Genomic DNA, 56,654 nt, shown 5'->3' with positions numbered 1-56,654 from the left:
CATCTCGAGACCGGCTCGAACGTCATCCTGCAGGTCAAGGCGGAGCTGGAAAGCGACCAGCTCAAGCTGCTCGCCGCCGCCGTGCAGCCCGTCGATGATGGCATCGCCGCCGAAGCGGGGGGCCTGCGCGTCTTCGTCGAGGACCCGCGCGGGGTCGAGACGGTCTCGACCCTGCTCGACCGCGCGCGAGAGGACGCGATGCGCTCGGCCAAGGGGCCGATCCACCTGTGCCTGATGGCCCCCGACCTGCCCGGCGAGGTCGAGGTCCTGTTGGGCGAGGATTTCCCCGTCTCCCCCCAGATCAAGGGCGCGCTGCGCAGCCTGGAAGGGGTGGTGACGGTCGAAGAGGTCTAGGCGCGCGGCGCATCGCCGGCGCTTTCCATTCGCGGGGCGAGGCCCTACCGTCGCCGTAATGAGTGCGACCCTCGACAGCCCCGCCTCCTGGCGCCGCCTTGCCCTCAGCCTTGCGTTGTCTCTGATCGGCAATGTCGGCATGTGGGCGATCATCGTCATCCTGCCCGCCGTGCAGGCCGAGTTCGGGCTGGACCGGGCCGATGCCTCCATCCCCTACACGGCGACGATGATCGGCTTTGCCTTGGGCAATTTCCTGATCGGCGGCTGGGTCGACCGCTGGGGCGTGTCGCGCGCGTTGGCGGTCTCGGCGGTGATGATCGCGGGCGGCTTCGCGGCGGCGGCTCTGGCGCCCAATCTCTGGACGCTGACGATCGTGCAGGCCGGCATCGGCTTTGCCACGGCGGCCAGTTTCGGCCCCCTGATCGCCGATGTCAGCCAGTGGTTCCTGAAGCGGCGCGGCATCGCCGTCGCCCTCATCGCCAGTGGCAATTACCTCTCGGGCGCGATCTGGCCGCTGATCCTGGCCGACATCCTGGCCGGGCCGGGATGGCGCGCGGCCTATCTGGTCATCGCGGCCACCGCGCTGGCCGTGATGCTGCCGATGACATGGGCCTTGCGCAAACCCCTGCCCGAAGAGGCGATGCGCGCCTCGGACTCGGCGGCGGCCCTGCGCGCCCGCAGCAGCGGCCTGTCGCCCCGCGCGCTGACATGGGCACTGGCTGCGGCGGGGATCGGATGCTGCGTGGCGATGTCCATGCCCCAGGTGCATATCGTGGCCTATTGCGTCGATCTCGGCTACGGCCCTGCCGTGGGCGCGGAAATGCTCAGCCTGATGCTGTTGGGCGGGGTCGCGTCGCGGCTGGTCTCGGGGCTGGTGGCCGACAGGCTCGGCGGCGTACTGACGCTGCTGATCGGCTCCACGCTCCAGATGCTCGCGCTCTTCCTCTACCTGCCGACCACGGGGCTGATGCCGCTCTACATCGTCAGCCTCGTCTTCGGCCTGGCGCAGGGTGGGATCGTGCCCTCCTACGCGCTGATCGTGCGCGAATACCTGCCCGCGCGCGAGGCCGGCGCGCGCGTCGGTTTCGTCATCATGGCGACCATTCTCGGCATGGCCCTGGGCGGCTGGATGTCGGGCTGGATCTACGACCTGACCGGCAGTTATCGCTGGGCGTTTCTCAATGGCATCGCCTTCAACGCGCTCAACATCGCCATCATGCTGGCCATCCTGGCCCGCTCGCACCCGCGCAGACCGGCCATGGCCGCATCCTGACGCCCGTCAAGGGCAACGAGCGCGGCCCTGCCCATCTTTATCCTGTGAAAATGGCCGGGGGGTTTGGGGGCAGGGCCCCCAAATCGACCGATCACCAATGCGGCGGCTTCTGGTCGGCCAGCGGCACGGTGCCGCCCTGCTCCAGCTCGCGCTCGGCCTCGCGCTCCATCAGCATGCCGACACGCCGGCTCAGCCGCGTGATCTCGGCATCCTGCCGGGCCACCACCTCGGACAACTCGTCGACCACGCGGGCCAGATGCGCCAGCGCTTCTTCCAGCTTGTCGGTCTCTGCCATCGGCCTCGTCCCTGCCTCTGCCTGGTGTCTTGCTGTATGTACGGGCTGTGTACGGGATGTGTACGCGGGGTGCACGGCGAATTTGCATCGCTTTGTCGGTCCATCGCGCGCCGGTCCCGTCCGTTGCCTTGCCCATCCCGCCCCCCCTCGGCTAGAGGGGGCGCGACCCGAAAAAACCTCCGCGATCCATCATGGCCAAGCAGAAAAAACAGCCCCGCCCCAAGGCGGAAACGCCCAAGGGCTTCCGCGATTATTTCGGGGCCGAGGTGACCGAGCGGCAGGAGATGCTGCGCCAGATCGCCGAGGTCTATGACCGCTATGGCTTCGACCCATTGGAGACGAGCGCGGTCGAGACGGTCGAGGCGCTTGGCAAGTTCCTGCCCGACGTGGATCGCCCCAACGCGGGTGTTTTCGCTTTTGAAGATGACGGCACCTGGATGGCGCTCCGCTATGACATGACCGCGCCCTTGGCTCGCGTCGCGGCGCAGTTCCGCAACGAGTTGCCCAGCCCTTATCGCCGCTACACGATGGGGCCCGTCTGGCGCAACGAAAAGCCGGGGCCGGGGCGGTTTCGTCAGTTTTATCAATGCGATGCCGATACGGTCGGCGCCCCCAGCGTCGCCGCCGATGCCGAGATCTGCGCCATGCTGGCCGACACGCTCGAGGCCGTGGGCATCCCGCGCGGCGACTACATCGTGCGCGTCAATAACCGCAAGGTTCTGAACGGTGTGTTGGAAATCATTGGCGACCTGGAGCAACCAAGTTTTGCTGATGGCGCGACTTGGGCTGAAATCCATGATCGTGATGTGGAGGATGCAGTTCTTAGGACTGCCGACAAATTTGACAAAGTCGGTGTGGAAGGTGTGCGCCAACTTCTTGGTGAAGGACGACGAGACGCTTCGGGTGCCTTTATTGAAGGTGTGGGACTCGCCCCATATCAGATTGATGCCGTGGTGTCGTTCCTGACGGCTAGAGATAGTACGAATGAACGAACAATCGCGAACCTAAACGAAGTTGTGTCGGGCTCCTCCGAGGTTGGTATGGAAGGAGTGCGAGAACTAGAGCAGATCGCCAATCTTCTCGCCGCCCAAGGCTATGGCCCTGACCGCATCGTCATCGACCCCTCGGTCGTGCGCGGCCTCGGATACTACACCGGTCCGGTTTACGAGGCCGAATTGACCTTTGAAATCACCGACGAAAAAGGCCGCCCGCGCCAGTTCGGCAGTGTGGCGGGCGGCGGGCGTTACGACGACCTCGTCAAGCGCTTCACGGGGCAGGAGGTGCCGGCGACCGGCGTCTCCATCGGGGTCGACCGCCTGCTGGCCGCCTTGCGGGCGAAGGGGCGCATCCACGGCACTCGGCAGGGGCCGGTCATCGTGACCGTGATGGATCGCGACCGCATGGCCGACTACCAGGCGATGGCCAGCGACTTGCGCGCGGCGGGCATACGGGCCGAGGTCTATCTGGGTAATCCCAAGAATTTCGGCAACCAGTTGAAATACGCCGACAAACGCGAAAGCCCCGTCGCGGTCATCCAGGGCTCGGACGAGGCGGCGCGCGGCGTGGTGCAGCTCAAGGATCTGATCCTCGGCGCGAAACTGGCGCAGGACGCGACGCTTGAGGAATGGAAAAGCCAGCCCGCGCAGACCGAGGTTTCCCGCGCCGATCTTGTGCAACACGTCCGCGCCATGATGGAGCGTCACCAGTGAGGGACAAGGCCGCCATCCGAGGCGAGGCCGAGGCGCTGGCCGCTGTTTTCGCCACGGCCGGCGCGGTCCCGGTCGAGGCACCGCTGATGCTGTCGGCCGACACGCTGCTGGACCTTTATGGCGAGGATATCCGCGCGCGCGCCTATACCACCGACGACCCTGACCGGGGCGAGATGATGCTGCGCCCCGATTTCACCGTGCCGGTGGTGCAAAGCCACATGGAAAACGGGGCCGAGCCTGCGCGCTACACCTATCTGGGCGAGGTGTTTCGCAAGCAGCCCGCCGGGTCAGGGCGGCCAACGGAATACCTGCAACTGGGCTACGAGTTGTTCGACGGCACGGACCCGGCCCGCGCCGATGCCGAGGTTTTCGCCCTGTTCGCCAAGGCGCTGAACGGGCTGGGCCTGCGCGCTGTCTCGGGCGATATCGGAATCCTGCTGGCCGCGATTGAAACCCTGTCCACGACCGAACCGCGCAAGGCCGCGCTGCGCCGCCATGTCTGGCGTCCGCGGCGGTTCCGCGCCCTGCTGGATCGCTATACCGGCCGGGCCGATCCGCCCGCCGGGCGCGCGGCGCTGCTAGACGCCGTGCGCAAGCAGGGGGTTGAGGCGGTCATTGCCGAGGCCGGGCCCGCCGTGGGCCTGCGTGGCAGCCCCGAGATCGCCGAACGGGTGGAGCGCCTGTTGGCCGATGCCGACACGCCCCCCATCGGCGCCGCCGAGGCCGAGGTGCTGACCGAAATCCTGAGCTTGCGCGCGCCCCTGCCGCAAGCCTGCGACCGTCTTTGGGACATGACGGTGGATTTGCCGGGACTGACCGCCGCGGTCGAGCGTCTGTCGGCCCGCATCGACGCCCTGGCCGCCGCCGGGCAAGAGCCGAACGACCTGCCCTACGAGGCCAGTTTCGGGCGTACGACGATGGAATATTACGACGGGTTCGTCTTTGGCTTTCTGGCCGACGGGCGGCCGGACCTGCCGCCGGTGGCGACCGGCGGGCGCTACGACGCGCTGACCGCGATTCTGGGGGAGGGTCGGGCCATTCCCGCCGTCGGCGGCGTGATCCGCCCCGAACTGGTGTACCGTCTGAAAACCGGGGAGGGCGCGGCATGAGCATTCGCCTGGGCGTGCCCTCGAAGGGGCGGTTGATGGACAAGACCTTTGCCTGGTTCGCCGAGCGTGGGGTCGAAATGCGTCGCACCGGCTCCGAGCGCGATTATGGCGCCGAGGTGGCGGGGGCGGATGTGGAACTGCGCCTTTTGTCGGCGGGCGAGATCCCGCGCGAACTGGCCTCGGGGCGCATCCATCTGGGTGTGACAGGCAGCGATCTTGTACAAGAACGCATTCCCGCCTGGGATCAGGCGGTCGAGGTCGTGGCGCAACTGGGGTTCGGCCATGCCGACCTGATCGTGGCGGTGCCGAATTGCTGGGTCGATGTCTCGACCCTTGACGATCTGGATGCCGCGGCGGCGCAATTCCGGCAGCGGCACGGGCACCGGTTGCGGATAGCGACCAAGTATCACCGGCTGGTGCGCGATTTCCTGCGCGAGGCCGGCGTGGCCGATTACCGGCTGGTTGACAGCCAGGGCGCGACCGAGGGCACCGTGGCCCATGGCACGGCCGAGGCCATCGCCGATATCACCTCGACCGGCGAGACCTTGCGCGCCAATCACCTGCGCATTCTGGATGACGGGTTGATCCACAGATCCGAGGCGACGCTGTTCCGGGCGCGCGGCGCGACCTGGGATGACGCGGCGCGCGCGGCCCTTGCGGACTTCTACGAAAAACTCGGTCTCGACTGACGCGCGTCTTGGCGGCGTTTGATCCGGGCACGCCTCACAGCACGCCGATTTCAGCCAGCGCGCTTTCCAGCTCGGGCGGCAGGGCCTCCTCACTGGCGCGGCCGGGGGCCAGGTCGCGCGGCGCATCCTCGGGCTTGAGATACCGCCAGCCCTGAAACGGCCGTTTGGGGGTCGCGGTGACGCGCACGGTTTCCGGGTCGAGCACGATGCCGCAGCGGGTGATGCCATCGCCGCCCTCGACCGGGTCGAGACGCAGGATGCGCTGTCGGCACAGCAGCATTCCCTTGAACACCCAGTAGAGCGATCCGCCATCCAGCACCTCGTCGGCGCGTTTGGGCCACATGCGCGTGACATGGCGCGGTAGCCCGTCCGGCCCCTTGGCGCGGGCGCTCGCCTGCCAGGCGGTCAGATCCTCGACGCGCTCGGCGCCAACGCAGAGTTTCACGAGATGTACGGTCACTTCAGCCTCCTGCCACCATACCTAGCGCGGATGGGCGAGGGGGGAAAGGCATGGACGTGCTCGACAGCGCCGGATCGGCATGGCGGTGGCCAGCGCGCTTTTGTCGAGCGGACCGCGCAAGACGGCAGGGCCTGCGTTGACCGATAGACGGGGTGGGTCTATCTTGCGAGGTCCGTCTCCGATGCATCAGGATATTGTCATGACTCGCTTTGCCGCCCCGATCGCCGAGCAGATTTGGGACATGAAATACCGCATGAAGGCCGCCGATGGCGCGCCGATCGACCAGACGGTCGAGGACAGCTGGCGGCGCATTGCCCGCGCCCTGGCCAGCGTCGAGGCGACGCCGGGCGATTTCGAACCGGCGTTCTACGATGCGCTGGAGGATTTCAAGTATCTGCCCGCAGGCCGGATCGTGGCCGGTGCGGGCACCGGGCGCGCGGTCACCCTGTTCAACTGTTTCGTGATGGGCACGATCCCCGATTCGATGGCGGGCATTTTCGACGCGTTGAAAGAGGCGGCGTTGACCATGCAGCAGGGCGGCGGCATCGGGTATGACTTCACGACCATCCGCCCCAAGGGCGCCCCTGTGACCGGCGTGGCGGCCGATGCCTCGGGGCCGCTGTCCTTCATGGATGTCTGGGACGCCATGTGCCGCACCATCATGTCGGCGGGCAGCCGGCGCGGCGCGATGATGGCCACGATGCGCTGCGACCACCCCGACATCGAGGAGTTCATCGCGGCCAAGTCCGACCCCGCACGCCTGCGCATGTTCAACATGTCCGTGCTGGTCACCGACCCGTTCATGGAGGCGGTCAAGGCCGACGGCACGTGGGAATTGCAATTCGACGGCCGCGTCTATCATACCGTGCAGGCGCGCGACCTGTGGAACAGGATCATGCGCGCGACCTATGACTACGCCGAGCCGGGCGTGATCTTCATCGACCGCATCAATGCCGAGAACAACCTGTCCTATGTCGAGGAGATCGCGGCCACGAACCCCTGCGGCGAGCAGCCGCTGCCGCCTTATGGCGCCTGTCTGCTGGGGTCGGTGAACCTCGCCCGGCTGGTGGACCGCCCGTTCGGGGCGGGGGCCCAGATCCCCGATGCCGCGCTGGATGACCTTGTCGCCACTGCCATTCGCATGATGGACAACGTGGTCGATGCCTCGCGCTTTCCGCTCGAGGCGCAGGCGCAAGAGGCGCAGGCGAAACGCCGGATCGGGCTTGGCGTGACCGGCCTTGCCGATGCGCTGGCCATGGTCGGCCTGCGCTATGGGTCCGAGGACGGCGCGGCGCAAACCGGCCGCTGGATGCAGGCCATCGCCAATGCCAGCTATCGCGCTTCGGCCCTGCTGGCCAAGGAAAAGGGCACCTTTCCGCTCTACGATGCGGCGGCCTATGCCAAGGCCCCGATGGTCACGCGGCTGGACCAGGAGGTGCAGGCGCTGATCGCCGAGAACGGGCTCAGGAACGCGCTCCTGACCTCGATCGCGCCCACGGGCACGATCAGCCTGTTCGCGGGCAATGTCTCCAGCGGGATCGAACCGATCTTTGCCAATTCCTATACACGAAAGGTGCTGCAACCAGACGGCACCCGCACCGAGGAAGAGGTCGTCGATTACGCCGTCGCCATGTGGCGTGACCTCAAGGGCGATGCGCCCTTGCCGGATCATTTCGTTACTGCGCAGGAACTGGCCCCGCTGGAACATGTCCGCATGCAGGCCGCCGCTCAGCCCTGGATCGACAGTTCGATCTCCAAAACCATCAACGTGCCGGCCGATATCGATTTCCAGAGCTTCAAGGACGTCTATCTCGAAGCCTATGAAACGGGATGCAAGGGCTGCACCACCTACCGGCCCAACGACGTAACGGGCAGTGTCCTGAGCGTGTCCGAGAGCGAAAGCAAGGACGAGGGCGCCCGCGCGAGCGAGGCCGCCTCGGGCGAGGTCGTCTACATGTCCGAACCGCTGGACCGGCCAGCCAGCCTGGAGGGGCACACCTACAAGCTGAAATGGCCCGATAGCGAGCATGCGCTCTATATCACGATCAACGACATCGTGTTGAACGGGCACAGGCGGCCTTTCGAGGTGTTCATCAACTCAAAGAACATGGAGCATTTCGCCTGGACGGTGGCGCTGACGCGGATGATCTCGGCCGTGTTCCGACGCGGCGGGGATGTCAGCTTTGTTGTAGAAGAACTAAAGGCCGTCTTCGACCCGCGCGGGGGCGCGTGGATGCAGGGCAAATACGTGCCCTCGATCCTGGCGGCCATCGGCGGCGTCATCGAACGCCATCTGATCTCGATCGGGTTCATCGAGGGCGAGGGGATGGGCCTGAAATCCGACCCCCAAGCCGAGGTCGTCAATCTCGGGCAACGCCCCGGCCCGGCCTGTCCGCATTGCGGCCAATACGACATGCGCATGGTCGAAGGGTGCCTGACCTGCGGCAGTTGCGGCTATTCGAAATGCGGCTGAGGCGGCGGATCCGGGTGACCGATCTGATACGACAACCAATACTTGGCCATCGGCGGGGTTGAAATGGCCATTTGACAACCGATTGATGGCCATCGGGCTGTTGTGGCCCGAAATCGGCCTCCAGACACCTGTTACCGGAACAGGTGACCCTGGATGTCGATGAAAGCCTTCCGGATCTCGGCGACCGATCCGAGGATAGCTTTCGCGTCGTTCGTGCCGCCATACCGGATACGCAGAAAGTCGCGGATCTTCCTGAGCGACAGCTCCTCGACACCATGCGCCTCGTATGCCTGAAGGACATAGTCCAGGAACTGGCGCATCTCCAATTCGTAGCCGCCGAGGCCGCTTGACCGGGCCGCGCCGGCCCGTTGCCTGCGGGCCAAGGGCGCGAGGGTGAACCGGACATAGGCGAGGACGTCGAAGATGTCGCTGTTCGGCGCATCGATGAGGCGGCGCATGTCCTCCATCCGGTCGCTGTCGTACCCGGAAGCTGAAGGCGCTTGAGGACGAGAACACAAAGCTGAAGAAGCTGTTGGCCGAGCAGATGCTGGACAACGCGATGCTGCGAGACGTTGCATCAAAAAAATGGTGACGCCCGCGGCCAGGCGGGAAGCCGTGGCGCATCTGTGCGAAGCGCACCAGGTGAGCCAGCGGCGGGCGTGTTCAGTTGTCGGGGCGGATCGGTCGAGCGTACGCTATCAAAGCGTGCGCCCGGACGATGCCGATCTACGCAAGGCGATGAAGGCTGTGGCGGCCGAGCGCCGTCGGTTCGGCTATCGGCGGGTGCATGTGATGCTGGAACGACAAGGCTGGCAAGTGAACCTGAAGAAGCTGAGGCGGCTTTACCGCGAGGAGAAGCTGCAGGTGAGGAAGCGCGGCGGTCGCAAACGGGCGCTCGGGACACGCAGGCCGATGCTGGTTCCGGAACGGCCCAATGAGCGCTGGAGCCTGGATTTCGTCTCGGACGCCTTTACAGATGGACGCAGGTTCCGGGTTTTGGCCATCGTGGACGACTTCAGTCGCGAATGTCTGGCATTGGTTGCGGACACTTCGCTTTCGGGGCTGCGGGTCACACGAGAGCTGTCAGCGATCATGGCCAGACGCGGACGACCCAGAACGATTGTCAGCGACAACGGCACGGAACTAACCAGTATGGCGGTGCTCAGATGGTGCCAGGAAACGCGGATCGGCTGGCACTACATCGCGCCGGGAAAGCCGATGCAGAACGGCTTCATCGAATCGTTCAACGGCAGCTTCCGGGACGAGCTCTTGAACGAGACCCTGTTCTCAACGCTGGCCGAAGCCCGTGAAAAGATCGGCGCATGGAAGGAGGACTACAACCGAAACAGACCCCACTCATCCCTGGGCAATCTCACGCCGCAGGAGTTTGCAATGAAATCGAGACTGGAAACGAAGGCCGCATGAGGCCAGAAATCAACCGACGGATTCTCCTGAAGGCTGGACGGAAGTCGGGTCTCAGGTCAAAATGATCGCCATCAAACCCAGCCCCGTCCAACCCAAGTTCTCCTTCTCGGAATACGATGGCATCACCATCGGGGGGCAGCCTTTCCAGTACTTCGAGACCCGCGAAAAAGGCCATATATTCGTCAATATGACCGGCGAACGCGTGCCTCAGGTCATGACCAATGCCCAGATCAGCCGCTACCTCGCGGTCGGAAACTTCAAGTGTATCCCGAACGAACACCAACCCGAGCATCTGCGTGCGCGGGTTCTGCCGGATGGGGATCTGCTCTCCCTCCGGGGCACAAAGGCTCACAAGAAAGCGGCCATGCGTCTGGCCGTGGTCCGCGCGTTCCGTGAATTCCTGGACGACGAGACCAATAACATCACACGGACCGCGGCATCGATCAGGCCGTATCTGCGAGCTATCAGGTTTCGCGCTGGCGAAATTCTCGAAGAAGGCGAGCGTGGCAAGGAAGATGACACTTTCTCCGTGCCGAAAAAACTTGGCGCGAAGACCGTGCTGGATTGGGAGCGCAAGGAACGGCGGTTCGGTCTGGCGGGCCTGTACGACAGGAACTCCGAGCGTGGGAACCGGGACCGCCGGATGACGGCAGATGAACTCATGATCATGGGCAAGGTCGTGGGCAAGTATCTCAACGACCAGTGCCCGTCGCAGCAGATCATCTTCGAAGAGGTGAAGAAGGCCTTCGCTGACGAGAACGATCGGCGCCGGGCTGCAGGCGAGCCGGAAATCGTGTGCCCGTCCCGTGAAACCGTGCGTCAGGCGATCCGCAAGCTCAATCCCTTCGACGTTACCCTAGCCCGGAAGGGTCGTGAGGCAGCGAACCGGCAGTTCGCCCCGGTCGGCATGGGGCTGGATATCACGCGCCCGATGCAACGTGTCGAGTTCGATGAATGGGAAGTCGACGCCATTACGCTCATGGCCGAAGGCGGGCTGTTCCATCATCTGACGGACGAGGAAAAGAAGGCTCTCGGGTTTCTGCCCGGCTTGTCTGGCAGAGGATGACCGGACAGGCATGCGTCGTGGCCGCTGGGAGTGGTCATTGTCAGTCGTGCGGACATGCCCTGTTCATGAAATCCCTCTCCTGCGCCAGGCGCAGGTCGCATGGGACGACAAACTTCACGAACTTGACCGCCGGGTTCCTGAGCGCGGCGTTGAACTTGAGGAGATGATCGAGAGGGCAGGGCGCCGCCCGGTCTCGCCGCTTCAGGATTACGTTTTGCGCCGCCTTTCCGGGATTGCTGGCCCGGATTGGCTGGATGCGCAGACGCTTGATCAGGCGACCCGCGCGACGGAACTCTTGGGCGTGCTGGTCGCCTACGGGCCAGCCCAAAAGCTCCCTCAGTTGACTTCGGGCGGCTGGGATCACGCGGGTCGGGTTGGCTTCGAATTCACGTCGCGTGGCGAGGTTGGCATCCGGGAAGCCTTGGAGGCGCAACTTCGAAAATTCGACGATGCGACCGGCACGCCGGGCGCCCGCAAGATCTTCGGGTGCTTCTACAATGCCCTGGGCCATTCGAAATCACTCAAGGACCCGGGAGACATTGCACGCATCTTTCGCGAGGTCATTACCGAGAACATCGCCATGCCAGCCGGAACCAAAGTTTTGGGTGTGGAACTCCGCGAGCGCCGCCTGCATACGGTCGCGTCATTGGCGAAGGAGCAGGGCCTCGACTCTCGGACTCTGAGCGACGTGCTGGTCGCGGCCGGGGTGATACCTGACAAGGCGCCGGCCCATTTCCCGATCCCTGTGCAAAAAGGGCGCGAGGTTGCCTCGCGCGTGAAACGGCTGGTGCATGTTAAATCGTTGCCCGATGCGTTGTTTTGCGCCCGCCCGCTGGTCGATCAGTTTTTTGCTGATCGGCTGATCACTCCCATTTTCTACGGGCGGCCGGGTGTGAAGGGGCGGACCCAGAAGGCCGTGGATCGTGCGGAGATTGCCATGCTGGTTGGCAATCTGCACGCGAAGGCGGTCGCACTGGATGCCGAAACCGACGGGCTGGTGTCGGTGTCAAAAGCCTCGGAGAAGGCCAAGGTGCCGGCCATCGTGGTGGTGCACATGATCCTTGGCGGCTTCCTCGAGAACGTCTTCCGACTGGGTGGCCAGGACGGGATCAGCGCCCTCCGAGTGGATCCGGAGGAGGTCAAGCAACACCGGGCTTTCTGCACGAAGGGTTTGTCTGCCATGGAAGCGTCTGCGTCATTGAAAATCCCGCGGACTGTCTTCTGGGGTTTGGTGGACCGGTGCCCTCAAGAGGTGAGCCTTGCCGTCGCTTGGATCGTTGGTCCGGAAGGGGGCCATCGGATCCCGCGGTTCGACCCGGCGTTGGTGGCCGATTTCAAGGCCCGTTTTGTGCATCCGGCGCAGATTGCAGAGCAGCATGATCTTGAGGTCGGTGAGGTGGTCCGTCGGTTGAAACGCTCCGGCGTCCGATCGGTATTGTCGAGAATCGAGGTCGGCGTGAGCTACTACCGGACCCGTGATCTGGAGACGGATCTCTTCCTTTAACATAAGGGGCCTTATCAGGCCCATCTTGGTGAGAATCTCAAAGGCCGTCCGAAAGGGCGGTCTTTTTTTGTCCAGATGACCCGCGTACAAAGAAGCTCCGTTGTGGGCTTCGCCGTATTCCAAGAATGGGCGCCTTATGAATGTGAAATGGCAAACTCAGTGGCCGCGCATTCTGTTGGTATAAATAAAATCAAGGGCTTAGGTTTCGGCGGTGGCGTTTAAATGGTTGTTCTGATACGATCTCGTCCCACGCCGGAATTCGGCGGTCTGATGCGCCCTGACGGATCATCGCTTATGCAAGGCGGCCCGTGTTTGGTATTGCGAGGTTGGGCCGGAAAGCTTCAGTGACCTCGCGGGCCGTGGGGCCCACAGGTCAAGATCGCGGACATGCGGCCGGGTTGATCCGGTGGGCAGATGGTATGCCATAACAAGGGCGCGTGGATCAGGCCGCGACTTGGCGTGAAGAGCGTGGCAAACCGCGCTTGAAACCACACACCAAGGAGCGATGTCCGTGTACGAGATTCTGAAATACACGATCGACCACGAAAACGGACTTCTGGATCTTTTGACGGCGGAGCCTGACTGGGACACCTACACCGCCCCTGATGCCATTGCCGTTTTTCGACAGTCGTTGCGGGACGGCGAGACGTTGGTCTGCAAGGACGGCGATGCATATTGCGGCTATTTGCGTGCGATCAAAGACGGTCTCGGCCTTTACGTCAGCGAACTCTACGTTGGCCCGCCCTGGCGCAGCCGGGGGATCGGACGTCGGCTGCTTGACGAAATCAAACAGCACAATCTTGATCGCGAGGTCTATGTCCTGTCTGACGAGGATGCCTATTACCACAATCTCGGGTATCGGAGGATCGGTTCGGTTTTCGAGATCGGCCTTGGAAACGGGTCCGAAAGGCCCCTCGGTTCATGAGTCCGAACGGCCGGGGCATGAGACCGCCGTCGCCGGGTGATCCGCCCCGTTGCGCAAGACCTGACCCTCAAGCATCCTGCATGCCATGGGCGCCGGGAGCCTGCTTGGTCTCAAGGCTTTCCACGCCGATCTGTGTGCCGCGCACAAGCCGACATTCGCGTCAGGTCAGGGTCCGCTCGAGGCAGGCGAGCCAATTCTCGCGCGCAAGTTTCGTGATCAGGGCCGCGTCATAGCCATGCGCGCGCATAGCAGCGAACAGGGCCGGAACGCCGGTGACATCGCCGATCAGATCGGGCAGCACGCAGCCATCGAAATCCGAGCCGAACCCGACGTGATCTTCGCCGAGCGTGTCGATCAGGTGGTCGAGTTGCCGCAAGATGACATCCCATCCGGTCCCGCTATCGGCCGAGCCATCGGCATTGAGATAGAAGGTGGCAAAGTTCAGGCCGACCATGCCGTCCCGCTCGCGGATGAGGTGAAGTTGCCGGTCTGTCAGGTTGCGTGACGACGGGCAGAGCGCATGCGCGTTTGAATGGGTGGCCACAAGGGGCGCCTCGGAAATGGCCGCGACATCGTCGAAGCCGGCTTCGTTCAGGTGCGACAGGTCGATGAGAATTCCAAGCTCGTTGCACAGCCGCACAAGATCGCGGCCCTTGTCGGTCAGGCCGGGTCCGATATCGGGCGAGCCGGGAAAGGCCATCGGCACGCCATGGCCGAAGATCGTCGGCCGGCTCCAGACCGGTCCGAGCGAACGCAACCCCATGTCGTGAAACAGGTAGAGCGCATCCAGATCGGGGCCGATCGCCTCGGCCCCCTCCATATGCATGACGCCGGCGATCCGGCCGCCCGCCATCGCGCTGCGAATCTCGGCGGCGCTGCGGCACAGGCGAAAGTCGTCCGGCGCCGCGCGGTCCATCCAGTGCAACAAGCCGGCCATGGTCAGGGCGTCCGGCTGGGCGGCGCGGTGATCCATCGCGGGGGGCATGGGCAGGTCATAAGGCGGGTTGGCCATCAGTGCCTTGAAATCGGGCGGCGGTCCGTTCGAGGGCGATGGCACGAAGATCGCGAACAGCCCGCCGGCAAAGCCGGCGCGCTTCATCCGGGCGAGATCGAGATGACTGGCGCCGGTATCGCCCAACCATGTCTCGGCGCGCGGGGCGGCGCTTTTCATCAGGCGCAGAAGGAAATCGTTATGTCCGTCGAAAAACGGGATCGGGGCTGTCATTGGCCGTCCTTCGCGGTTTGAGCGGTCCGCGCCGGGGCGGCGAGGCGGGCATCGACATCGCGCAACAAGGACACGCAATCCTCGTCATGGATGCCCAAGGTGTCGAAGTGATCCACGATATTGGCCAGGTAATCGCGACTCGAGCCAAGAAACCCGGCCCCGGTGGCGATCATCTCGATCTGATCCGCGCGGGTCAGGTCACCGCGAATGTCGTCGATGGCATGATCGGCCAGAAAGGTCAGCGCCTGAACCGTGCGATCCGCCAGCCTGGCCGGAACGAACCGTGCGATGTAGCCCGGCGCGATTATTTCGCGTCGAAACAGGATCTGGGTCTCGACCTCGACACGCTCGGCCGGAACGCGAAAGGCCAGCCCTTCGCAGGCCTCGCCATGGTCCAGCGCAGCCATCAGGCCGGGGGCGTCCTCGGTGCCGCGTCCGCCGCGCCAATCCACCAGGATCATCCGCCGCGCGAACCCGTCGACGCGGGCGCGGCGCAGGTCCGAAAATCGCAGGGCCGGGTCCCACATCAACGACCCGTAGCCGAAAACCCACAGGTCCCCCGCGTGCCCGTCCAGGGCCGCGCGGCGCAGGCCCTCGCGCGCGCTGTCGGAATAGGGCCAGTCGCGGTGCGCCGCCATCCGGGGAAACTGCGCCATGATGCGCGCGACCGAGAAATCCCGGAAGAAGGACGCCTCGGGATCGGTGATCTTGTCGCGCAGTTCCGGGTGGTGGGCGAAAGGGTCGGCGTGTTGCGGCACGGGGGTGACCTCGGTCAGGGGCAGGGGCGTTTGCCGGATACTGGGGCATTTGCGTCGTGACGTCGATGTTGGTGCGGCGCCCGGTCGGATGTTGCACCGGCGCTCAAACGCCGACGTGGCGTTCGCTGGTTTCGGTGTCGAGCGCAGCCATCGGCCCGTGCCAGACCACCCGACCCCGGGCAACCAGGGTGGCCTGGTCGGCGACGCGGCGCAGTTCCTTGAGCGATTTGTCGATCACGATCAGCGACAGCCCGGTCTCTTGCCGCAGGCGTGCAATGGCCGACCAGATCTCGTCGCGGATCAGGGGGGCCAAGCCCTCGGTCGCCTCGTCCAGAATCAGCAGCCGGGGGTTCGTCATCAGCGCCCGACCGATGGCGAGCATCTGTTGTTCGCCCCCCGAAAGGGTCGAGGCGCGTTGCCCCCGCCGCTCGGCCAATCGTGGGAACAAGGCGGCGATGCGGGCCAGATCCCAATGGCCGCGCCGCGCGGCGACGACGAGGTTTTCCTCGACCGTCAGGTCGCGGAAACAGCGCCGCCCCTCGGGCACCAGCCCGATCCCGAGGCGCGCGATCTGATGGCTGGGCAGGCGGGTGAGGTCGGTGCCATCGAAGACCAGGCGACCGCGCGCCGGCAGCAGGCCGCAGATCGCCTTGACCGTGGTGGATTTGCCCATGCCGTTGCGCCCCATCATGGCGACGACCTCGCCCTCGGCCAGGGTCAGGTCGATGCCGAACAGGGCCTGGCTGGCCCCGTAGCTGGCCGTGACATTTTCCAGCGTCAGGAGGGTCATGCATCCGTCCCCAGATAGGCGTCGCGCACCGCCGGGTCCGTGCGGATAGCACCGGGCGGCCCCGAGGCGATGACGCGGCCATAGACCAGCACGCTGATCCGGTCGGCCAGGGCAAAGACCGCGTCCATGTCGTGTTCGACCAGCAGGATCGGCGCCTCGTGCCGCAAGTCGTCCAGCAGTCGGGTCATGTTCTGCCCGCCTTCGGCGCCCAGCCCCGCCATCGGCTCGTCCATGACGAAGGCTTTGGGCCGCAGCGTCAGGGCGACGGCCACCTCGAGTTGTCGACGCTCGCCATGGCTGAGCTCGGCGGTGCGCATGGCGGCCTTGTCGCGCAATCCCACGCGGTCGAGGGCGGCCTCGGCGGTGGCTCTCAATGCCGTATCCGCGAGGGCCGGACGAAACAGCCGCCACGCGCTGCCCGAGGCCCCGAGCGCCCCCAGCATGGCGTTTTGCAGAACCGTATCCTCCATCGCCAGGGCCGAGATCTGAAAGGTCCGCGCAAGGCCCATGCGCGCCCTGTCGCGCGTCGGCAGGCGGGTCACGTCCCGCCCATCGAGAAAGATCGCGCCGCCATCCGGGGGCAGCGCGCCACAGATCTGCGCGATCAGGGTGGTCTTGCCGGCCCCGTTCGGCCCGATCACGGCGTGGACCTCGCCGGGGTGCAGGCTGAGGTCGATCTCGTCCGACACCACAAGCGCGCCGAAACGCTTGGTCAGGCCGCGCACCTCGAGAATGGGGTCAGTCATGCGATCTCACCTTTCCCGCCAGAAGGCCGATCACACCGCCCCGCGCAAACAGCACGATCCCGAGCAGCAGCGCCCCGAGATAGATGTGCCAGTAGTCGGACAGATCGCCGAGCACATGCTCCATCGCCACGAACAGGACGGCCCCGGCCACGGGCCCCATTAGGCGCGCAACCCCGCCCAGAATGACGAAGATCATGATCTCGCCCGACATGTGCCAACTGAACATCGTGGGGCTGACAAAGCGATTGAGATCGGCAAAGAGCGCGCCGGCCAGTCCGGTGATCGCGCCGGACAGGACAAAGGCGATCAGCTTGGCCCTTTGTCCGTCAAGGCCGACCGTCTCGACCCTGTGCGGCACCTGTCGCGCCGCGTTCAGCATCAGCCCAAAGGGCGAGCGTGCGATCCGGGCACTCAGCCAAAGGGCCGCGCAAAGCAGGGCAAAGCACAGGCCGTAGAACTGGATCGGGTCCAGCGTGTTCAGGCCCGGAAACCCGTTGCGCAGGTAGATCGACAGGCCATCCTCGCCGCCATAGGCGCTCCAGGAGATCGTGAAATAGTAGAACATCTGCCCGAAGGCGAGGGTGATCATGATGAAGTAGACCCCCGACGTTCTGAGCGACAGCAGGCCGATCACAAGGGCCGCAACGGCCGAGGCGGCCATGGCGACCAGCCAGATGATGGGCATGGACTTGGTGCCCTCAAGGAGGAATGGGCCATCCAAGAGGGGCGTGTAGGTCTGCGCATGGTAGGCCAGGATGCCCATCGCATAGCCGCCGATCCCGAAAAACGCGGCATGGCCCAGGCTGACCAGACCGCCCAGGCCAAGGGCCAGGTTCAGGCCCACCGCCGCCAGCGCGAAGATCACCGCGCGGGTGGCCAGCGTGATCGTGAACGGCTCGCCCGCCAGATGCGCCCAGAGCGGCACGGCGATCAGCCCGGCGATCAGCACGATGTTGACGAGCGTTTCGCGTGTCATGCCGTGCGCATCCCGTAAAGGCCCGTGGGCCGCCAGATCAGCACGGCCGCCATCAGCAGATAGATCGCCATCGACGACAGAGACGCCCCGATCGAGGTGGCCGATGACGGTTCCATGAACAGCTTGAACAGCTCGGGCAGGAAGATGCCGCCAAGCGTATCGGTCAATCCGACGATCAGCGCGCCCACGAAGGCCCCCTTGATCGACCCGATGCCGCCGATGACGATCACCACGAAGGCAAGGATGAGAACGGGTTCGCCCATGCCGACCTGCACGGACTGGATCGCGCCCACAAGCGCGCCGGCCAATCCGGCCAGGGCCGCCCCCAGAGCGAACACGATGGTATAGAGCGTGCGGATATCCACGCCGAGCGCCGCGATCATTTCGCGGTCGTTTTCACCGGCGCGGATCTGGATGCCGATGCGGGTCTTGGCAATCAGACCCCACAGCGCCAGTGCCACCAGGATCCCGGCCCCGATCAGGGCCAGCCGATAGACCGGATACTCGATGCCACCGGGCAGCGTGATCGGGCCGGACAGATACGCCGGCGTGTCGAGGTAGAGCGGGAAGGACCCGAAGATGAACCGTGTCCCTTCGGAAAAGATCAGGATCAGTGCAAAGGTCGCCAGCACCTGATCGAGGTGATCGGTGTGATAGAGGCGGCGGATGACGCTGATCTCGATCAGGGCGCCGGCCATCGCCGCCGCGCCCATGGCCGCCGCCAGCGCCAGAACGAACGACCCCGTCAGCCCCGCCACCGTCGCGGCGACGAAGGCCCCCACCATGTAGAGCGAGCCATGGGCCAGGTTGATCAGGCCCATCACGCCGAAAATCAGCGTCAGGCCGGCGGCCATCAGAAACAGCATCACCCCGAATTGCAGCCCGTTCAGGATCTGTTCGACGATCAGGATCGCTGACATCTCATCCCCTCGCAAAAAACGAGGCCGGCCCTGCGGCCGACCTCGTTCTGTCTGCCTGTCGCCTGATTACATCGGGCACTGGTCGGCATAGGCATCGCCACGGTCTTCCAGGGCCACGCCGATGACGCGATTGGTGAAGATCTCGCCATCCTGCACCACCTCTCGGACATAGATGTCCTGGATCGGGTGCTGGTTCGGCCCGAATTCGAAATCGCCGCGGGTCGAGACGAAATCGGCGGCCCGCAGCGCGTCGCGGAACGCGTCCGGGTCCTCGGACGGGGTGGCCACGTCCAGCGCCGACAGGATCAGGTTCGCGGTGTCGAAGCCCTGACTGGCATAGAGCGACGGGATCCGGCCATAGGCGTCCTGGAAGGCGGCGACAAAGGCGGTGTTGGCCGCGTTGTCGAGGTCGGGCGACCATTGCGAAGTGTTCACGACGCCCAGGGCATCCGCGCCCACGGCCTGCAGAATGGCCTGGTCGAAGGAAAAGGCCGGGCCGACCACCGGGATGTCGAGACCGCTATCACCGTATTGGCGCAAAAACGAGATACCCATGCCGCCGGGCAGGAAGAAAAAGACGCTGTCGGCCCCCGAGGCGCGGATCTGCGCGATTTCGGCGGCGTAGTCCGTCTGCCCCAGCTGTGTGTAAAGCTCGCCTGCCAACTCGCCTTCGAAAAAGCGTTTGTAGCCCGCCAGCGCGTCCTGACCCGCCGGATAGTTCGGGGCCAGGATGAAGCTGTTGGTGTAGCCGGCCGAATTGGCATAGGCGCCGGCGGCCTCGTGCAGGTTGTCGTTCTGCCATGCGACGTTGAAGTAGTTTTCGTGGCAGCCGCGCCCGGCCAATTGCGACGGCCCGGCATTGGGCGACAGGTAGAACACGCCCTGCGCGGTGACCGACGGGACGACGGCCATGGCAAGGTTCGACCAGATGATCCCGGTCATGATGTCCACATCCTCGGCCTGGATCATGCGGTCGGCCAGTTGCACGGCCACGTCCGGCGCGCGCTCGTCATCCTCGATGATCAAGGTGATGTCATCGCGGCCCGCTTGATCGATGGCCAGTTGAAAGCCGTCGCGCACATCGATGCCGAGGCCCGCGCCGCCCCCCGACAGCGTGGTGATCATGCCGATCCGTGTTTCGGCCTGTGCGCCCCCCGCCATCGCCACCAGCGCGGCCGAGAAAAGAATACCTTTCGAAGTCATCTGGTTCGTCCCTGAAATGCCTGATCCGTCCACTCGGCCCTGATCGTCCCCGTATCTGGCTCAAGGTCAAGGCCCATGACATCGGACATGCCGCTGCGCAGGCGCGGATGGGCGGGTGCGTTGGGCCTTTCGATGGGGCGATATGGGTGGGGGGCTGTGTGCCGGCGCCAGATGGCCGTTGGCCGGGCGCCGGCGCCTGCGCGATACGCCTTTCTCCGCGCACGCTGCGGCGCGCGTGGATCGGCCATACCGAATCGCCCCGCGAATCGTCACACCGATGCATGCGACATGTGGAAACATGTGACGTGCCGAATGCGCCGGGTGTTTGCGGCCAATCCCGCAATTCACTGAAAACTATTTAAATTCCGGCTTGTGGCGCAGGCGCCGGGCCGCTTCTGCATGCAAGTGTAGTCTCAAGTTTACAGTTGCAAGTGTAAACCTAACTGGACATAATTGCCTCGGCGGGGCGTAGACCTGTTTCCGCCGTGGAAATGAGAGATTGATCGCGTACGTGTTGTCCGGGGTCGTCGCTTGTTTCTGAACATCTGAACGGAAGAGGAGATCAGAATGTCAGATGATCCAGACAAAGTATGGCCGACAGGCCTGACGCTGAGCGAGGCGGAAGAGGTGCATAGCTACCTCATCGACGGCACCCGCGTGTTCGGGGCCATCGCCCTGTTGGCGCACCTGCTGGCCGCAGTTGCCACGCCGTGGCTCGGGTAAGGAGGACACGTCATGAACAATGCAAAACTCTGGTTGGTGGTTAAACCGACCGTGGGCATTCCGGTGTTCCTTGGCGCCGTTGCCGTGGGCTCGTTCGCCGTGCACGTCGCCGTCGTGAGCCAGACCAGCTGGTACAACGACTACCTGACGGGTCAGCCGTTGGGCAGCGGTGACCAAGCCGCCGCAGCGGCCATGGTGGCCCCCGAGGAAGCCGCGGCATCCTATGCCACGACGCTCGACCTGGGCGACCAGGCGATCCTCGCCTCGGCGGACGTCCTGACGCCGCCCGTGGTGGAATAGCCTTTGTGCGAACCTGTGGCCCCCATTGATCTCGGGGCCACAGGAAATTCCTCCGGATGATCGCCACGCACCGCCTTGCCGGGCGGTCGTGGCCCCCTTCCCGGGACGCAGTGTGATGTCGTTCAACTATCGCCAGTATGCCCTGACAAAGCTGTCGCGCATCACGCCGCGTTATCTTCCGTTCGCCGATGTGGCGACCGAAGAGGTCCCGCTGAGGCAACTTTTGCGCCTGTCGCTGTTCCAGGTCACGGTGGGCATGGCGCTGGTGTTGCTGGTGGGCACCCTGAACCGGGTCATGATCGTCGAGTTGGAGGTGCCTGCGACCCTTGTGGCAGGCATGCTGGCGCTGCCCCTCGTTTTCGCCCCGTTTCGCACATTGATCGGGTTCAAATCCGATACCCATGTGTCGGCCCTGGGGTGGCGCCGCGTGCCCTTTATCTGGAAGGGCACGCTCTACCAATTCGGTGGCTTCGCCATCATGCCCTTCGCGCTGCTCGTGCTGTCGGGCTATGCCGAGGCAGTGGATGCGCCGCGTTGGATCGGCCTGTCTTCGGCCGCCTTGTCCTTCTTGCTGGTGGGCGCGGGGGCCCATACCGTGCAAACCGCCGGCCTTGCCTTGGCGACGGACCTTGTCCGCGAGGAAGACCATCCCAAGGTCGTGGGCCTAATGTATGTCATGCTGCTGATTGGCATGGTGATCAGCGCCCTCGTCTATGGCGCGCTGCTGTCGGACTATACGCCCGGTCGCCTGATCCAGGTGATCCAGGGCACCGCCGTCGTGACTGTCGCCCTGAACATTGCCGCGATCTGGCAGCAGGAGGCGCGCGACCGCGCCCGCGCCCAAAGGATGGCCGGGTCGGTGCCACCCACATTCGGCGAGGCCTGGCGCCTTTTGGTGGCGCGTCCCGACATGATGCGCCTTCTCGTGGTGATCGGGCTGGGCACGTTCGGCTTCGGGATGGCGGATGTGCTGCTTGAACCCTATGGCGCGCAGGCGCTCGGCTTTTCGGTGGCCGAGACCACGCGCCTGACGGCCTTGCTTGCGACGGGCACACTGCTGGGGTTCGGCTACGCCTCGCGCGCCCTCGCCACGGGGGGGCGGCCTGCGCAACTGGGCGCGATCGGGGCGCTGATCGGCATCCCCGGGTTCGTGGCCTTCATCCTGTCGCCCACCATCATGGGCACGCCTCTTTTCCTGGCGGGCACGCTGGCCACCGGGGTGGGCGCGGGCCTCTTCGGCCATGCCACGCTGACGGCGACGATGCGCGCGGCCTCGTCGGACCAGATCGGCCTGTCGCTCGGCGCCTGGGGCGCGGTGCAGGCGACCTGTGCCGGGATCGGTGCCGCCCTGGCGGGGATTGTGCGCGATATCCTTGTGGGCATGCGCCCGGTCGATGGACTCGAGGCGTATACGCCCTACAATGTTGTTTTCATGGTCGAGATCGCCTTTCTTGTGATGGCGATCATGGTCGCGGTTCCGATGATCATCCGGCAGCGCAGGTCGCGCGCCAAAACGGTTGCTCCCGAGCAACAAAGCACCCAGATGGAGGTCTCATGACAACGGTAATCACACGGCTTTACGCCTCCAAAGCGCCGGCGTTCAAGCTGGCGGAGCGCATGAAGGGCATGGGGTACCCCCATGATGACATCATCGTGGTCTCGACGGCCACCAAAGAGCCGGCCGAAACCATGGCCAAGGCCGGCGTCAAGGACAAGACCGCCGCGGCCTACATGGAGCGCCTCGAAGGCGATGCGGCGGTTCTGATCGTCCGCGCCAGCTACAGGCCGCTGACGGCCACCACGATCGCCCGCGAACTGCTGGCGGCCGAGGACACGGTCGACATGGGCAAACTGTCCGAGGAAAATGTCGTCAAGGACGCACCCGCGCCAGCCGCGCCGCGCATCCTCAAGGAGCACCCGCTGTTCCTGACCCGCCGGGCGGATGTGGACAGCCGCCGCAAGGGGCCGATCACGCCGGGCTGGGGGTTCAAGCTGTTGAGCAAGCGCACCCCGCCGGAAAACGCGGTGATGAAGGGCGGCAAGTTCATGTCGCAGGGCGTCTGGCCGATGCCGCTCGTCTCGGACAAGCCGCGTGAGAAATCTGTGATGACCGATCATCGCTTCATGTCGGAATCCTTCTGGCCGGCACCGTTGTTGTCGCACAAGGAGCGCTACAAGTCGGTCACACCGGGCGGCGACCTGCCGTTTTCGCGCTGGTTCAACTTGCCCACCATCCTGCGCACGCGCTGATCGCGGACTGTCGCTGGGGCGGGCTGTGTCGTCGGGGACCGGGCCGGGTTAACCACCCGGCAGCCCCGGCGCGGGACGGATCCCTTCCCCGGCGCATAGTGTCTCGCTCGGACCGGGTGGGTGTTCCCTTCGGTCCGGGTGCGGCCCCGCAGGCCGTGGTCGCACCCGCGATCACCGTTCCTGTGACGATGGCTTGAGAGATGGCCTGACGGCGCATGTGACGCCGCGGCAGTAGGCGGCCGGCCATTTCACGATCCCCCGAAAGAAACGCCGAAAACACGCGCGTAGCCTGATCGCGGCCCGTGCCAATTCCGTTGGCGGCTGGATGGCGCGCATGCACCCTGACTGCGCAAGCCGGCGTGCCGACGCGACATGCCCTGCGCCACGTATCCGTCTCAGTGCGAGGGGAAGGCCGGGTCCGGTTTGCCGCTGATATCGCGGCTCAATCGACCCTCGCTCTCTGAGACAGCATGGCGGGGCGCGGCTTGATTTTTCACGCGCCGTCCGACCATATGGCCGAACCGTTCGGCGGGCGACGGCGCCAAAGGGGGCGCAGGCAGGGCATTGCGTAACGGCTGCGCCATTTCCGCCCGGCTTCGGCCCAATGCGGGGAGGGGCGCGTACTGACAAACGACACGGTCGAGATGACGGCGCATGGCCCCGGCCTTTCCGGCGCGGCGGGCCTGGACGCGGCCCGCGCAAGGCGGTTGGCATGACGCGTTACGCTCTTCCTGGCGCGATCGCGCTGATGCTGGGCGCCTTCTGGTACAGCCCCGACGTCACGGAGATCGCCGCCGGCGTGGCGATCTTCCTGTTCGGCATGCTGCTGCTGGAGGACGGGTTCAAGCTGTTTGGCGGCGGAACGCTTGAACGTGTGCTGGGGCGGGCGACCGCATCGACCCCGCGTGCGATCGGCTTCGGCATCCTGTCCACGACCCTTCTGCAATCCAGTTCGCTCGTCTCGATCATCACCATCGCGTTTCTCAGCGCCGGCTTGATGTCGCTTGTGGGCGGTGTCGGCATCATCCTGGGTGCCAATATCGGCACGACGACCGGCGCATGGCTGGTCGCGGGGGTCGGCCTGAAGGTCAATATCGCGGCCTACGCCATGCCCATGATCGCCTTGAGCATCGTGCTGGTGTTCCAAAAGGCCAAGACGCCGCGCGGCGTCGGCTATGCGTTGGCGGGGCTTGGGTTTCTGTTTCTCGGCATCCATCACATGAAGCTGGGGTTCGACGCCTTCGAGGATCAGATCGACCTGACGCGTCTGGCCCTGTCGGGTCTGCTTGGCCTTGTTGTCTATGCGCTGATCGGCACCGTCGCCACGGTTGTGCTGCAATCGAGCCATGCCACGATGGTCCTGATCCTGACCGCCCTGGCGGCCGGGCAGATCACCTATGACAACGCTCTCGCGCTGGCGATCGGGGCAAATATCGGCACGACGATCACGGCGATCATCGGGGCGGCAGGCGCGAATTACCAGGGCAAGCGTCTGGCCTTGGCGCATCTCGTCTTCAACCTGTCGACCGCCACGATTGCCCTGATCTTCCTGTCGCCGCTGCGCGCGACGGTCGACTGGATCAGCGCCGGCGTCGGCATCGCACCCGACGATTTCGCGCTGAAACTTGCCGTGTTCCACACTATCTTCAACGTGCTTGGCGTCGCGCTGATCGTGCCGCTGCTGTCACGGCTGATCGCCTTTCTCGAACGTCGCATCGTCGAGCCGCAGCCCGACGTCAGCCGCCCGCATTTCCTGAATAGGGCGGTCGATCAGTTCCCCGAAACGCTCGAAGTTGCGCTGAGACAGGAGGTCCTGCATCTCTATCGCAACGCGTCCGACCTGATCCTGCACGGCCTGAACCTGAGCCGCGCGCAAATCTTCGCCACCGACGATGTCGCGGGCACGGTGCGCAACAGCCGTCAGGCCATCGACCTCGATCTCGACGAGGCCTATGAACGTCGCATCAAGACGCTTTATGCGGCCATCGTCGAATTCGCCTCTCGGGCGGGCGACAAGCGGCTTGCGCCCGAGGCCGCCAACCGGATTTACGCCTTGCGGGATGTGGCGCGCGATATCGTCCGGGCGGTGAAATCGACGAAACACCTGCGCAAGAACGTTCTTCGTTACACCACGCGGCCTCAGGGCGCGGTCACCGAGCTGTATGACGGGTTGCGCACCGAAATCGCGCGGATCGCGGTCGAGATCCGCAAGCTGGAACTTGCCGCCCCAAAGGACCGCAGCGCCCTGTGGCTCGATCAGGAGCGTGTGCAGGTCGAGGACGCGGCCAGAACCACCGCCAAACAGGTCGACGCGCTGATGCGCCGTGGCGTTCTCAGCCCCACTGCCGCGACGTCCTTTCTGAACGATGCCGGCTATGCGCAAAGTGCCATGCGCGACCTGATCGAGGCGGCCCGCACGTACTATGTCGGGCGCGACGCCGCGATCGCCGAGGTCGAACAGTTGATCTCGCTGGAGGATGACGAACTGGGCGACCCCAGAGCCGATGTGGAAACCCCCGACGACGCGGCAGAGCCAAAGGCCCGTCACGTGACTGTCACGACGGAGGGATAGACTGTGCCAGCGACAACGCCGGAGGGCGAACGATGGGTCTGAAGAAGCTCGCCAAGAAAGTGGCCGATTACACGGCGCGCCTGGAAACGGGCAAGGCGAGCAAGATAAAGCCCGACCATGTCAGGGAGGTGCTCGAAAAGCTCCGCAGAAAATCAGCCGCGCTGGAAACCGAGATTGCGCGCGCCCATTCCGCGGAAAAGCGGGCGCGACTGGAAAGAAAACTCGATGTCGCTCGCGTCCAGGAGGAACGGGCCGAATGGCTGTTGAAAGACCTCGGTCAGCAGGGTGACGCCAGCTAGATTGCCGGCCACGACGGTGGTGAGGACTGGGCAGCGACATGCACGCCAGCGCCCCTTGCTACGAGGCGAAAGCGTCGCAAAAGGGTAGTATTGCTAAAAATTTTCCATGCTGCCTGGACCCTATGCCATACGCATGCGCGCCCGACCCAAATCCACGCAGATTTCACGATGGTAGAAAAAACGGCTGGAACGAGTGGCCGTTTTTGGTCGAAGACGTGCAGAAACCCACATGGGTGTCAGTCGCCGCGATAGCCAGAATGTGAAATGACCGTGGCAGAAAATCACGCCACGCTAGCCAACGGGGGATAGGACGATGCTATCCGGGGCTGTACGCTGCCGATCGCATCGAGAAACATGGCATCGAACCTGAACGGAGTGCAGCCTGTGCCCGGACTCAACCCACCTAGCATCTCGATAAGGGTCCGAACACGTCTTTCGAACGTCACGGCTTGGGCCACGCAGTCGGTAAACCGACCTGTTGCCAGCTTACTGTCAGGGTGTGTCGACGATGAATTTGCTGCGAGTCGTTCGTTTTGAGGTCGGCCCAAGACGCGGACGTTCTGGTGGTCGGATCGGGCGCGGCGGGGTGCTTCGCAGCACTGGAACTGACCCGACAAGGTCTGAGAGTTCAGATAATCGAGGCCGGCCGAGAGATTGTCGCAGGGGATACCGGCAGCGATGACACAAAGGGTGCCGACAGCAGCTCATTGAACCTGCGCGCGCGGGTGCGAGCCACCTTGCAGGGTCAGCATATTCAGGCCCGCGCCGGAGTGTTCAACGACCGGGCCGCGGCCTTTTACGTCAACGATCGTCGGCACCCTTACAAAACACCGCGGGATGCCCCCTACCTTTGGTTCCGCGGGCGGCAGGCCGGCGGTAGGCTGCACACTTACGGACGCGTCCTGTCGCGGTGGTCCGATGACGATTTCCGAATGTTCAGCCGTACAGGTACAGGCGTTGATTGGCCCATTTGCCATGACGATCTTGCACCGTACTATGCCGAGGTCGAAGCGTTTCTAAAGATTTGTGGTCAAACCGATCACGTCGAGACGCTGCCTGACTCTGTCTGCTCCCATCCGTCCCGAATGACCGAAGCCGAGGCATTCTTCAAACAGGCCGTCGAGAGCCGTGATCCGGCACGGCGTGTCGTGCCGCGGCGCTATGCGATGGCCGAAGATGGTCCCGTGCCCAAACCCTTGGCAGCGGCGCTGGCGACAGGACGGCTCGATATCCGCTACAACATGACCGCGCGAGAGGTGCTGGTCGATCCCGACAGCGGACAGGCCACCGGCGTTGCCTGCATCGACACGGTCACCAAACAAGAACATGTCTTTCGCGCTGCGGCAGTTGTCCTGTCGGCGTCCGCCATCGAAAGCGTTCGCCTGTTGCTGAATTCGGGTCCACCGGAAGGCGGCGGTCTCGGCAACAGTTCGGGGGTCCTTGGACGATATTTCGCGGATCAGTTGCACTGCATCGCGTCTGGTACCCTGCCGCGTTTTCGAGGATACGCCGAGAATGCGACCGCTTCGGGGGACCCGGCCGGTATCTTCATTCCGCGCCTGCTTCCGAAAGCGGCGGGTGGGCGCCACCGCAGCTACATGTTCCAAGGCAAGATCGCCCGCACGCCTGTACCGAAAGACGCCCCGTCGAAGTTCACCTTCATGGGCTATGGTCAGATGACCCCAGATCGCGACAACCGGGTCACGCTGGACCCGACCCGGCGCGATGCCTTGTCCATCCCGATTCCTCGGATTCGCTGCGCAATCTCATCCAAAGACGAGGGCACGCTACGCGCTATGCAAGGCGGGCTTGAGGAGATGGTCGCAGATGCAGAGGGCGAGTTGGACTTCATCGGTTCGCCGCTAGGCCTGACCGAGATGGGCAAGGGCGCATTTCCCGACTCGGGCTTCGTCCTCCGCCAGGCGTTTCGGGTGCTTTTCCCACGCAGCATGTCCATGGGGAGCGCCGTCCACGAAAGCGGCGGCGCGAGGATGGGCGCCGACCCCCGGTCCTCGGTCCTCGACCCTTGGTGCCGTCTCCGCGATGCGCCAAATATTCTTGTGACGGACGCAGCCGCATTTCCGACGGGCGGTGTAAGCGGCACGACCCTGACGATCATGGCCTTGACCGTCCGGGCCGCCCGGCAATTGGCGAAGGATCTCAGATCGGGTCACCCCCGATCCGACACGTGACCCCTGCCACGGCTGAGCGCGCCGGCTCAGTGCGGCTTGGCCGGCTGGCTTATGTCGGCCCGGGCATGATGCAGGCTTTCCATGGCGACCCCTGAAGGACTCGAACCCTCAACCTGCTGATTAGAAGTCAGCTGCTCTATCCAGTTGAGCTAAGGGGCCGCGCTGAGGTTGCATAGCGGAACGCTTTTGATGGGTCCATGCTCAAAGATGGGGCGCGGGGGACCGGTGTTCCAAACGCAGGTGAGGGGTGCGGGCCGGGGGGTTCGGGCTTGGTGCCGGCGTGGCGGCATGTCATAGGATGACCGGCGATGCGATGGCGCACGCGACCGGGTGCGTCCCGGCGGACGTGATGCGGCCCAAGGGTCGCGCCAATCACAGAATGCGTGCCGCTCAGATGGAGGTCCCGCGGTGTCGGCAGATTCCGAAACGCAGATCACGTCGTCCGAGGACGGGACCGGCACGACCCTGACGGTGTCGGGGCCGCTGACGATCCATGCGCTCGGCAAGGTTGTGCCTGTTCTTCGCGGGGTCGGGGCCGGGCGCAGCGTCGCGATCGACCTGGCCGCGGTGACCCGTCTCGACACGGCAGGGGGCTGGGCGCTGCTGGATGCCAGACGCCGGATCGAGGCCACGGGTGGAACGATCACGATCCGAAACGCCCGCCCCGAGGCCGCCAGCCTGCTTGAGCGGGTCGACAAGGCGTGGCCCGTCGTTGCCGTTGAGCCGCCGCACAAGGGCGGGCTGGCCGATCTGGCGGCGCGGGTCGGGCAGGCCGTGGCCCAGGGGGCGGCGTATCTCTTGTCCCTCATCGGGTATCTGGGTCTGTTCCTGGCGCGGCTGGGGCGGGCGCTGGTCCGCCCGCGTGCGTTTCGGCTGACCGCGCTTGTGCATCATTGCGAGGATGTCGGCCTGAGGGCGGTGCCCATCGTGGCGCTGATGTCGTTCCTCATCGGCGTCGTCCTTGCCTTTCAGGGCGCGTCTCAATTGCGACAGTTCGGGGCCGAGGTCTTTGTCGTCGATCTGATCGCCGTCTCCATCCTGCGCGAGTTGGGCATCCTGCTGACGGCGATCATCGTCGCCGGACGCACGGCCTCGGCCTTTACCGCGGCGATCGGCTCGATGAAGATGCGAGAGGAGATCGACGCGATGCGGACCCTCGGCCTCGATCCCGCCACGGTGCTGTTCGTGCCGCGCATCCTGGCGCTGCTGCTGATGTTGCCGATCCTCGGCGGTATCGCGAATCTGTCGGGTCTGTTCGGGGGGGCTTTGATGTCCTGGGTCGAGCTTGGTATCTCGCCCGAGATGTTCCGCACGCGCCTGATCGAAGGCACGGATGTCAAACACCTCGTCGTGGGCATGGTCAAGGCGCCGGTCTTTGCCCTGATCATCGGGGTGATCGGCTGCCATGCCGGCATGCAGGTCAAGAGCAATGCCGAATCCCTGGGTCGGCAGACCTCGAAGGCAGTCGTGGCGGCCATCTTTGCGGTGATCGTGGCCGACGCGGTGTTCTCGGTGTTTTTCGCGCAGATGGGCATATGATCATGGGCCGTGACCCCGAGGATATCGTCATTCGCGTGCGCGGCCTGCGCAACCAGTTCGGCAGCCATGTCGTGCATGAGGGGTTGGATCTGGACGTCTATCGCGGCGAGATCCTGGGCATCGTGGGCGGATCGGGGACGGGCAAATCGGTGCTGCTGCGGTCCATCGCCGGGTTGCAATCGCCGGCGGCGGGCCAGATCACCGTGCTGGGCGCCGTGCTGGACGAGACCGGGTCCGAGGACCGCACGCGCCTCGAGACGCGGTGGGGCATCCTGTTTCAGGACGGCGCGCTGTTTTCCTCGCTCACCGTACGCGAAAACGTGGAGGTGCCGTTGAAGGGCGTCCCGGGCCTGCCGCCCGACACCGTGCGCGCGCTGGCCGATCTGAAAATCTCGATGGTCGGGCTGCCCTATATCGCCGGCGACAAATACCCCTCGGAGCTGTCGGGGGGGATGCGAAAACGGGCCGGGCTGGCCCGTGCCCTGGCGCTGGATCCCGAGATCGTGTTTCTCGACGAGCCGACGGCGGGCCTCGACCCGATCGGCGCGGCCGAGTTCGATCAGTTGATCCGTGGACTCAGCCGGTCGCTTGGCCTAACGGTCTTTCTGGTGACCCACGACCTCGCACGTTGCATGCGGTGTGCGACCGCATCGCGGTGCTGTCGGATCGCAAGGTGCTCGTGACCGGGACGATGCAGGACATGCTGTCGGTCGATCATCCTTGGGTGCGCGCCTATTTTCACGGGCCGAGGGCGCGCGCCGCGCTTGCGGCCAGCACGTCAACCGGATCGGGGGAAACCGGCTAGGTGGAAACGAAAGCCAACTATATCCTGATCGGCCTGTTCACGATTGCGGGCGCGCTTGGGCTGCTGGGGTTCTTTCTGTGGTTCGCCCGGATCGAGCTGGATCGCCAGTTCGCCTATTACGATATCCGGTTCACCTCGGTGGCGGGGCTCAGCGCCGCCTCGGATGTGCGGTTCAGCGGCCTGCCCGTCGGGCAGGTTGTGGATGTCGACCTGTCGCCCGAGGGCGACGGCACGATCACCGTCCGGGTCGAGGTAGCGGCCGACACGCCGGTGCGCACCGACAGCATCGCCACGATCGAGGCGCAGGGCGTGACCGGGGTGGCCTTTGTCGGGATCGGGCCGGGCACGCCGGATGCGCCCCTGTTGCGCCCCACCAGCGACCGGGACGTGCCCGAGATCGAGGCCGGCCGGTCCGTTCTCCAATCGCTGTCCGAGGATGCGCCCGAACTGGTCTCCGAAACCCTGCTGGTCGTGCAACAGGTCGGCGATCTGTTCCGGGGCGAGAATGCGCAGCGACTGGAACGCATCCTTGCCAATGCCGAACAGGCATCGGGCGAACTTGCCACCACGCTCGAGGGGTTTTCGGGGGTGGCGGGCACCGTCGATCAGTTCACCGCGCAGATCAGCCGGTTCAACACCACCCTCGATACCCTGACGCGCGATCTGGCGGTGGTGCTGCGCTCGGCGGATGAAACGCTGATCTCCATCGACCTGCTGGCCGATCAGGCGACGGGCATCGTGGCCAGCGGGACGAACACGCTCGATTCCGTCCAGGGGGTCGTCACCGAGGCCGAGCGCTACATCGCCGAGGATCTGACCCTGGCGACCTCGGGGATCGAGGATACGTTGACCAGCCTGCGCGAGGAACTGGCCCTGCTGCGCAGCGATGCCAGCGCGCTGATGGTCACCCTTGGCGCAACGGGGGAGACGGCCACGCAACGCCTTGCCGAGGCCGAGGAAACCCTTGTACGGGCCAACACGCTCTTGGCGACGCTGGACAGTTCGGCCACCGCGGTCGAGGCCACGGCGACGCGGATCGACGGGTTCATCGAAGGCGAGGGCACGGCCCTTGTCGCGGAAACCCGGCAGGCCGTCGTCGCGGCGACCGAAGTGATCGACAGCATGCGGATCGTGGCGGAGACGGATCTGCCCCTTGTGGTGTCCGATATCCGCGCCGCGGTCGAGAATGCGCGCGAGGTGCTCGACCGCGTCGGAACGGATCTCGAGACGGCCACGTCGGGCGTGGCCGACGTCGTCGCGACGGCCGAGACGACCATGACGCAGGTGACCGAGACCTTCGCCAATGCCAACACGACGCTGACCGCGATCAACGGCGCGCTCGAGACCGGCGAACGCACGCTGGTGGCGGCCGAAAGTGCCTTTACCGGCGCGGATGCCCTGATCAACGAGGACCTCTCGGGCTTGGTGGCCGAGTTGACGCAAACGGTCGAAGGGTTGAGCGGGGCCGTGGGCGAGGTCTCGGATGATCTGCCGGCGATTACCGCCGATATCCGCGCGGCCAGCCAGGTCGCCCTCGACACCTTTGCGCGGTTGCAGACGCTGGTGGACGGCGCCGAGCCGGGGGTGAGAGAATTCACGACCACGTCGCTGCCGCTGTTTGCGCGTCTGGCGCAGGAGACGCGGACATTGATTGCCAATCTCGACCGGCTGACGCAGCAGATCGGGCGCGACCCCGCCCGTTTTCTGCTGAACCAGGATGTGCCGGAATTCAGAAGGTAACGACAGATGCAGCTTGTCCAAACCATCCGTGTTCTGCTGCTGGGGCTGGCGGTGACGGCGCTGGCGTCCTGCGGGGCGTTGTCGGCGCTCGGGGATGCGACCGAGGCGCTGGATGTCTATGAGTTGCGCGCCCCCACGGACGCGCCGATCGCGCCCGGACGCCGGATTGCCGCCGATGTGATCATCGAGGTTCCGACCACCAGTGGCGCATTGCAGACAGATCGGATCATGATCCGCCCCGATGCCCTGGCCGCCAGTTACCTGCCCGGCATCCGCTGGAGCGAGGAAGCTCCGGTCATGGTGCAGACGCTGATGTTGCGCACGCTCGATGCCACACAGGCGATCCGGTATGTGGGCCGTCGCCCCCTCGGGGCCGGCGGGGATTTCGCGGTGGTCACGGAACTGGTCGATTTCCAGGCCACCCCGCTGCCCGAGGGCGACAGCGCGCGTGTGGACGTTCGGATGATCGTGCGCATCGTGCGCGAGCGCAATGTGCGCATCGTCGCCAGCCGCAGTTTCGCGACAAGCGCGATGGCCCCCACGCTCGAAGATGCCGATCTTGTAGCGGCCTTCGATACGGCGGCGGGCCGGGTCATGTCCGATTTTGCCGATTGGGCGCTGGTGTCGCTCAGGCGCTCGTGACGCCATCGCCGTTGCGCCGCGGCCGGTCCTTGATCCGGTCGTTTTTGGCAATCCGGTTCGACCCGCGCGCGTGGTCTGCCTAGCCGTAAAGCCCTGCAACACGCCCGCGCAAGGCGATCAGCGCCAGCACCGCATCGATGGTCGGCGTCTGCGTCTCGGTGATCCGGCCAAGCTCCTGCACCGATCCCAACAGCGCGTCGATTTCCATCGGGCGACCGGCCTCGAGGTCCTGCAGCATCGAGGTGCGATGCGCGCCCACGGCGGCGCCGCCGTCGATGCGGCGGTCCACGTCGATGGGGAATTTCACGCCCAGTTTCTCGGCGATCTCCTGCGCTTCGAGCATCATGTTGCGGGCCACGGCGCGGGTGCCCGGATCGGTGCAGAGCACATCGAGCGTCGCGTGGGTCAGTGCCGAGATCGGGTTGAAGGACAGGTTGCCCCAAAGCTTGACCCAGATCTCGTCGCGCAGGCGCGGGCGCACCGGCGCTTTCAGCCCGGCCGCGCCGAGTGCCTTGGACAGCGCCATCGCACGCTCCGATTTCGAGCCGTCGGGTTCGCCGAGCGAGAACCGATTGCCCTCGATATGGCGGATCACGCCGGGTTCCGAGACCTCGGCTGCGGGGTAGACGACGCAGCCCAGCACGCGGTCGGGGCCGAAGCCGTCCCACTGCGCATCGCCGGGATCGACGGTGGCCAGGCGCGTGCCCTCGAGCGGGCCGCCGATCTTGTGGAAATACCACCACGGCACACCGTTCACGCCCGAAACGATGGTCGTGTCCGGCCCGATCAGCGGCTGCATTTTCGAGACCACGGGGGGCACGGAATGCGCCTTGAGCGTGACGATCACGTAATCCTGCACGCCCAGATCGGCGGCGTCGTCCGAGGCGGTGACGGACACGTTGCTGGTGCCGCTCTCCTCGATCAGGGTCAGGCCGTTTGCCTTCATCGCGGCCAGGTGGGGTCCGCGCGCCACTAGGCTGACATCGGCCCCGGCCTGCGCCAGTTTTGCGCCCATGTAACCGCCGATGGCCCCGGCGCCGAAGATGCAGATCTTCATGCGCCGACACCCCCCGCCAGGCCCAGTTTCTCGGCCAGGCCGATGCGCTGCAACTTGCCGGTGGCGCCTTTCGGGATCTCGTCGAGGATGACGACCTTGCGCGGCACCTTGAAGGCGGCCAGCCGTTCGCCCGCGAAGGCCCGGATCGCGGCCTCGTCGGCCTCGGCACCCTCGCGCAGCACGACGGCGGCGGCGACCTCTTCGCCGAGCTTGGGGTGGGGCAGGGCAAAGGTGACGACCTGCGCGATGGCCGGATGCGCCGACAGCACGCCATCGACCTCGAGCGGGCTGACCTTTTCGCCGCCGCGGTTGATGATCTCCTTCAGGCGGCCGGTCAGGGTCAGGTAGCCCTCGTTGTCGAACTGCCCCTGATCGCCGGTGCGGAACCAGCGTTTGCCCTCGGCCTCGAAGAAGGACTTGGCATTGGCCTCGGGGTTGCCCTCGTAGCCCGGCGTCACGTTCGGCCCCGAGATCACCACCTCGCCGGTGTCCTCGATCAGGCGATCCTCCGCCTCATGGGCGATGCGCACCAGTGGCCCGGCCTCGACCCCGACCGAGCCGGGTTTCTGCGCGCGCGGCGGCAGCGGGTTCGAGGCCATCTGGTGCGTGGCCTCGGTCATGCCGTAGCCCTCGATCACCGGGGCGTCAAAGGTCTGGGCCAGTTGTTCCATGACCGGGCCGGGCAGCGAGGCCGAGGACGACCGCAGGAAGCGCAGCGGCACCTCGGCGATGGTCTCGGCATTGCGGGCGGCGCGGGCCAGGATCGCCTGGTGCATGGTCGGCACCGCCGTGTACCAGGTCGGGCGCGCCTCTTTCATCCAGCCGAAGAACTTCAGCGCGTCGAAGCCCGGCGCGCACCAGACCGACCCGCCCGCGGCCAACGTGGCCGAGACGGCGGCAATCAGCCCGTGGATATGGAACAGCGGCATCACGTTCAGGCAACGATCGGCCGGGGTCAGAGCCAAAGAGGTGCCGATATTGCGTGCCGAGGCGGCCAGGTTCGACTGCAGCAGCGGGACGATCTTGGGCCGCGAGGTTGTGCCCGACGTGTGCAGGATCAGCGCCACGTCATCGGCGCCGGGGGCGGCGGGATCGGCGGTGCCGGCGCTGCGCTCGGGCGTCAGGGTAAAGGCCCCCGCCGCGCGGTCGGCCTCGGGCGTCAGGCGGATGACCGTCAGGTCCAGCTTGCGCGCAGCGGCCAGGGCCGGGCCCTCCTCGCTGTCCAGAAGGATGATGGCCTTGGCCTTGAGATCTTCGAGGTAGAAGGCGAACTCGTCCTCCTTGTAGGCCGGGTTCAGCGGGCAGGTCGTGGCCACCTGTGCCACCGTGACAAAGGCCGCCGCCATTTCGGGCCCGTTCGGCAAGACGATGGCCACCCGATCCCCGCGCCCGACACCTGCCGCATGCAGGCTGGCCGCAACGCCGGCCGACAGATCCCGCAACCCGCCATAGCTTTGCCAATCGCGCCCCGGCGCCCCGAACGCAGGTGCCTCGGCCTCGTGCGCCTGCAACAACGCTCCGATTGTCTGTTCCATGTCTCTCCCCTTCCTTGTCCGCGTGATGCGGCCCCCCCAAAAAAGGCTAGCGCCGCGTGCCGCGTGTCACCAGCCCGGTTGACCGCTTGTGCCATCGTCGGGCCTCAGCCATCCAGATCCGTGGCAAAGGACCGGCTGGGCCGCCCCTCGGCCTTGCGTTTTTCATCGGCCGCCTTGATCGCCGCGTCGATCCCCGTGCGATCCGTCGTGCCCGAGAAATTGGCGCGGGTCGGCATCGCCTCGGCCACGTGGGCGTAGCGTTCAAAGGCCACATCATGGAGACGGCGCAGTTCGGCAAGCGGATCGGGGTGATCGTCGGCGCGCAGGCTGAGCCACGGGTAATCCTCGGTCCTGTGGATCACCAGCGCCGCCGATTGCGTGCCGCGCTTGTCGCCGCCCGCCGCAGCCCCGGCCTCCATCGCCGTCATCAGGCGTTCGGCCAGGGGCAGGTGCCCATGCGCGTGATAGGCCGCCAGCGTCTCGTCGATCACCGCAGCCCCGGCCAGCATGTTGCCTGCGACCGAAACGCCGTCGCCCGCGACATGGCCGCACCAATCGACGCAATCCGCGCCGGTATGGGCCGCAATGCGCCCCGCACTGTCGATCATGTGGATCTGGCGAATGGCCTGACCCGCATCGCGTGCCACCAGATCGGCCAGGACATCCGCCGCAGCCTCGCCCGCGGCCATGCGGTCGGCGGCCTCGATGCCCCAGATCGGGCTGACGAAGGCCTGCGTGGCGACGGCGCATTTGCCGCCCCGGACATGGGGAACAAGGGCGCCGACGGCGAAAAAGCGGCTGGCCACGGCAACGCCGTATTGGCCGGTCTCGGCATCATGGGCCACGATGGAATAGGTCATGTTGCCCCCCGTTCAGCGGCCGATGGCATAGGCTTGCATGAGGCGGGGTGTTGCCGCGCCGCGCAGCACCCCGGCGCGGTCCCGCGAGGCGGCGGTCAGGCGGCCGACCGTCCAAGGTTCGGCGACCTCGATGTCGTGGCCGCGGGCGCGCAGATCGTCGATCACCGCCGTGCCGAAATTCGGCTCGAGCATCAGGTGCGCGGGCCGGGTGCCGCGCGGGTAGAAGGACGCCTGGAAATGCCCTGTATGGAACAGCGGCGCGTCGATGGCCTCTTGCAGGTTCAACCCGCCATGCACGAGCCGCAGGAAATAGATCAACTGCCACTGGTCCTGCTGGTCGCCGCCCGGCGTGCCAAAGGTCAGGTCCAGAGAGCCGTCACGCTTTGCCGCCATCGACGGCGACAGCGTGGTGCGCGGGCGACGACCCGGCGCCAGAGAGGTCGGCAGCCCCTCGTCCAGCCAGAACATTTGCGCGCGCGAGTTGAGCGGCATGCCCAGCCCCGGCACCACGGGCGAGGATTGCAGCCACCCGCCCGAGGGCGTGGCCGAGACCATGTTGCCCCAGCGGTCCACGACGTCGATATGCACCGTGTCGCCGCGCCGTTCGGTCAGGTGGGCCATGGTCGGCTCGCCCGCGCCGACACCGGGGCCGGTCGCGAAATCACGGCCTGCGCGGTCTATCGCGGCCTCTGCCCAAGCCTCAAAACCGGGGATCGCGCCCGGGCGCTGCTGGTCCGAGGCCTTGGCCCCGATCTGGGCGCGGCGGGTAGCGGCATAGTCGGGCGACAGCAGCGTCTCGACCGGGATTTCAGTGTGATCGGGGTCGCCGTAATAGGCCTCGCGGTCGGCAAAGCTCAGCTTCATGGCCTCGGTGACGGTATGCACGAACTCGGCCCCGTTCAGGTTCATCGCGGCGATATCCACGCCCGAGAGCGTCATGAGCGATTGCAGCAGGGTGGGGCCTTGGGTCCATGTGCCGCCCTTCCAGACGGTCCAATCCTCGTAATCGACGCTCAGCGGGGCCTCTTTCGTGGCGGACCACTCGGCCATGTCCTGCCCGGTCATCACGCCCTTGCGGCGGCCGCCGGCGGCGTCCATCACGCAGGCGTCGCGCAGGTAGTCGTCGATCATCTCTGCGACAAAGCCCTTGTAGAACGCATCGGTCGCGGCCTGGATCTGGGCCTCGCGGCCATCGACGGCCTCGGCCTCGGACAACAGGCGGGTCCACGTGTCGGCCAGCGCGGGGTTCTTGAACAGGCTTTCGGGTTCGGGCGCGTTGCCGCCCGGCAGCCACGTGGCGTAAGAGGTCGGCCATTCGTCGCGGAAGAAATCGGCCAGCCCGGCGATCGTATGGGCCACGCGCGGCAGAACGGGGTGGCCATGGCGGGCGTAGTGGATCGCCGGTTCGAGGATGGCGCGCAGCGGCAGTTGCCCGTGGTCGCGCAGCATCAGCATCCATGCGCCGAAGGCACCGGGCACGACCGTCGCCAACAGGCCCGAACCGGGGATCAGCGTCAGCCCCTCGGCCTTGTAGTGTTCGATGGTGGCCCCCGCGGGCGCGGTGCCCTGACCGCAGATCATCGTCGGCGTCGCATCGCCCGTGGGGCGGATCATCAGCGGCATGTCGCCAAGCGGGCCGTTCAGATGCGGCTCGACCACGCACAGGGCAAAGCCCATCGCGGCCGAGGCGTCGAAGGCATTGCCGCCTTCCTCGAGGATCTTCATGCCGACAGCCGAGGCGATCCAGTGGGTCGAGGCGACGACACCGAACGTGCCCTTGATCTCGGGGCGGGTGGTAAAGGTCATGGCAATGGTCCGTTCTTGCTAAATCGGCAGGTCAATGGTCACGCGGGTCCAGCGCGTCGCGCAGACCGTCGCCCAGCAGGTTGAAGCCAAGCACCACGAGGAAGATCGCGGCACCGGGGTAAAGCGCCATCCAGGGCGCCTGTTCGAGGAAGTTCTTGGCCACGTTCAGCATCGACCCCCAGGAGGGCGCGGGCGGCTGCTGCCCCAGCCCGAGGAAGGACAGCGACGCCTCGGCGATGATGGCGGTGGCAATGGTCAGCGTGGCCTGCACAAGGATCGGCGGGAAGATGTTGGGCAGGATGTAACGCCGGATCAGGACAAAGGGCTGCAATCCCACGGCACGGGCGCTTTCGACATAGTCTTCGGTCATGACCGACATGGTCTGGGCGCGGGCCAGGCGGATGAAGATCGGCATGGCCGACAGGCCGATGGCGATCATCGCATTCGTCAGGTTCGGCCCGAGGAAAGCCGCCAGCGCAATGGCGAGGATCAGGAAGGGCGCGGCCAGCAGCGCCTCGGTCACGCGGGAAATCGCGGCGTCCGTCCATCCGCCCATGTAGCCCGCCATGACCCCAAGCGGCACACCGAGGCAGACCGCGATGGCAACCGACACGACCCCCGCCAGCAACGAGGCGCGCGCGCCCCAGACCATGCGCGACAGCACATCGCGCCCAATCTCACGGTGCCGAACGGATGGGTCAGAGAGGGGGCCTGCCGCACGGCCAGCCAGTCGGTCGCCGTCGGCTCGACGATGGGCAGGATCGGGGCGGCCAGCGCCACGGCGCAGAAGAAGGCCACCAGAAAGGCCCCCAGCAGCGCGGCGGGGTTGGCACGCATCTTGGTCCAGAACCGGCTGCGTTTCCTGGGCAGGTCGGCGGCGGTGATCTGCGGATCGGTCAGCGCGCTCATTTGTCCCTCATGCGTGGGTTCAGGATGCGTTGGGCCACGTCGGCCAGGAGGTTCATGAAGATGAAGGCGACGCCGGTACACAGAACGATCCCCTGCACCACCGCGTAGTCGCGGTTGAACACGGCATCTACGACCAGTTTGCCGAAACCGGGGATGGTGAAGATCTGCTCGGTCAGGACGGCCCCGGCAAGGAGTTCACCGAAGATCAGGCTGGTAACGGTCACGATCGGAACCAGGGCGTTTCTGAGCGCGTGCTTGATCAGCACGATGCGTTCGGACAGGCCCTTGGCCCGCGCGGTGCGGATATAGTCGGATTTCAGCACCCCCAGCATGGCCGAGCGGGTGTGGCGCATCAGCGTTGCAGCCAGGGCCGTGCCCAGCACGAAGGCGGGCATCAGCATGGTGCGGATGGATTGCAGCGGATCCGTCGGAGAAGGGTTGATACCCCGAGGCGGGCAGCCAGCCCAGTTGCACCGACACGAGCAGGATCATCATGATCCCCAGCCAGAAATTCGGCACCGACAGGCCCGACAGCGCCACGACATTGGCCACCCAGTCGATCCATGTGCCTTTCTTGTAGGCCGAGAGAACCCCGGCGGGCACACCGATCACGATGGCAAAGATCAGCGCCATGATGGCCAGTTGCAGCGTCACGGGCAGTTTCTGGCCGATCAGTTCCAGCACCGGTTGGTTGGTGCGCAGCGAAATGCCCAGATCGCCCTGCAACGCGTTGCCGATCCATGTGAAATACTGCACCGGGATCGGATCGTTCAGCCGATAGCGTTCGCGCAGCATCTCGATCAGTTCGGGGTCACGCTCTTCGCCGGCCATGGCCAGCACGGGGTCGCCCGGCAGCATCTTTTGCAGGGCGAAGACGAAGATCGAGATCAGGATGATCGTCGGGATCGCGATCAGGATACGGCGTCCGATAAAGGCCAGCATGTGGGCTCTCCGGGCAAGGGCGGCAGAAGGCGGCGTGGAAAATCGGTGGGCCGTGCGGGGCCGGGACAAGCGCCCCCGCACGGTCCGGTCTTTGGTCAGGCTCGCGCGATCACTCGGCGGCCATGCTGACGCCTTCGAGGCGGATCATCCCGTCGGGATAGGGCACGAACCCCTCGATCGCGTCGTCCAGCGCCCAGATCCACGTCACGTGATAGAGGTAGATGATCGGCAGATCCTCGATCAGGATGTCGCGCGCGGCGTTATAGGCTGCCCGACGGGTGTCCATGTCGGTCGAGGTGCGGGCCTCGTTCAGCAGGCGATCCACCTCGGGGTTGGAATAGCCGCTGTCGTTGATCCCGCCATCGGTTGTCATGAACTGGTGGATGTTGCCATCGGGATCGACCCGGCCGGACCAGCCGATCTGGCTGGCGGTATAGGCGCCCGCCGACTGGTCGGACAGCAGGGTGGCGAATTCCTTGGCCACGATGTCGATCCGGATGCCGGCCTCACCGGCCATGGCCTGCACGACCTGCATCAGTTGCAACTGCACCGGGTTGTTGGCGACCTGAACCTCGATATCGACACCGTCGGGATAGCCGGCTTCCTCCAGAAGGGCGCGGGCGGCCTCGACGTCGCGCTCGGGCACGGGGTAGGCGTCGTTGTACCAGGGCGAGGTCGGGGGGAAGGGCTGGTTGCCGGGGGCGAAGGCACCTTCGAAAACGACCTGGTTGATCACGTTGCGATCAATGGCCAGCGACAGGGCCTGACGCACCAGTTCGCTCTGCCCGATCGGGCTGTCGGCGCCCTCGCCATTGGCCACGTTGATCGTGATGCCCTGGTAGCCGAGCGACACAGCCTGTTCCATCAGCAGGTCGTCATCGGCCGTGACCGACGCCACATCGGTGGCGGCCAGACGCTCGAGCATGTCGAGGTCGCCGGCCCGCAAGTTGGCGAGGCGCACGGTCGTGTCCGGGATCGGCAGGAAGGTCACCGTGTCGAAATTGATCGCATCGGCGTTCCAGTAGTCGTCGAACGCCTCGAGCACGATACGGTCCTGCTGGATCCGCTCGACAAAGCTGAACGGGCCGGAGCACACGGGCGCAAGGCCGAAATCGGTGCCGGCCGCGTCGGCGGCGGTGGGCGACAGCATCATGCCCGCACGGTCGGCGAACTGGGCCAGCAGCGTGGCATCAGGCGCGCCAAGGGTGAAGCGGATCGTGTAGTCATCGACCACCTCGACCCCGGTGATCGAGGCCAGTTCCGACTTGCGGCGGCTTTCGGGCAGGTTCTGGCTGCGGTCGATATTGGCGGCGACGGCGGCGGCATCGAACGGCGTGCCATCGTGGAACACGACACCTTCGCGCAGCGTCATGGTCAGTTGCAGGCCGTCCTCGGACCATTCCCAGCCCGTGGCCAGTTGCGGCACGATTTCGAGATCTGGGGTGATGTCCACCAGCTTGTCGCAGAGCGAGGCATAGACGATACGCCCCACGAAGGTGCGCGACTGGTCGGGGTCCAGCACATCAGGGTCGTCTTGCAGACCGATGCGCAGATCCTGCGCCTGCACCGCGGTCGCCATAAGGCCCGCAGCCAGCGCAAGCATGACTGATTTCGTCGTCTTCATGTCAGTTCTCTCCGTCTGTTGTTGGTGAAATGCTCGGTTCCGAGTCGTTATTGGCACTGTGCGCGGCCCCTTGGGCGCGGGCCTTGGCATAAAGGGCAAAGCGGGCCTCGGCGGCGGGGCTGCGGCCGCCCTCGACCGCGCCAAGTCCCGCCAGCGTCAGGGTGTCCGCGTGGTGGCAGGCCACCTGCCGCCCTGCGCCGGCATCGCGCAGCGCCGGGCGGTCGCTGCGGCACAGCTCGGTCGCGTGTGGGCAGCGCGGGTGAAACCGGCAGCCCGAGGGGGGTGAAATCGGGTTGGGCGGGTCGCCTTCGATTGTCGTGTGCGCCCGACGCGCGCCATAGCTGGCCACCGGGATCGCGGCCAGCAAGGTGGCCGTGTAGGGGTGGCGCGGGCGGTCGTAGAGATCGGCGGCGGGCGCGCATTCCACCACTTCGCCGAGATACATCACGGCCACACGGTCGGCCATGTGCCGGATGACGGCAAGGTCATGGGCGATCACCACCAGGGTCAGGCCCAATTCGTCCTTCAGATCCTCCAGCAGGTTGACGACCTGAGCCTGGATCGACACGTCCAGCGCGCTGACCGGCTCGTCCCCGATCAGCACGGTCGGACCAGTGGCCAGCGCGCGGGCGATGCCGATGCGCTGACGCTGGCCGCCCGAAAACTCGTGCGGAAACCGGTCGGCGGCGGCGGGCGGCAGGCCGACGCGCGTCAGCAACTCGGCCACGCGCTGGCGCCGTGTTTCGGCCCTACCGATGCCATGGGCCTGCATCGGTTCCGCGATCAGCGCTCCGATGGTCATGCGCGGGTTCAGCGAACTGAACGGATCCTGAAAGATGAATTGCAGATCCCGGCGAAGGGCGCGCATGCGGCCTGCATCGATCCCGGCCAGATCCTCGTCGTTGAACCAGACCTCGCCATCGCTGGGGTCGATAAGCCGCAAGAGCAGCCGCGCAAGGGTAGATTTGCCACATCCGCTTTCGCCGACAATGGCAAAGGTCTCGCCCTTCTCGATATCGAGCGACACCCCATCGACAGCCCGCACCACCGTCGGTGCCCCGAAAAGGGGCCGCGCGGTGACGAATTCCTTGCGCAGATTGCGCGCGGACAGGATGACGCTCATGTTCCGGTCTCCGGCAATGGGTGGGCGACAAGGTCTTCCAGCGGTGCCCGGACACAAGCGACCTGGTGCGAGCGCCCGCAGGCTTGCAGCACGGGCTTTTGCGCACAGGCCGCCGTGGCAAAGGGACAGCGCGTGGCGAACCGGCAGCCGGCGGGCATGTCGGCGGGTTGCGGCACGACACCCGGCACCGTCACCAGCCGATCGCCCCGATCCCCCAGCGAGGGCATCGAACTCATCAACCCGATGGTGTAGGGATGCTGCGGATCGGTGAAGATCGCCTGGGTGGTGCCGGCCTCGACGATGTGACCGCCATACATCACCGCCACCTTGTCGGCCATCTCGGCCACGACGCCGAGGTCATGGGTGATCATGATCATCGCCGCGCCGGTTTCCGATTGCAGCTCGCGCATCAGGTCGAGGATCTGGGCCTGAATGGTCACGTCCAGCGCCGTGGTCGGTTCGTCCGCGATCAGCAGTTCGGGGTCGTTGGCCAGCGCCATTGCGATCATCGCGCGCTGACGCATGCCGCCCGACAACTGGTGCGGGTATTCGTCCAACCGCTTTTCCGGGGCCGGTATGCGCACGCGGCGCAGCATCTCCAGCGCGCGGGCGCGGGCCTCGGCGGTCGTGGCGCGCCTGTGGCGGCGCACCGATTCCGCGATCTGTTCACCGATGCGGATCGCCGGGTTCAGCGATGTCATCGGCTCCTGAAAGATCATCGCCATGCGCCCACCGCGCAGCCGACGCCGCTCGGCCTGCGGCATGCGCAGAAGGTCTGCGCCGGAAAAGCGCGCGGTGCCGCCGACGATCGACAGCGGCGGCGATTGCAGCAACCCCATCAACGCCAAGGCGCTCAGGCTCTTGCCGCAGCCGGATTCGCCGACAAGGCACAGGGTTTCGCCCGCATCGACGGAAAAGGACACCTGATCGACGATGTTTCTTTCGGCACCATCCAGGCGCACCGACAAGTCGCGCACCTCCAGCAGCGGTTGGGCGGGGTTGGTCATTCCGATCCCCCTTTGCGGACGCGTTCGAGGTTCATCCGCAACTCGGTCAGATGCGCGCGCATGGCCTGGCGGGCGAGATCTTCGTCGCGCAGGTGGATCGCGTCGATGATCGAGGCATGCTGCTTGTCATATTCCGCGCGCAGCGCGGGCGAGCGCGCCATTTCCCGTTCCGTTTGCCACCGCTGTTCGCCGCGCACCTCGTTGATCAGGGAAAACGCGGTGTGAAGGATGGCGTTATCGGCGATCCGGGCGATGTAGCGGTGCAGGGACCCATCCCACAGTTCCGCGGCGTCGCGGTCGGCCGCCTGGGAGGTGCGGGAGGCCAGATCGCGCATGCGGGCCACGTCGTCGGCCGTGGCGCGGCGGGCGCACAGGGCCGCCAGTTCCGGTTCGATGGCCAGGCGCGCCTCCATCACCGTCATCGGGTCGGTCTGCGGCGCGATGGCCGCGGCCAGGTGCCCCTTGGGATCGGGGCGCTCACCCACGAAGGTGCCCTTGCCCTGATGACGCCAGATCAGCCCCTCGGCCTCGAGCGAGTCGAGCGCCCGGCGCACGGCGCGCCGACTGATGTCGAACCGCGCGCAGAGATCCCGTTCGGGGGGCAGCTTGCCATCCCGCGCGACGTCCCCGTTGCGGATGAGGTCGCGGATCTGCGCCCTGGCCCGCGATGCGTTGTCATTGGTGACTGGCGTCTTCTCTAGCACTGATACGACCCAAGGTTGATCCATATGTGAAATGGTAACGAACCATTCAACGATTGGTCCGCTCGGCGCGATCGGTCAAGCTTTAATTGACATCCATGCGGCCCCTGAACGGTGCACTCTGCCACCCGGATGGCGGATCCACTGATCCGGCGCCCGGCGTGCCCCGGTGTGTGACAGCGTTAAGGTGTCGTTCCGCATAAACTGTTGAAATCAAGTCGACTCGCGTGGGGGCGGATGACGCGGTCAGTGACAGGCCATGGTCACCAAAGGGTCTGTCCTGCCCTTGGACGGGCGTAGACTTCCGACCTGGCGGTGATCGCCGGCCGCCAATCGGTGCGCCATTTTCGGGCGGCCCGAAAGGCGACGTGCCTGTTTCCAATGCGAAGAATGATCCACGAATCGCATCATGTCGCGGATCGTGTCCGCCGTACGGCCGCGACCGCGCCGTTCGACCACCGGACGGGTCGCGCGGCGACGGGGCGCAACCACGGGACTGGCCCTGTCGGCGGCGATCGTCTAGGCGAGGGGGACAGACACTGCGGGGGCACGCCATGCCAAGCGACGCGACGCTGGTCTTCTACCTCATGGGTGTGGCCGCGATCATGATGGCCTCGAACCGGGTGCGCTATGATCTGATCGCCCTGTTCGTTCTGGTCACGCTGGCCCTGTCGGGCATCCTGACCCCGTCCGAGGCGGTGGCCGGGTTCGGCGCGACGATCATCATCATGGTGGCCGGCCTGTTCGTGGTGGGCGAGATGCTGGACCGCACCGGCGTGGCGCGCACGGTCGGGGACGGCATCCTGAAATTCGGGCGCGGGCAAGAGGTGCGCCTGATGATCCCGCTCAGCGTCGGGGCGGCGATCCTCGGGTCGGTCATGTCCTCGACCGCCGTCGTGGCGATCTTCATTCCCATCGTGATGCGCATCGCCCGCGACAGCGGCATCAATGCCGCGCGCCTGTTGCTGCCGATGTCCTTCGGGGCGCTGATCTCGGGGATGCTGACGCTGATCGGCACGCCCGGCAACCTTGCGGTTTCGGACGCGCTGCGCGAGGCGACGGGCCAACCGCTGGGGTTCTTCAGCTTCAGCCTTGTCGGGGCGCTCGTCCTGTTGGGGACGGTGGTGTTCTTCGTTTTCGTGGGCCGGCACATGCTGGGGCCGCTGACCGCCGATGGTACGGGGCTGGCCCGACGCAGGGATCGATCCTTTGCCGAGCTGTATCGCAGTCACGGGTTCGAAGGGGTCGAGGTCTTGCGCGTAACACGGGACATGCGCGGCGAGGCCCTGGGGTCATTGCTGGCCCAGGCGCCGCGCGTTCTGTCGCGGTGGCGGCGCGGGCCGGGCGCGGGGGCGCAAACCGCGCTTTACAACGCGGGGATGGAACTGCGCGAGGGTGATCTGATCGTCGTCACCGGCGACGTCGCCGAGATCGCGGCCTTTGCCCGAACCCCCGGACTGGGCCATTTCCGCAGCTTCTACGAGGACATGAACCGCTGGATCGACACGCTGGGGATCATGGAGGTGATGATCCACCCCGAGGCCGCGATCCGCGGCCGCACCCTTGCCGATCTCGGGTTTCGTGACCGCTACGGGCTCGAGGTGCTGGACCTGTTGCGCGACGCCACACCTATGCAAGAGGTGCAGACCGTGCCGCTGCGTGGCAGCGATCGGCTGCTGGTGGCGGGGCCCTGGCCCAAGCTGGACGCGATCAACGCCACGGGGCGCGATTTCGTCATCCTCGAGGAACCGGCCGAGCGCGCGCAATCGGTGCCGAATTCCCACAAGCTCTGGATCGCGCTGATTATCCTGCTGACCATGATCGCGGTCTCGATCGGGGGGCTGTCGATCACCATTGCCGTGATCCTGGCCGCCATTGCCGCCGTGCTGACCGGGACGATCTCGACCAACCAGGCCTACCGGTCGATCCGGCTGGAAACGCTGGTTCTGATCGCGGGAATGCTGCCGCTGTCCACAGCGCTGGACAAGACGGGGGGCGCCGACATGATCGTGCAGGGGCTGCTGCAGCTGGCCGGTGACGACAGCCCGCGCGCTGTTCTGTTCGCGCTGTTCGCCCTGACCATGTCGCTCAGCTGGATCCTGTCGAACACAGCCACCCTGGTGCTGGTGGCGCCCATCGCGGTGAATGCGGCGCTGTCCATGGGGGTGTCGCCGTTGCCGATGGCCATCGCGGTTCTGATCGCGGGCTCAGCCGGCTTTGCCTCGCCGGTGTCGTCGCCGGTGGTGACGCTGGTGGTCAGCCCCGGCGGCTACAAGTTCGTCGATTTCCTCAAGATCGGCCTGCCCCTGACGGCGCTGGTGGCAGCGATCGTCACCTTCGTCGTGCCCGCCCTGTTCCCGTTCTGAGGGGCAGGGCCGGCGCGCGGGGTTATTCCATCGCTTCCAGCTCGTCGATGAACCCTTCGATCATGCTCAACCCCTTGTCCCAGAACGCGGGGTCGGAGGCATTGAGGCCGAAGGGTGCCAGCAATTCCTTGTGGTGCTTGGACCCGCCCGCCTTGAGCATCTCGAAATATTTCTCCTCGAAGCCGGGCGTGCCCTCCTCATAGACGGCATACAGCGCGTTCACGAGGCCATCGCCGAAGGCATAGGCATAGACGTAGAAGGGCGAGTGGACGAAATGCGGGATATAGGCCCAGAAGGTCTCGTACCCGTCCATGAACTCGAACACCGGCCCAAGCGACTCCGCCTGCACGCTCATCCACAGGGCGTTGATGTCGTCGGGCGTCAACTCGCCGCCACGGCGCGCCTGGTGGAGTTTGCATTCGAAATCGTAGAAGGCGATCTGGCGTACGACCGTGTTGATCATGTCCTCGACCTTGCCGGCCAGCATGACCTTTTTCTGCTGCGGGTCCTTGGCCTCGGACAGCATCTTGCGGAAGGTCAGCATCTCGCCGAAGACGCTGGCCGTTTCGGCCAGCGTGAGGGGGGTGGAGGACAACAATTCACCCTGACCGGCGGCAAGGCGCTGGTGGACACCGTGGCCCAACTCATGCGCGAGCGTCATCACATCGCGCGGTTTGCCGAGGTAGTTGAGCATGACGTAGGGGTGCACGTCCACGACGGTGGGATGCGCGAAAGCGCCGGGCGCCTTGCCCTCTTTCACGCCCGCGTCGATCCAGCCATCGGTGAAGAACGGCTCGGCCAATTCCGCCATGCGCGGGTCGAAGCCGGCATAGGCGTCTGAGACCAGTTTGCGCGCCTCGTCCCAGCCGACGATGCGGGTTTCCTCCATCGGCAGGGGGGCGTTGCGGTCCCAGACTTGCAGCGTGTCCAGACCCAGCCACTTGGCTTTCAGCTTGTAGTAGCGGTGGCTGAGGCGCGGATAGGCGTTGACGACGGCGTTGCGCAGCGCCTCGACCACCTCGGGCTCGACATGGTTGACAAGGTGGCGACCCGTCTGCGGGGTGGGCAACCCACGCCAGCGATCCTCGATTTCCTTTTCCTTGGCCAGCGTGTTGTGAACGCGGGCGAAGAGCGGCAAGCGGGATTGGAACGTCTCGGCCAGCGCCCGCGCACCCGCCTCGCGCTTGGCGCGGTCCTGCTCGCTCAGCAGGTTCAGCGTGGCTTCGATGCCGAACGTTTCACCCTCGACCTCGAAACTCAGCCCCGCGATGGTTTCGTCGAACAGCTTGTTCCACGCCGACGACCCGACCACCGACTGATCGTGCAGGAATTTCTCCAACTCGTCCGACAACTGGTAGGGCTTCATCGCGCGCATGCGGTCGAAGACGGGCTTGTAGCGGGCGAGTTCGGCGTTTTCAGCCATCAGCGCGTCATAGCGCTCATCCGGGATGCGGTTGAATTCGAGGCTGAAGAAGACCAGCGGCGTGGTGAAGGTCGTGATCTTGTCCTGCATGTCGGACATGAACTTGGCGCGCTCGGCGTCGGTTGTGTGCTGGTAATAGCGCAGGCCCGCAAAGGACATGATGCGCCCCGCGATCAGGTCGATCTTCTCGTAGCGTCGCACGCAGTCCAGCAGGGCGCTCGCGTCCAGATCGGCCAGCTTGCCCTCGTAATCGGTGGCGAAGGAGGCGCAGGCCTCTTCCAGCCAATCAAGGTCGCGCTTGAGCTCAGGTGCGTCCTGCGCGGTATAAAGATCGTCGAGGTTCCATTCCGGCAGATCGCCAAGCGGCACGCCCCCCGCCTCGGTCGCGGCGTCACGGGGCAGGGTGGCGGGGAAGGGCACGTTCATCTGGGAAACCTCGTCTGTCGTCGTTTGATCTGTGTTGAGCCAAGATATGCGCCCCGGACCCGCCCGTCTCAAGGCGAAAGGGGAAGAAAGCCGCGATGGCGGTGCTTGACGGGGGGCTGCGGCGCTGGTCCGATCCCATGGCGGATGACAACGGGGTGCGGTGATGGAGTGTGTGAGGGGGGCGGAACAAGCCAGCGCCGAGGATCTGGCCGCGCACAGGGCGGCGGCCTGGGCGGAACAGCGGGCGCATGTGACCGAAAACTCGGTGTTCTATCGAACCTTGTGGCTGGACCGGCCCCCGCCCGCGCGGTTGGAGGACCTGCCCGAGTTGCCCCTGTCGGACAAATCGCAACTGCGCGTGGCGCAGGCCGCGCACCCTCCGTTTGGCAATTACCTCGCCACGCCCGTGTCACAAGCGGTGCGCCTGCACCGCACCAGCGGCACGACGGGCCAGGCGATGAACCTTGCGCTGTCCGCCCGCGACGCGCGGATCACGGCGGCAGTCGGCGGGCGCTGCCAGGCCTCGGCGGGGCTGGGGCCGGGCCACCGCGTGGTGCATTGCCTGAACTACCAGATGTGGATGGGCGGCCTGTCGGATCACATGACGCTGGAGGAGACGGGCGCGCTGGTCGTGCCGTTCGGCGTCGGGTCGACCGAGTTGCTGGTGCGCACGATCCGAGAGGTGGGGGTTGACGCGATTTCTTGCACACCCTCCTACCCGGCGGTGCTGGAGCGTGTCATCGCCGAACGCTTTCCGGGCACCCATCCGCGCGATCTGGGCCTGAAACTGGGCCTGTTCGGCGGTGAACCGGGGGTGGATGACCCGGCCTTTCGCGCCCGGATGATGGAGACCTGGGGCATGCAGGCGCGCAATGCCAATTACGGCGTGTCCGACGTTTTCTGCAATTTCGCCGCCGAATGTCCCCATGACACGGCGCTGCATTTCATGGGGATGGACGTGATGCACCCCGAACTGATCGACCCCGACAGCGGTGATGTGGTCCCCATCGCGCCGGGCCAGCGGGGGGAGTTGGTGCTGACCCACCTGATCCGCGATTGTCAGCCCTTGGTGCGGTTTCGCACCGGCGACATCCTGGAAATCGTGGCAACCGAGTCCTGTGCCTGCGGCGTAACCGGGTTCCGGTTCCGCGTGGTGGGGCGCTCGGATGATATGGTGGTGGTGCGGGGGCTGAACATGTTCCCGTCCATGGTGGCTGCCGTGGTCAATTCCTTTTCCGAGTTGTCGGGCGAGTACCGCGTCCGGCTCGACACCCCGCCGCCCTATGATCGCCTGCCGCTCGAGGTGGAACTGGCCCAAGGCGCGCAGGCCGGGGCTTTGGCCGAGGCCGTGGCGCAAGAGATCAAGGCGCGGCTGGGGGCGACGGCCGAGGTGGTGCTGCTGCCCCATGGCACGCTGCCCCGGACCGAGGGCAAGACAAAACGCGTGATACGGGGGTATGAATGAGCGATTTCACCTACGAGACGGTGTTGAGCGAGCGGCGCGGCGCGGTGCGGATCCTCACCCTGAACCGGCCCGAGCGGCTGAATGCCATGAACCGTCAGTTGATCGACGACCTTGCGCGCGCGGTCGAAGATGCCAATGCCGACCCCGAAACGCGGGTGATCCTGTTGACCGGGGCGGGGCGGGCGTTTTGCGCGGGCGACGACCGGCAGGCGCATGTGCACCCCGACAGCGAGGACGAAGCCCGCGATCTGGTCGAGGCGATCCAGCGCTGCACCGTGGCGCTGGTGCAGGGCGAGGCCCCGGTGGTGGGCGCGATCAACGGCTGGGCCGTGGGCGGCGGCTTCGAATGGGCGATCAACTGCGATTTCCCGATCTGGGCCGACAGCGCGCGGGGGTTCTTCCCCGAGGTGTCTCTGAACCTGTTCGTGACGGGGGCCGTCACGGCCATCCTGCCGTCGCTGGTGGGCCTCGCCAAGGCGCGCGAGATGCTGTTTCTGGGCGAGCGGTATGACGCGGCGGACCTGGCCGAGATGGGCCTGGCCTGGCGCGTGGTGCCGGAAGAGGCGCTGATGGAGGAGGCGATGGTGGTGGCCGCGCGGCTGGCCGACCTGCCGCCCCTGTCGATGCGGGCGATGAAGCGCGTGTTGAACACCGCCGGCCTGCCCGACCTGAACCGCGCGATGGCGTTGGAAACCGAGGCGACGGTGGCGGGGTTCCTCGACCCCGAGACGACGCGGATGCTCAAGGATTTCTGAGGGATTGCGCCGGCTTTGCCGTCGCCCGGGCAAGCCCCGCAAGGGGCCTTGAGCCCCTTGCGGGGCTGTCGCGCGTTCCGCGCGGTGCATATTTTCGGGATAAAGATAGGGCGACGGGGGGCGTTTAGAGTTCGACCTCGCCGCCGTCGCCAACCTCGGGCTGGGGGGCGTCGAGCGGTGGGGCATCGGGCGAGCGCCGAATGATGATATCGCCGTTGGGCAGGCGTTCGGGCAACTCGTAGGCGGTCAGATCGTCGATCTGGCGGCCGAGTTCCTCGAGGAAAGGCAACATCTCCTCTTCGAAGAACGGGCGGACCTCGTCGAGCATGGGGCGCATGTCGTCGAGCAGGTTTTCGAGGATCATGCGCGAGCCTTCGCGCAGGAGGTCGAGCCCTTCGGACATGTCGCCATCATCCTGCTGCGCGCTGACGGGGCCAGCAGCAAGGAGCGTGGCGAGGGCGGCGGGGATCAGGCGACGGCGGGTCATAGGGACAATATAGGACGGGTTGGCCGCCTCATGAAGGTGTCGCATCCAGATCCAAGGTGACCGGGAAATGGTCTGAGGCGGTCAGCAGCGCATCGCGCAAGCGGGCGTCGCGCCAGCATCCGGGGTCTTCGAACGGGTGCCAGATGCGCCATGATCCGGCATGGGCCCGCAGGCCGGGCGACACCATGATGTAGTCGAGCAAGGCCGAGAGATAGCGATCTTCCTCTTCGATGAAGAACCGCGCCGTGCTGGATTGCGCCGCCAGGCGGCTTTGCAGGGCGCGGTCGGCATGGGGATCGTAGAGCCGCAGATCGCGGGGCGCGTCCAGACCCATGAGGATTTCGACGCCGGACCGCCCGAAGAGTTTCTCGTATTCGTCGAGGCCCGGCCCGTCATTGAGATCGCCCAGCACGATCACGTCTTCGCCGGCCGCCAGATGCGTCTCGACCCGCCGGCGCAGCCAGATGCATTGCGCCAGTTGCTTGCGCCGATTCGCGATGGCGATGCGCATCACCTCGTCGGGGGTGTTGGCGCCATGCGGGGCCTTGGATTTCACATGCACCCCGATCAGGCGCAGTGGTCCCAGCGGCGTCTCGAGCGCGGCCTCGAGCGGGGGTTTGGAAAAGGTGACCACGTCCTGTGTCGCGTCGATATCCAGATCGATGCGAAACGCGCCATCGAACCGCGGGGCGCCATTGGCGCCGCCCTTCCCGCTGGTGGCGCGCTGGGGATCATGGCGCGCGCCGATGATGTCGGGGTCGTAGAGCAGCATCAATTCCTGCTGCGTGGTATTGGCAAAGCCGATCAGCGCCTTGCGCGCACGTAGGCCCGCATGGGCGGCGAAGCTTTCCAGCGCGACGGTGCCATCGCGGTGGCGGCTGGTGTCGGGGGCCTCGACCACGAGGATCGCGTCGGCGTCGAGGCTGCGGAACACATGGGCAAGCGCCGCGATCTGATCTTCGCGCGTCACGTCGTGGCGGGCCGACCATGCCGCGTCGTTCAAGAGCCGACCGTCATCGTCGAACAGGGCGTGGAACCATTCGACATTGTAGGTCGCGATCCGCATCCTAGGGCGTCCTTGGGCGGCTGCGTTCGGCTTCGATGGTTTCCCAGGCAGCATTGATCGCCGCCAGCCGCGCCTCGGCCAGTTTCACGGCCTCGGGCGGCACCCCGCGCGAGATCATGCGGTCGGGGTGGGTGTTGCGCACCTCGGCCCGCCAGGCGGCCCGGATCTGGTCGAGCGAGGCATCGAGCGGCACGCCCAGGATGGCGTAGGGGTCGGCCACGGCATCGGGAATGTGGCGCGCCCGCATCTTGCGAAAGGTGGCCGGCTCCATCCCGAAGATCTCGGCCACGCGGCTGAGAAACGCGTCCTCGCCGGGGTGGTACTCGCCGTCGGCGGCCGCGATGTGGAACAGACCCTCCATCAGGTCGCACAGGACCGAATCCTGACCACAGGGCTGGTCCTCGGATTTGAACATGCGGGCGATTCGGCGGGCATAATCCTCGAAACCGGCGACATCCTCGCGTGCCATGTTGAAAACGCGGGCCGCCGCGCGTTCCTCCTCGGCGGCGACGTGAAAGACATCGCGGAACGCGGCGACCTCGTCGCGGGTCACAAGGCCGTCGGCCTTGGCCATCTTGGCGGACAGGGCGATCACCGCGATGGTGAAGGCGACCGTGCGTTCGGGCGGGGTGCGCAAGCGGTCGAAGACACTCGACAATCCCTCGCCCTTGGCAAGGGCGGCAAGCGCGTCGGATATGCGGGACCAGAGCGACATGAGCGTCTTCTAGCGCAACCCGCCGGCGAGCGGCAGGGGAAACCTCGTCGCGCGGCAGGGGCCGTTTCGTCCGGGCGAAAGCGGATCAAAGCATCTTTTGCAGCAGAACCAGATCGTGCCAGCGACCGAATTTCCACCCCACCTCGCGCAGGCGTGCGGCCTCGGCATATCCAAGCGCCGTGTGAAAGGCGATGGCTTCGGCGTTTTCACCGGAGACGCCCGCGAAGACCGAATGCGCGCCGCGCGCCCGCAACGCCGCCTCGATGGCCGCCATCAGGGCACGGCCGATCCCGCGGCCGCGGGCCGTGTCGGCAACGTGGATCGAATGCTCCCATGTATGGGCATAGCCCGGCCCGCCGCGAAACTGACTTGCCGTGGCAAAGCCCACGACACCCCCAACATGTTCGGCAACGACGAAGGGCGCGCCGTCCTCCATGCTGCGGGCCAGGGCGTCGGGCGTTTTCTCGGCCGTGGTGAAAGTGATGACGGTGTCGCGGATGATCGCGTTCCAGATCGTGGCGATGACGTCGGCATCGCCGGGGCGGGCCGGCCGGATCACAGGCGGATCTCGCCGTTCGGCGTGCTCAGAATGGCCTCCATGCGCGGCGTCTCGCCGTGCAGAACCTCGATCCGGTCGTCGCGGACGAGGGGCGCGAGCGCGGCGGCCAGCGCCTCGGCCTGAGGCGAGACCAGGCGCAGCCCCGTAAGGCGCACGCCGCGATCTTCCAGCCGATCGGCGGGGTGGGCGGGTGCCGTCCATTCGATCAGCGCGGGGAACAGGCCCGAGAAGGGCAAGAGGCCGTTTTGCGGGATCGCCATGCGCCACCGCAGGTCGGCGCGCGCCAGGTCCCATGCAACGCCGGCGCCCTCGGGCGCGGCGGCAAGCGCGGCGTCGAGATCGTCGCAGCGGCAGATCCACGTGGTGCTGCGCGTCACCCCTGCGAAATTGTCGAGGTCGAACCATCGCTGCTGCGGCGGGGCGGGCGCACCCGGCTCGATGGCGATCAGTTCCAGGTATTCGCCGGGACCGAGCGACAGCAGCCTGTTCCACGTGCCCATGGCCGCATGCTGGCCGCCCTTTGACAGGGGCACGCCCAGCTTGTCCTCCAGATCGATCGCGCCGGTTTCCAGCGCTTCGGTCGAAATTGCGATATGGTCGAGTGTCAGCATGGTCGCCCCTGTTCTGCCCGTCGATGAAAGGCGTAGCGCGCGGGTGCGTGTCGGAAAAGCCCGCTTGTGCGTCGCGCGGCCTGTTGCGATTGCCCGGTTGCCGGGGAAGGGTGCGGGGCATGAGCCACGATGACAAAGCCCTGTTGCGCAAGCGCGCCTATGCCGCCCGGAAACAGGCCCATGACGCCGGCGGACCCGCCACCCAGCACGCGACGCAGCATGTTCTGGCCGCGATCGGTGCGGCCGCGGGCCGAACCGTCGCGGGATACATGCCGATTCGCACCGAGATCGATCCGCTGCCCGCCATGACGGCGCTGCACGAGGCTGGATCGCAGATCTGTGTGCCGGTGATTGCTGGCAATCGGCTGCCGCTTGAGTTTCGCGCCTGGGCGCCGGGCTGTGTGGTGGTTGAGGGGCCATTCGGCGCCAAGGTGCCCAAACATGGTGATTGGGTCACGCCCGAGGTGCTGATCGTGCCGCTGGTCGGGTTCGATGCAGCGCGCAACAGGCTGGGCTATGGCGGCGGCTTCTACGACCGAACACTGGCGCGTCTGCGCGCCGCGGGGCCCGTTCGCGCCATCGGGCTTGCCTATGCCGCGCAGCAATTGCCGCCCCTTCCGGTCGAACCCACGGATGAACGGCTGGATGCCATCGTGACTGAGCGGGGCGTCATTCGGTCCTAGACGGTCGCCCTGCCGCCCCTTGCCGTGCGCATCGTCGCGGCATAATCGGGGGGCATGAAACTGCTGTTCCTTGGTGACGTGATGGGTCGGGCAGGCCGCACGGCGATCACCGCGCATCTGCCCCGGATCAAGGCCGATTGGCGGCTGGATTTCGTCGTCGTGAACGCCGAGAACGCGACCAATGGCGCGGGCCTGTCGGGCGCGCATGCCAAGGAGATCCTCGAGGCCGGGGCCGATTGCATCACCCTTGGCGATCACGCCTTCGACCAGCGCGAGATGATGCAGGTCGTCGAGGCCGAGCCGCGCATACTGCGCCCGATCAACTATGCCAAACAGGCACCGGGCAAGGGCATCCGCATGTTCGAGGCCCGCGCCGGCCGTCGCGTGGTGGTGGCGCAGGCCCTGGGCCAGGTCTTCATGAAACGGCCCTTCGACGATCCGTTCTCGGCGCTCGATGCCGCGCTCAGGACCTATCCGCTCGGCGGGCAGGCGAACGCGGTGATCGTCGATATCCATGCCGAGGCGACCAGCGAGAAGATGGCCACCGGCCATTTCTGCGACGGCCGCGCCAGCCTTGTTGTCGGCACCCATACCCATGTGCCGACCTCGGACACGATGATCCTGCCGGGCGGCACGGCCTATCAGTCGGACGCCGGGATGTGCGGCGACTACAACTCGGTCATCGGGATGGAAAAGGACGAGCCGCTGCGCCGCTTCATCACCGGCATGCCCAAGGGCCGCTTCACGCCCGCGGCCGAACCCGCCACCCTGTCGGGCGTCTATGTCGAGACCGACGACCGTACGGGCAAGGCCACGCGCGTCGCGCCCATCCGGGTCGGCGGCCGCCTGCAAGAGGCGACCCCGTGAGCCGCGACCGGCTGGTGCTGATCGCCCTTTTGGTCGGGATCGGCGCCGCCTGGGGCATCACGCAGCCCTTCGCCAAGATCGCCGTCTCGGACGGCTATCGCCATTTCGGGATCATCTTCTGGCAGTTCGCCATCGGCGCGCTGATCCTTGCGCCGCTGAACGCCTTGCGCGGCGGCCGGCTACCGGTCACGGGGCGGCATGTGGCGCTTTACACGATCATCGCGCTGATCGGCACGCTGCTGCCCAACTCGGCCAGCTATACGGCGGCGATCCACCTGCCCTCGGGCATCCTGTCGATCGTGCTGTCGACCGTGCCGATGCTGTCCTTTCCCATCGCACTGGCCCTTGGGATGGACCGGTTTTCGGCGCTGCGGCTGACGGGCCTGGTCCTGGGGTTTGCCGCCATCCTGCTGATCGGCCTGCCCGAGGCCAGCCTGCCCGACCCGGCCATGGTCTGGTGGCTGCCGATGGCGCTGGTCGCCCCGGCCTTCTACGCGGTCGAGGGGAATTTCGTGGCGCGCTACGGGACCGAGGGGTTGGACCCCGTGCAGGTCCTGCTGGGCGCGTCCGCGGTGGGGCTGGTGCTGTCTGCGCCCCTGGCCATCATGACGGGGCAATGGATCGCGCCCTTGCCGCCCTATGGCGCGCCCGACTTGGCCATCGTCGGATCGTCGCTGGCCCATGCCATGGCCTATGCAGGCTATG

51 protein-coding genes, 1 tRNA gene and 4 pseudogenes (2 of these 56 only partly in view) are annotated in these 56,654 nt (G+C 65.9%); 27 read left to right on the top strand and 29 right to left on the bottom strand.

All coding sequences use genetic code 11. From position 1 onward, the window contains the following. Together dnaE and ROSELON_RS01690 are read left to right on the top strand one after the other, a co-directional pair. Positions 1-354: the 3' end of a DNA polymerase III subunit alpha gene (dnaE, locus tag ROSELON_RS01695; protein WP_025310725.1), read on the top strand. It extends 3,177 nt beyond the left edge of the window; 354 of the gene's 3,531 nt are visible here — the last part of the coding sequence; the start codon falls outside the window, past its left edge; the stop codon is at positions 352-354. A gap of 58 nt (positions 355-412) precedes the next feature. Then, positions 413-1,627 (top strand): MFS transporter, encoded by a 1,215-nt coding sequence (locus ROSELON_RS01690; RefSeq protein WP_025310724.1) that lies wholly within the window; start codon positions 413-415, stop codon positions 1,625-1,627. Positions 1,628-1,718: 91 nt separating this feature from the next. On the opposite strand, the gene ROSELON_RS01685 is transcribed toward ROSELON_RS01690, so the two are convergent. After that, the gene (locus ROSELON_RS01685) at positions 1,719-1,922 is read right to left on the bottom strand and encodes a SlyX family protein (protein WP_025310723.1); all 204 of its coding nucleotides are present in this window, start codon (positions 1,920-1,922) and stop codon (positions 1,719-1,721) included. Positions 1,923-2,113: 191 nt separating this feature from the next. Between ROSELON_RS01685 and hisS the strand changes: the two genes are divergently transcribed. Genes hisS through hisG form a run of 3 tightly spaced genes read left to right on the top strand, consistent with a single transcriptional unit; the run spans position 2,114 to position 5,429 of the window. Then, complete coding sequence (gene hisS, locus ROSELON_RS01680) at positions 2,114-3,631, top strand: histidine--tRNA ligase (RefSeq protein WP_025310722.1); 1,518 nt, start codon at positions 2,114-2,116, stop codon at positions 3,629-3,631. Beyond that, positions 3,628-4,740, top strand: a complete 1,113-nt coding sequence (locus ROSELON_RS01675) for an ATP phosphoribosyltransferase regulatory subunit (protein ID WP_025310721.1) — start codon at positions 3,628-3,630, stop codon at positions 4,738-4,740. Before hisS ends, ROSELON_RS01675 begins: the two co-directional genes overlap by 4 nt. After that, the gene (hisG, locus tag ROSELON_RS01670; RefSeq protein WP_025310720.1) at positions 4,737-5,429 is read left to right on the top strand and encodes an ATP phosphoribosyltransferase; all 693 of its coding nucleotides are present in this window, start codon (positions 4,737-4,739) and stop codon (positions 5,427-5,429) included. The genes ROSELON_RS01675 and hisG overlap by 4 nt, the downstream gene beginning before the upstream one ends. A gap of 34 nt (positions 5,430-5,463) precedes the next feature. Here the strand turns inward: hisG and ROSELON_RS01665 are convergent, their stop codons facing one another. Next, the gene (locus ROSELON_RS01665; protein ID WP_025310719.1) at positions 5,464-5,889 is read right to left on the bottom strand and encodes a DUF1489 family protein; all 426 of its coding nucleotides are present in this window, start codon (positions 5,887-5,889) and stop codon (positions 5,464-5,466) included. 199 nt (positions 5,890-6,088) lie between these two features. Here ROSELON_RS01665 and ROSELON_RS01660 point away from each other — a divergent pair, with 199 nt between their 5' ends. Next, entirely contained in the window at positions 6,089-8,362 is a 2,274-nt protein-coding gene (locus ROSELON_RS01660; protein ID WP_025310718.1) for an adenosylcobalamin-dependent ribonucleoside-diphosphate reductase, read from the top strand. A 131-nt stretch (positions 8,363-8,493) separates the two neighbouring features. On the opposite strand, the gene ROSELON_RS01655 is transcribed toward ROSELON_RS01660, so the two are convergent. Next, positions 8,494-8,820 (bottom strand): type I restriction-modification enzyme R subunit C-terminal domain-containing protein, encoded by a 327-nt coding sequence (locus ROSELON_RS01655; RefSeq protein WP_245605394.1) that lies wholly within the window; start codon positions 8,818-8,820, stop codon positions 8,494-8,496. 26 nt (positions 8,821-8,846) lie between these two features. Between ROSELON_RS01655 and ROSELON_RS01650 the strand changes: the two are divergent. From ROSELON_RS01650 to ROSELON_RS01635, 4 genes and pseudogenes are all read left to right on the top strand, one after another. Beyond that, positions 8,847-9,787, top strand: a pseudogene (locus ROSELON_RS01650) (IS3 family transposase); the annotation flags it as partial. A gap of 61 nt (positions 9,788-9,848) precedes the next feature. Continuing rightward, positions 9,849-10,853: a hypothetical protein gene (locus ROSELON_RS01645; RefSeq protein ID WP_025310716.1), complete on the top strand. Its 1,005-nt coding sequence runs from the start codon at positions 9,849-9,851 to the stop codon at positions 10,851-10,853. Positions 10,854-10,863: 10 nt separating this feature from the next. Then, on the top strand, positions 10,864-12,357 hold the full coding sequence (locus ROSELON_RS01640) for a hypothetical protein (protein ID WP_025310715.1): 1,494 nt from the start codon (positions 10,864-10,866) through the stop codon (positions 12,355-12,357). A 511-nt stretch (positions 12,358-12,868) separates the two neighbouring features. Beyond that, positions 12,869-13,282 (top strand): GNAT family N-acetyltransferase, encoded by a 414-nt coding sequence (locus ROSELON_RS01635; protein ID WP_025310714.1) that lies wholly within the window; start codon positions 12,869-12,871, stop codon positions 13,280-13,282. A 160-nt stretch (positions 13,283-13,442) separates the two neighbouring features. Here the strand turns inward: ROSELON_RS01635 and ROSELON_RS01630 are convergent, their stop codons facing one another. The 7 genes from ROSELON_RS01630 to ROSELON_RS01600 form a co-directional block, all read right to left on the bottom strand. Further along, the gene (locus tag ROSELON_RS01630) at positions 13,443-14,507 is read right to left on the bottom strand and encodes a dipeptidase (protein WP_025310713.1); all 1,065 of its coding nucleotides are present in this window, start codon (positions 14,505-14,507) and stop codon (positions 13,443-13,445) included. After that, on the bottom strand, positions 14,504-15,265 hold the full coding sequence (locus ROSELON_RS01625; protein ID WP_025310712.1) for a gamma-glutamylcyclotransferase: 762 nt from the start codon (positions 15,263-15,265) through the stop codon (positions 14,504-14,506). The genes ROSELON_RS01630 and ROSELON_RS01625 overlap by 4 nt, the downstream gene beginning before the upstream one ends. A gap of 103 nt (positions 15,266-15,368) precedes the next feature. Continuing rightward, positions 15,369-16,055 (bottom strand): ABC transporter ATP-binding protein, encoded by a 687-nt coding sequence (locus ROSELON_RS01620; RefSeq protein WP_025310711.1) that lies wholly within the window; start codon positions 16,053-16,055, stop codon positions 15,369-15,371. Continuing rightward, positions 16,052-16,801 (bottom strand): ABC transporter ATP-binding protein, encoded by a 750-nt coding sequence (locus ROSELON_RS01615; protein WP_025310710.1) that lies wholly within the window; start codon positions 16,799-16,801, stop codon positions 16,052-16,054. The genes ROSELON_RS01620 and ROSELON_RS01615 overlap by 4 nt, the downstream gene beginning before the upstream one ends. Continuing rightward, positions 16,794-17,777: a branched-chain amino acid ABC transporter permease gene (locus tag ROSELON_RS01610; protein WP_025310709.1), complete on the bottom strand. Its 984-nt coding sequence runs from the start codon at positions 17,775-17,777 to the stop codon at positions 16,794-16,796. Before ROSELON_RS01610 ends, ROSELON_RS01615 begins: the two co-directional genes overlap by 8 nt. Then, on the bottom strand, positions 17,774-18,697 hold the full coding sequence (locus ROSELON_RS01605) for a branched-chain amino acid ABC transporter permease (protein ID WP_025310708.1): 924 nt from the start codon (positions 18,695-18,697) through the stop codon (positions 17,774-17,776). The genes ROSELON_RS01610 and ROSELON_RS01605 overlap by 4 nt, the downstream gene beginning before the upstream one ends. Positions 18,698-18,763: 66 nt before the next feature. Next, entirely contained in the window at positions 18,764-19,900 is a 1,137-nt protein-coding gene (locus ROSELON_RS01600; RefSeq protein WP_025310707.1) for an ABC transporter substrate-binding protein, read from the bottom strand. Between the two features lie 567 nt (positions 19,901-20,467). Between ROSELON_RS01600 and pufB the strand changes: the two genes are divergently transcribed. From pufB to ROSELON_RS01565, 7 genes are all read left to right on the top strand, one after another. Then, positions 20,468-20,623, top strand: a complete 156-nt coding sequence (pufB, locus tag ROSELON_RS01595) for a light-harvesting antenna LH1, beta subunit (RefSeq protein WP_025310706.1) — start codon at positions 20,468-20,470, stop codon at positions 20,621-20,623. Positions 20,624-20,635: 12 nt separating this feature from the next. After that, a complete protein-coding gene (locus ROSELON_RS17695) occupies positions 20,636-20,923 on the top strand; it encodes a light-harvesting protein (protein WP_025310705.1) in 288 nt (95 codons plus the stop codon). Positions 20,924-21,038: 115 nt separating this feature from the next. Beyond that, the gene (locus ROSELON_RS01585; RefSeq protein ID WP_025310704.1) at positions 21,039-22,481 is read left to right on the top strand and encodes a PucC family protein; all 1,443 of its coding nucleotides are present in this window, start codon (positions 21,039-21,041) and stop codon (positions 22,479-22,481) included. Then, the gene (locus ROSELON_RS01580; RefSeq protein ID WP_025310703.1) at positions 22,478-23,173 is read left to right on the top strand and encodes a hypothetical protein; all 696 of its coding nucleotides are present in this window, start codon (positions 22,478-22,480) and stop codon (positions 23,171-23,173) included. The genes ROSELON_RS01585 and ROSELON_RS01580 overlap by 4 nt, the downstream gene beginning before the upstream one ends. Before the next feature lie 712 nt (positions 23,174-23,885). Next, entirely contained in the window at positions 23,886-25,745 is a 1,860-nt protein-coding gene (locus tag ROSELON_RS01575; RefSeq protein WP_025310702.1) for a Na/Pi cotransporter family protein, read from the top strand. 32 nt (positions 25,746-25,777) lie between these two features. Next, positions 25,778-26,044 carry a hypothetical protein gene (locus tag ROSELON_RS01570; RefSeq protein WP_025310701.1) on the top strand — a complete coding sequence of 89 codons (267 nt, stop codon included), beginning with the start codon at positions 25,778-25,780 and terminating at the stop codon, positions 26,042-26,044. A gap of 533 nt (positions 26,045-26,577) precedes the next feature. After that, positions 26,578-28,236, top strand: coding sequence for a GMC oxidoreductase (locus tag ROSELON_RS01565; protein WP_025310700.1), 1,659 nt, complete (start codon positions 26,578-26,580; stop codon positions 28,234-28,236). A gap of 82 nt (positions 28,237-28,318) precedes the next feature. Here the strand turns inward: ROSELON_RS01565 and ROSELON_RS01560 are convergent. Next, positions 28,319-28,395: transfer RNA gene (locus ROSELON_RS01560), tRNA-Arg, on the bottom strand. Positions 28,396-28,644: 249 nt separating this feature from the next. On the opposite strand from ROSELON_RS01560, the gene ROSELON_RS01555 reads away from it, so the two are divergent. The 4 genes and pseudogenes from ROSELON_RS01555 (at position 28,645) to ROSELON_RS01540 (ending at position 32,962) form a co-directional block, all read left to right on the top strand. Next, positions 28,645-29,775, top strand: coding sequence for an ABC transporter permease (locus tag ROSELON_RS01555; protein ID WP_025310699.1), 1,131 nt, complete (start codon positions 28,645-28,647; stop codon positions 29,773-29,775). 2 nt (positions 29,776-29,777) lie between these two features. Further along, positions 29,778-30,580: pseudogene (locus ROSELON_RS01550) on the top strand (ABC transporter ATP-binding protein). Next, positions 30,581-32,320: an MCE family protein gene (locus tag ROSELON_RS01545; protein WP_025310698.1), complete on the top strand. Its 1,740-nt coding sequence runs from the start codon at positions 30,581-30,583 to the stop codon at positions 32,318-32,320. It abuts the pseudogene before it with no gap. A 6-nt stretch (positions 32,321-32,326) separates the two neighbouring features. Further along, positions 32,327-32,962 (top strand): ABC-type transport auxiliary lipoprotein family protein, encoded by a 636-nt coding sequence (locus ROSELON_RS01540; protein WP_025310697.1) that lies wholly within the window; start codon positions 32,327-32,329, stop codon positions 32,960-32,962. A 79-nt stretch (positions 32,963-33,041) separates the two neighbouring features. Here the strand turns inward: ROSELON_RS01540 and ROSELON_RS01535 are convergent, their stop codons facing one another. From ROSELON_RS01535 to ROSELON_RS01490, 12 genes and pseudogenes are all read right to left on the bottom strand, one after another. Beyond that, complete coding sequence (locus tag ROSELON_RS01535; protein ID WP_025310696.1) at positions 33,042-34,019, bottom strand: 2-dehydropantoate 2-reductase; 978 nt, start codon at positions 34,017-34,019, stop codon at positions 33,042-33,044. Further along, the gene (locus ROSELON_RS01530; RefSeq protein WP_025310695.1) at positions 34,016-35,554 is read right to left on the bottom strand and encodes an acyl--CoA ligase; all 1,539 of its coding nucleotides are present in this window, start codon (positions 35,552-35,554) and stop codon (positions 34,016-34,018) included. The genes ROSELON_RS01535 and ROSELON_RS01530 overlap by 4 nt, the downstream gene beginning before the upstream one ends. 104 nt (positions 35,555-35,658) lie before the next feature. Next, positions 35,659-36,414: a DUF1028 domain-containing protein gene (locus ROSELON_RS01525; protein ID WP_025310694.1), complete on the bottom strand. Its 756-nt coding sequence runs from the start codon at positions 36,412-36,414 to the stop codon at positions 35,659-35,661. Between the two features lie 12 nt (positions 36,415-36,426). After that, a complete protein-coding gene (locus ROSELON_RS01520; protein WP_025310693.1) occupies positions 36,427-38,220 on the bottom strand; it encodes a gamma-glutamyltransferase family protein in 1,794 nt (597 codons plus the stop codon). A gap of 31 nt (positions 38,221-38,251) precedes the next feature. Continuing rightward, positions 38,252-38,884: an ABC transporter permease gene (locus ROSELON_RS01515; RefSeq protein ID WP_245605392.1), complete on the bottom strand. Its 633-nt coding sequence runs from the start codon at positions 38,882-38,884 to the stop codon at positions 38,252-38,254. 101 nt (positions 38,885-38,985) lie between these two features. Beyond that, positions 38,986-39,057 (bottom strand): annotated as a pseudogene (locus tag ROSELON_RS18990) (hypothetical protein); the annotation flags it as partial. A gap of 68 nt (positions 39,058-39,125) precedes the next feature. Next, positions 39,126-39,524 (bottom strand): ABC transporter permease, encoded by a 399-nt coding sequence (locus tag ROSELON_RS18575; RefSeq protein WP_245605391.1) that lies wholly within the window; start codon positions 39,522-39,524, stop codon positions 39,126-39,128. A 301-nt stretch (positions 39,525-39,825) separates the two neighbouring features. After that, positions 39,826-40,071, bottom strand: a pseudogene (locus tag ROSELON_RS18570) (ABC transporter permease); the annotation flags it as partial. 109 nt (positions 40,072-40,180) lie between these two features. Further along, complete coding sequence (locus ROSELON_RS01505; protein WP_025310692.1) at positions 40,181-41,695, bottom strand: ABC transporter substrate-binding protein; 1,515 nt, start codon at positions 41,693-41,695, stop codon at positions 40,181-40,183. A 1-nt stretch (position 41,696) separates the two neighbouring features. After that, positions 41,697-42,818: an ABC transporter ATP-binding protein gene (locus ROSELON_RS01500; protein ID WP_025310691.1), complete on the bottom strand. Its 1,122-nt coding sequence runs from the start codon at positions 42,816-42,818 to the stop codon at positions 41,697-41,699. Beyond that, entirely contained in the window at positions 42,815-43,825 is a 1,011-nt protein-coding gene (locus ROSELON_RS01495) for an ABC transporter ATP-binding protein (RefSeq protein ID WP_025310690.1), read from the bottom strand. The genes ROSELON_RS01500 and ROSELON_RS01495 overlap by 4 nt, the downstream gene beginning before the upstream one ends. After that, positions 43,822-44,529: a FadR/GntR family transcriptional regulator gene (locus tag ROSELON_RS01490; protein WP_025310689.1), complete on the bottom strand. Its 708-nt coding sequence runs from the start codon at positions 44,527-44,529 to the stop codon at positions 43,822-43,824. Before ROSELON_RS01490 ends, ROSELON_RS01495 begins: the two co-directional genes overlap by 4 nt. A 551-nt stretch (positions 44,530-45,080) precedes the next feature. Between ROSELON_RS01490 and ROSELON_RS01485 the strand changes: the two genes are divergently transcribed. Continuing rightward, positions 45,081-46,892 carry an SLC13 family permease gene (locus tag ROSELON_RS01485; protein WP_025310688.1) on the top strand — a complete coding sequence of 604 codons (1,812 nt, stop codon included), beginning with the start codon at positions 45,081-45,083 and terminating at the stop codon, positions 46,890-46,892. Between the two features lie 22 nt (positions 46,893-46,914). Here ROSELON_RS01485 and ROSELON_RS01480 read toward each other — a convergent pair whose 3' ends face one another. Then, a complete protein-coding gene (locus ROSELON_RS01480; RefSeq protein ID WP_025310687.1) occupies positions 46,915-48,741 on the bottom strand; it encodes a M3 family oligoendopeptidase in 1,827 nt (608 codons plus the stop codon). Positions 48,742-48,904: 163 nt separating this feature from the next. On the opposite strand from ROSELON_RS01480, the gene ROSELON_RS01475 reads away from it, so the two are divergent. Both ROSELON_RS01475 and ROSELON_RS01470 read left to right on the top strand, forming a co-directional pair. Then, on the top strand, positions 48,905-50,206 hold the full coding sequence (locus tag ROSELON_RS01475; protein ID WP_025310686.1) for a phenylacetate--CoA ligase family protein: 1,302 nt from the start codon (positions 48,905-48,907) through the stop codon (positions 50,204-50,206). Continuing rightward, on the top strand, positions 50,203-50,961 hold the full coding sequence (locus tag ROSELON_RS01470) for an enoyl-CoA hydratase/isomerase family protein (protein ID WP_025310685.1): 759 nt from the start codon (positions 50,203-50,205) through the stop codon (positions 50,959-50,961). Before ROSELON_RS01475 ends, ROSELON_RS01470 begins: the two co-directional genes overlap by 4 nt. A gap of 124 nt (positions 50,962-51,085) precedes the next feature. On the opposite strand, the gene ROSELON_RS01465 is transcribed toward ROSELON_RS01470, so the two are convergent. From ROSELON_RS01465 to ROSELON_RS01445, 5 genes are all read right to left on the bottom strand, one after another. Beyond that, on the bottom strand, positions 51,086-51,448 hold the full coding sequence (locus tag ROSELON_RS01465; RefSeq protein ID WP_025310684.1) for a hypothetical protein: 363 nt from the start codon (positions 51,446-51,448) through the stop codon (positions 51,086-51,088). Positions 51,449-51,476: 28 nt separating this feature from the next. After that, a complete protein-coding gene (locus ROSELON_RS01460) occupies positions 51,477-52,514 on the bottom strand; it encodes an endonuclease/exonuclease/phosphatase family protein (RefSeq protein ID WP_025310683.1) in 1,038 nt (345 codons plus the stop codon). Position 52,515: 1 nt separating this feature from the next. Continuing rightward, positions 52,516-53,229 (bottom strand): J domain-containing protein, encoded by a 714-nt coding sequence (locus tag ROSELON_RS01455; protein ID WP_025310682.1) that lies wholly within the window; start codon positions 53,227-53,229, stop codon positions 52,516-52,518. 85 nt (positions 53,230-53,314) lie between these two features. Further along, positions 53,315-53,788, bottom strand: a complete 474-nt coding sequence (locus tag ROSELON_RS01450) for a GNAT family N-acetyltransferase (protein ID WP_025310681.1) — start codon at positions 53,786-53,788, stop codon at positions 53,315-53,317. Continuing rightward, entirely contained in the window at positions 53,785-54,399 is a 615-nt protein-coding gene (locus ROSELON_RS01445; protein WP_025310680.1) for a VOC family protein, read from the bottom strand. Before ROSELON_RS01445 ends, ROSELON_RS01450 begins: the two co-directional genes overlap by 4 nt. 119 nt (positions 54,400-54,518) lie before the next feature. On the opposite strand from ROSELON_RS01445, the gene ROSELON_RS01440 reads away from it, so the two are divergent. The 3 genes in view from ROSELON_RS01440 to ROSELON_RS01430 are tightly spaced (at most 54 nt apart) and all read left to right on the top strand, a layout consistent with a single transcriptional unit that may run on beyond the window. Beyond that, positions 54,519-55,082 carry a 5-formyltetrahydrofolate cyclo-ligase gene (locus ROSELON_RS01440; RefSeq protein WP_025310679.1) on the top strand — a complete coding sequence of 188 codons (564 nt, stop codon included), beginning with the start codon at positions 54,519-54,521 and terminating at the stop codon, positions 55,080-55,082. A gap of 54 nt (positions 55,083-55,136) precedes the next feature. Next, positions 55,137-55,949, top strand: coding sequence for a TIGR00282 family metallophosphoesterase (locus ROSELON_RS01435; RefSeq protein ID WP_025310678.1), 813 nt, complete (start codon positions 55,137-55,139; stop codon positions 55,947-55,949). Beyond that, positions 55,946-56,654, top strand: partial view of a DMT family transporter gene (locus tag ROSELON_RS01430; RefSeq protein WP_025310677.1) — the 5' portion only. Its footprint extends 197 nt past the window's final position; the window shows 709 of its 906 coding nt (coding positions 1-709); the start codon lies at positions 55,946-55,948; its stop codon lies off the right edge, out of view. The genes ROSELON_RS01435 and ROSELON_RS01430 overlap by 4 nt, the downstream gene beginning before the upstream one ends.

This window comes from Roseibacterium elongatum DSM 19469, from assembly GCF_000590925.1.
GTDB lineage: Bacteria > Pseudomonadota > Alphaproteobacteria > Rhodobacterales > Rhodobacteraceae > Roseibacterium > Roseibacterium elongatum.
The sequence above is the reverse complement of the archived record's forward strand: the minus strand, read 5'-3'. Positions and strand labels throughout refer to the sequence as shown.

Excerpts from the sequence above, each read along its gene's own strand:
- ROSELON_RS01685 (WP_025310723.1), bottom strand. The coding sequence starts at position 1,922 with ATGGCAGAGACCGACAAGCTGGAAGAAGCGCTGGCGCATCTGGCCCGC.
- ROSELON_RS01465 (WP_025310684.1), bottom strand. The coding sequence starts at position 51,448 with ATGACCCGCCGTCGCCTGATCCCCGCCGCCCTCGCCACGCTCCTTGCT.
- ROSELON_RS01605 (WP_025310708.1), bottom strand. The coding sequence starts at position 18,697 with ATGTCAGCGATCCTGATCGTCGAACAGATCCTGAACGGGCTGCAATTC.
- ROSELON_RS01580 (WP_025310703.1), top strand. The coding sequence starts at position 22,478 with ATGACAACGGTAATCACACGGCTTTACGCCTCCAAAGCGCCGGCGTTC.
- ROSELON_RS01570 (WP_025310701.1), top strand. The coding sequence starts at position 25,778 with ATGGGTCTGAAGAAGCTCGCCAAGAAAGTGGCCGATTACACGGCGCGC.
- ROSELON_RS01640 (WP_025310715.1), top strand. The coding sequence starts at position 10,864 with ATGCGTCGTGGCCGCTGGGAGTGGTCATTGTCAGTCGTGCGGACATGC.
- ROSELON_RS17695 (WP_025310705.1), top strand. The coding sequence starts at position 20,636 with ATGAACAATGCAAAACTCTGGTTGGTGGTTAAACCGACCGTGGGCATT.
- ROSELON_RS01435 (WP_025310678.1), top strand. The coding sequence starts at position 55,137 with ATGAAACTGCTGTTCCTTGGTGACGTGATGGGTCGGGCAGGCCGCACG.
- ROSELON_RS01470 (WP_025310685.1), top strand. The coding sequence starts at position 50,203 with ATGAGCGATTTCACCTACGAGACGGTGTTGAGCGAGCGGCGCGGCGCG.
- ROSELON_RS01460 (WP_025310683.1), bottom strand. The coding sequence starts at position 52,514 with ATGCGGATCGCGACCTACAATGTCGAATGGTTCCACGCCCTGTTCGAC.
- ROSELON_RS01600 (WP_025310707.1), bottom strand. The coding sequence starts at position 19,900 with ATGACTTCGAAAGGTATTCTTTTCTCGGCCGCGCTGGTGGCGATGGCG.
- hisG (WP_025310720.1), top strand. The coding sequence starts at position 4,737 with ATGAGCATTCGCCTGGGCGTGCCCTCGAAGGGGCGGTTGATGGACAAG.
- ROSELON_RS01620 (WP_025310711.1), bottom strand. The coding sequence starts at position 16,055 with ATGACCCTCCTGACGCTGGAAAATGTCACGGCCAGCTACGGGGCCAGC.
- hisS (WP_025310722.1), top strand. The coding sequence starts at position 2,114 with ATGGCCAAGCAGAAAAAACAGCCCCGCCCCAAGGCGGAAACGCCCAAG.
- ROSELON_RS01530 (WP_025310695.1), bottom strand. The coding sequence starts at position 35,554 with ATGGAACAGACAATCGGAGCGTTGTTGCAGGCGCACGAGGCCGAGGCA.
- ROSELON_RS01520 (WP_025310693.1), bottom strand. The coding sequence starts at position 38,220 with ATGACCTTTACCACCCGCCCCGAGATCAAGGGCACGTTCGGTGTCGTC.
- ROSELON_RS01540 (WP_025310697.1), top strand. The coding sequence starts at position 32,327 with ATGCAGCTTGTCCAAACCATCCGTGTTCTGCTGCTGGGGCTGGCGGTG.
- ROSELON_RS01500 (WP_025310691.1), bottom strand. The coding sequence starts at position 42,818 with ATGAGCGTCATCCTGTCCGCGCGCAATCTGCGCAAGGAATTCGTCACC.
- ROSELON_RS01655 (WP_245605394.1), bottom strand. The coding sequence starts at position 8,820 with ATGCGCCGCCTCATCGATGCGCCGAACAGCGACATCTTCGACGTCCTC.
- ROSELON_RS01440 (WP_025310679.1), top strand. The coding sequence starts at position 54,519 with ATGAGCCACGATGACAAAGCCCTGTTGCGCAAGCGCGCCTATGCCGCC.
- ROSELON_RS01690 (WP_025310724.1), top strand. The coding sequence starts at position 413 with ATGAGTGCGACCCTCGACAGCCCCGCCTCCTGGCGCCGCCTTGCCCTC.
- ROSELON_RS01480 (WP_025310687.1), bottom strand. The coding sequence starts at position 48,741 with ATGAACGTGCCCTTCCCCGCCACCCTGCCCCGTGACGCCGCGACCGAG.
- ROSELON_RS01525 (WP_025310694.1), bottom strand. The coding sequence starts at position 36,414 with ATGACCTATTCCATCGTGGCCCATGATGCCGAGACCGGCCAATACGGC.
- ROSELON_RS18575 (WP_245605391.1), bottom strand. The coding sequence starts at position 39,524 with ATGCCCGCCTTCGTGCTGGGCACGGCCCTGGCTGCAACGCTGATGCGC.
- ROSELON_RS01660 (WP_025310718.1), top strand. The coding sequence starts at position 6,089 with ATGACTCGCTTTGCCGCCCCGATCGCCGAGCAGATTTGGGACATGAAA.
- ROSELON_RS01630 (WP_025310713.1), bottom strand. The coding sequence starts at position 14,507 with ATGACAGCCCCGATCCCGTTTTTCGACGGACATAACGATTTCCTTCTG.
- ROSELON_RS01475 (WP_025310686.1), top strand. The coding sequence starts at position 48,905 with ATGGAGTGTGTGAGGGGGGCGGAACAAGCCAGCGCCGAGGATCTGGCC.
- ROSELON_RS01535 (WP_025310696.1), bottom strand. The coding sequence starts at position 34,019 with ATGAAGATCTGCATCTTCGGCGCCGGGGCCATCGGCGGTTACATGGGC.
- ROSELON_RS01575 (WP_025310702.1), top strand. The coding sequence starts at position 23,886 with ATGACGCGTTACGCTCTTCCTGGCGCGATCGCGCTGATGCTGGGCGCC.
- ROSELON_RS01610 (WP_025310709.1), bottom strand. The coding sequence starts at position 17,777 with ATGACACGCGAAACGCTCGTCAACATCGTGCTGATCGCCGGGCTGATC.
- ROSELON_RS01645 (WP_025310716.1), top strand. The coding sequence starts at position 9,849 with ATGATCGCCATCAAACCCAGCCCCGTCCAACCCAAGTTCTCCTTCTCG.
- ROSELON_RS01445 (WP_025310680.1), bottom strand. The coding sequence starts at position 54,399 with ATGCTGACACTCGACCATATCGCAATTTCGACCGAAGCGCTGGAAACC.
- ROSELON_RS01505 (WP_025310692.1), bottom strand. The coding sequence starts at position 41,695 with ATGAAGACGACGAAATCAGTCATGCTTGCGCTGGCTGCGGGCCTTATG.
- pufB (WP_025310706.1), top strand. The coding sequence starts at position 20,468 with ATGTCAGATGATCCAGACAAAGTATGGCCGACAGGCCTGACGCTGAGC.
- ROSELON_RS01495 (WP_025310690.1), bottom strand. The coding sequence starts at position 43,825 with ATGACCAACCCCGCCCAACCGCTGCTGGAGGTGCGCGACTTGTCGGTG.
- ROSELON_RS01485 (WP_025310688.1), top strand. The coding sequence starts at position 45,081 with ATGCCAAGCGACGCGACGCTGGTCTTCTACCTCATGGGTGTGGCCGCG.
- ROSELON_RS01455 (WP_025310682.1), bottom strand. The coding sequence starts at position 53,229 with ATGTCGCTCTGGTCCCGCATATCCGACGCGCTTGCCGCCCTTGCCAAG.
- ROSELON_RS01585 (WP_025310704.1), top strand. The coding sequence starts at position 21,039 with ATGTCGTTCAACTATCGCCAGTATGCCCTGACAAAGCTGTCGCGCATC.
- ROSELON_RS01615 (WP_025310710.1), bottom strand. The coding sequence starts at position 16,801 with ATGACTGACCCCATTCTCGAGGTGCGCGGCCTGACCAAGCGTTTCGGC.